We start from the raw sequence: 56542 nt of genomic DNA on the forward strand, positions 1-56542 counted from the left end.
AGCTGCTGTTTGCGAAGGCCAGCGCGTCACCGCTGCGGTAATTGAAGTCGGCCACCTCGCCCACGTAGAGGGTGTGGTCTCCCCCGGGGTAGGCGGCCCAGGGCGTGCACTCGAACCAGGCCAGGACCCCTGACAGCCGCGGCGCCGTGCCGCCTTCAACCCACAACGGTTCCGGTCCCGGACGGCCGGCGAAATGCAGGGCCAGCTGCCGCTGTTCAGCCCCCAGGATGTTGACGGTGAACGGCCGCCCCGCCAACTCATCGTGGGCCCTCGCGCTGCGGGCAATGCTGACCAGGACCAGGGGAGGATCCATGGATACGGCGGTGAAGGAGTTGACCGTGATGCCGTGACGCCTGGTGGCGCCGTCGAAAGTCACAATGGCCACTCCGGTGGCGAACCTGCCCAGGCTGCCGCGGAAATGGTGCGACCGCGGGGCCGACGTCCTGCGGGCGGCTGACGGATCGGCCGTGTTCCGTGAATCGGAAATCATCTTGATCCTCAACATAGAACCTGTGATCGCCCCGGCGCTGGACCCTGGTCGGATCGAGTTCTATATTTGAACTAGTAATTCTTATATAGGACGCTACTCGGATGAGGACGGCAGCACAAGAGCCGGCCGGCCACGCGGCCGCAGCCACTTAGGATGGACACCATGAACCCCACAGCCGCCGCCCCCGCGGGAGCAGCTCCCGCGCAGGCGTCGCCGTCGCAGACCCTCTCGCGGGGCATCAGGGCGCTCGAAATCCTGGCCGCAGCCCAGAACCCGCTGACCATAGCCGAGCTTGCTGATGCCATGGGCGTGCACCGGTCTGTCGCGTACCGGATCCTGCGGACGCTGGAGGACCATTCACTGCTGGTACGGGACGACGCCGGCCGCGTGCAGCCTGGTCCCGGCCTGGCGGTCCTCGCCCGGGGCGTCTCGCGCAACCTCCAGACCGCGGCCCTGCCTGAACTCACCCACCTGGCCAACACCCTGGACATGACGGCCTTTGTGGCCGTGTGGGACCACCTCGACTGCATCACGCTGGTGACCGTGGAACCGCGGCACTCCAGCGCGACGGTGGCCCAGCACCCGGGCACCCGGCATCCCGTCAGTGCCGGAGCACCCGGCATCGCCATCCAGTCAGCGCTGACCGAGGCGGAGTGGGCACAGCTTGCGCCGGGGATCCCCTACCGGCCCGAGGCAGCCGACGCCCGCCGCACAGGCTACTCCGCCAGCCATGACGAGGTCATCGCGGGCGTGTCATCGCTGGCCGCACCGGTGCGCGTTCCTGGCGGACGCCCGGCCGCGCTCGCCGTCGTCTACATCCGGTCGTCGCACGATCCGGCTACTGTGGGCGCTGCCATCGCCGCAAGCGCGGCCCGGATTGAACGCCAGCTGGCCTGACCGCCGCTGCGGCGAAGCGGCTTAGGCCCGCTTCCTGCGGAGCACGACGGCGGACGCGGCACCCAGCAGGACAAGGGCAGCCGCCGCGGCAACCGGCACCAGGAACGCCACCGAATAGCCGTGCGCCTGCGCCAACTGGCCGGCCACCGCGGAACCGGCGGCGGTGCCTGCCACAATGCCGCTGGCCAGTGCCGTCATGACGGTTCCCTGCCGGCCGGCGGGGGCGATGAGGCCGCCGATCGCGAAGACCGTCACCATGACCGGGCCAACCGGGATGCCCAGGACCAGAAGCACCAGCACCATGCCCGTCGCCGTCGTGGGGACAAAGAGCAAAAAGGCCAGTGCCGCCATCAGCACAGCCCCCAGCAGCCACCGCGCTGAGACGCTTAAGCGCTGCGGCCAGTAGGCCACGGACAATGCTGCGACGGCGGAGCTCACGCCCATCACGGCATACAGCAGGCCGGCAATTTCCGAGGTGGCAAAGCCTGCCGAAAATGAGCTGAGCGCTGTCTGCGTCGAGCCAAAGAAGGTGCCCATGCAGACCATGGCCAGGACCGGCAGCGCCACCGCCAGCGGAATCCTGGCTGGGATGACCTTCGACCCGCCGTCTTGCCTGGCCGGAGCGCGGCGGTGGATGGGCACGGCCCGGTGAGTCCGGTGGACGGCGAACGCGGGAACAAGGGTGATCGTCAGGGCAGCGGCAAGGGCAAGGGGAAGCCACGGTGCCACGAGGCTGGCCAGGATTCCCACCAGGGCAGGCCCCAGGACAAAGGTGAGTTCGTCCGCGGTGCTCTCGTAGGACAGGGCGGTGTCGAGGTCCTTTTTGTTCGCAGCTTTGCTTTTGGCGGCCGCACTGCTTTGCGGGCTGTGGGACGTCAGTGCCATCCACCGGACCCGTGCCAGCGGGCCGACCTGCGGGCAACTGGCCCCCGAAACAAACGCGGCGGCGAGCAGGGCCGCGGGGAAGGCCCCGGCCGGGGTCATGGCGTAGGCTGCGGCGACCAGTACGAGCACAGCAAGGGTGTTGAAGAAGGCTGCGACCAGCAGGACCGGGCGCTGGCCCCGCCGGTCGGCCAGGGCCCCGAGCACGGGTGCGCCAATGGCAGAGCCGATTCCGACCGCACCTGCTGCCGTGCCGCCCACGGCGTACGAGCCGCTGACCGAGGTCACCAGGGTCAGGGTACCGACGGTGAGCATGGCCAAAGGCAGGCGGGCGAAGAGTCCCAGGGGAACAAAGCTGCGGCCGGCCAGCTGCGGAAGCCGGGCAAAGCGGCCTTTTGCGGACGGCTGGGGAGCGTCGTCTCCAGGGCCTTCAGGCCGGAGGCCGTGCTGCAGGGAAGGTGTTGTAGGGAGGGTTGAAGGATTCAAGGTTCCGGGTTCGTTCGTTCATGCGCATCGTCCCTCCTCCCGATGCGCGCAACCCGGTAACTGTTCGATTATAGCCCTGCGGGCCGGGCCAGGGACTGGCGTCCGCTTCTCAGGAGAGCGGCGGTGCCGTGTCGGAGATGTGGAGTGTGGACCCGTTGCGGCCCTTGACCACCTGGAGCTGCACTCCGATGCGCTGCTTCATTTCGCCAACATGGCTGACCAGCCCCACCACCCGGCCGCCGTCCCGCAGGCCTTCGAGTGCATCCATCACCTGTTCAAGCGACTGCTCGTCCAGGCTGCCGAAGCCTTCGTCCACAAACAGCGTCTCAATCTGGATTCCCCCGGATTCGTGCTGGACCACATCGGCCAGCCCGAGCGCCAGCGACAGGGATGCCATAAATGATTCACCGCCGGAAAGTGTTGACGTGTCGCGGCGGTGCCCCGTCCATTGGTCCACCACTTCCAGTCCCAGCCCGGATTTGGCTCCGCGCGCGGCTTTGGCGTCGGTGTGCTGGAGCAGGTAGCGGCCGTCGCTCATGGCGACAAGGCGCTCAGATGCCGCAAGGGCCACCTGTTCCAGCCGGGCGGCGAGGACGTAGCTGTTCAGGCTCATGCGGTAGGTGTTGTCGCCGCGTCCGCCCGCGGCTTCCGCCAGGGCGGTCAGCATCCGTGCACGCTCCCGCGGAGCGCTGCCGGACCCGGCAAGGTCCTGGTACTCGGCCACGATGGCATCCAGGGATTCCACGCAACGCTTCGCCATGCCCGCGGCCAGGCCCGCAGTGCGCGCCTCAGCTTCGGCCTGCGCAGCAGCTGACCGCAGCGCCGCGAGCTGGGCCTCGTCCGGGACCAGGTCCGACGCCAGTTCCTCAAGAGCCAGGACCACCTCCTCAGAGGCAAAGAGCTCGGCCACCCTGGCTTGTTCGTCGTGCCCGGCGCGGACGGTGGCCTGCAGCGAGGCAGCCTCGGCACTGCCCAGCAGCTCGGCCCGGGCCTCTTCGGCCGTCCCGAAGCCCGCTTCCGGCAGGGCCAGGTCCAGCTGCTGCCCGGCGTCGGCCGCACGGAGCCCGGCCTGGTCCAGCTGGGTCTGCGCCTGCACGGTCTTTTCAAGCGTTCCGGCTGCATCCTTCAGTGCACGCAGCCGGTGCGTGAGATCGCGGTGGCCGGACCTGAGGCCCGACAGCGATTCGCTGAGGGCCGTTGCCTGGTCCAGGACCTCGGCCAGGGTGGACTCCACCTGGGCAAGTTCCGCACCGGCGGCTGACCTGCCCGTCTCCGCTTCGGCGATGCGGGTTTCGATTCCGGTGAGCCGCAACCGGATCCCGGCCAGCTCGTCAGCCGCCTGCGCGGAGCGTTCGGCAGCGTGCCGTGCCTCATCGGCTGCCTCCTGGGCAGCGTCTTCGGGGGTATCCCCGCCCTGGCCTGCCAGCACGGCCACCATCTGCTTCGCCGCTGCCAGCTCTGTGCCCAGCACTGAGAGCCGGGCCTCCGCCGCTTCGAACTCCTCGCGGGCTTCCTCTTCGGCCTCGCCGAGCAGGAAGGCTGACTGTGCCGCCTTTGCCGGGGACGGGTGGTCCGGGCTGCCGCACACAGGGCAGGGCACGTCGTCGGCGAGCTGCGCCGCGAGTTCAGCTGCCGCATTCGCCAGGCGCTCTTCGCGAAGATCGAGCCAGCGGTGCTTTTTCTGAAGGTGGTCCTCGCGGCACGCCTCGTAGTGCTCTGACGCCAGGTGCTGTGCCGCCACGGCAGTCCGGTAGCGGCGGACGACGTCCAGCAGTTCGTCGGCCGCGGCTGCTTCCTTGGTGTGCATGACGGCGGCTGCAGCCAGTTCGGCGAGTGGCTCCAGGCCCGCGGACAGGTCCGTGTACTCCGCCCGCAGGGCCTCGAGCCTGCCGCCAAGTTCAACCTCAGTAACCTGCAGCTCTTCCTTCTTCCGGCCCAGGTCCGCCCGCCTGGCAGTAAGGGCCAGGAGCCGCTCTTCGTCCGGCAGCCGCGCTTCCACCACGGCGAGCATCGATCGCAGCCGGCTCAGTTCCGAGGCGGCATCGGGTGCGTCCGGATCTAGCCACTCCAGCTCCGGGTCCTCGTCCACTGCCACGCGCAGGAGCGTGAGGGCTGACTCGCGGGCTGCAGCCGCACTGCGGAGCTGGGCTTCTGCTTTCTCCACAGCCTGCAGCTGGCCGGTCAGTACTTCCGCCTGGCGGTGCCGGGCAAGCCGCGCGGCGTGCGCGTCCAGGACCGGGGCTGCCTCGTCGGCCGCCGCTTTTCGGGCTGCCGCGGCTTCCAGCCGGCGCTGCCGCTCCGTCCTGGCAACTCCAGTCTCCAGCAACTGCCGGTGCTCCCGGCTCAGCGAACTGGCTGCTTCCGCCTCCCCGGCCAGGCCGGCGGCGCGGACGGCGAGGGCTGCTTGCAGCCACTCAATCCGGGCCCCAGCGTCCCCCTCCGGCGGCGTTCCGGTTTCGTCGAGGCCGACGGCGGATACCTCGGCTTCAGCCCTCGCTGCCAGCAGCTCAAGTTGCCCGTTCAGGCGGGAAACGTCGTTCCGTGCGGCCTGGGCCAGGAGCGAGAGCTCCTGTTCCACTGCTTCGAAACGCTGGGTGCCGAAGAGTTTCTGCAGCAGGTCGAGGCGGTCTGATGCCTTGGACCGCAGGAACGCCGCGAAGTCGCCCTGCGGGAGCATCACCACGCGGGTGAACTGTTCGCGGTCCATCCCCAGCAGGCCGGTGATTTCGGCGCCCGCTTCATCGTTGCGGCCGGATTTTTCGATCCAGTCCCCGTTCACCCGTTCGCGCAGGAGGGTCTTGGCCTGCTGGGTGGTGAATCCGTTTTTCCCGCGCGCGCTGGGCTTGTCCCATGCCGGCGAACGGGTGACTTCGAAGTGCCGGCCCTGTGCCGAGAACTCGCAGCTGACGGCCGGTTCCTCGGCCGGGTCCGCATGGTCGCTGCGCAGGCGCTTGCCGTCCTGGCGCGCGCCTGGGACGGAGCCGTAAAGCGCGAAGCAGATGGCGTCCAGGACGCTGGTCTTGCCGGCGCCGGTGGGACCGTTGAGGAGGAACAGCCCGTGGGCACTGAGCCGATCGAAGTCGACTTCCTCGGTGCCGGCGAAGGGCCCGAACGCGGAGATCCGCAACCGGTGGATCCTCACAGCGATGCCTCCTGGAGCCGCACGTTGTCCAGGGCCGCTGCGAGGGCGGCCCGTTCGGCGTCGTCGGGTTGCCGGCCGCGGACATGGTCGAGGAATCCGCAGCAGACGGAGAGGTCGTCCTCGGCCTCCGCCAGCCTGCTGCTGTAGCTGGCTGCCGGCTTCACGGCTCCGCCCTGGGGATCAAAGCCAAGCACCAGGGTGTCCGGGAAACGTGACCGAAGTCGTTCCATGGCCTGGGCGGGCCGCTGGACATCCGTCACGGTGATCTGGCAGTAGGCGTCTTCTGCCCAGGTGTGGTCGCTGGATTCCAGCAGTTCCGTGATTTCGCCGCGGAGCACTGCGAGTGTCCGGGGAGCCTTCCAGGCCAGTTCCGTGACGCCGGCAACGCCGGCAGGGCCGACGTCGATCAGCCAGCCGCCTTTTTGGTGTTTGGCTTCCGAGAAGGAATAGGCCAGCGGGGACCCGGAGTACCTGACCTGGGGAGAGAGCGACTGGCGGCCGTGCAGGTGGCCCAGCGCGGTATAGCTGAAGCCGTCGAACAGGTCCAGAGGGACAGCTCCCACTCCCCCGATGCTGAGGTCCCGTTCGCTGTCCGAGCTGATGCCGCCGCTGGCAAAGGTGTGTGCCAGGACTACGGAATGGACGGTGCCCAAGGCGCTGCGGCGCTGAAGATCCGCCCGGATGAGGTCCGTGGCGGCCCGCGTGACCTCGAAGTGGCTGGCCGTCTCCACGCCCAGGGGTTCGGCCACCAGGCGCGGTTCCAGCCACGGAATGCCGTAAATGGCCAGCATGGCGCCCTCAGCCCCGGTGTCCGCCGCGGCTGTCCCGTCCAGGGGCAGCAGCAGCGGCTGGTCCAGTTCGGCCAGCCTGGTGCGAAGGTGCACTCCGCCGCGTTCCAGCAAACGTGAGGCAAAGCCCAGCCTGATGGCGGAGTCATGGTTGCCGCTGGTCAGGACCACTTTGGCGCCGGCTCCGGTCAGCCTGACCAGGGCGTCGTCCAGCAGGCCCACGACGTCCACGCCCGGCAGGGCGCGGTCGTACACGTCGCCGGCGATCAGGACCACGTCAACAGCGTTTTCCGTGACGGCGCTGACGAGCTGGTCGACGAAGGACCGCTGGGCGTCCAGCATCCCGACGCCATGGAACGACCGGCCCAGATGCCAGTCCGATGTGTGCAATAACCGCATATTCCTACGCTATCGGCTGGCACTGACAGTTTGAGCCAGCCCCGCTGCGGGGCCCTGGCGCTCGTGCACGGCCGCGCCCCTGGCGGGCAGCTTAACCGCGCTTTCCGTCGAAGAACTCCTGCGCTTCGTCGCCCTTGGCTGCCGGTACAGCTACGGGGGCGGACGCAACTGCATTCCCGGCCCCGTCAACGTCGTCCGACTCGTCAACGTCGCCGGCCTCATCCAGGTCCTCGGACGCGTCAATTTCGTCGGTCTCATCCAGGTCGCCATCCGCAGCGTCTGCAGCAACAGCAGCCGTGGCCGCGCCTGCAGCGTCCGCGGAGACAGCGAAGCCGCGGAAGACCAGTCCGGCGATGGCTGCGCCGACCAGCGGCGCCACCCAGAAGACCCACAGCTGCTCCAGCGACCACGAAGAGGAGAAGATGGCAGAGGCTGTGGCGCGGGCCGGGTTGAACGGCGCATTTCCTACGGACTGGCCCAACTGCAGCAGCACTGCGAAGGCCAGGCCCACAGCCACGGGCGCAGCGGCTTTGTTGACGCCGCTGCGGGCGGTAGCACCGAGGAAGATGGAAACCAGGATCGCGGCGCCCAGCACCTCCAGCAGCAGGACCGCGGCCATCGGGGCCTGGATGATGGAGTGCTCACCAAAGCCCGCCGTGACGGTGTCGAACGCCGTCCGGCTGTCCTGGATGCTGGGAAGGGTGCGGAGGATCGCGAAGAGTGCCAGGGCACCGAGCAGGGCGCCCACCAGCTGCGCGCCGATGTAGGCGGCGGCGTTGCCCAGCCGGATCCGCCCGGCCACGGCATGGCCGACGGTCACGGCCGGGTTGAAATGTCCGCCCGACACGTAGCCGAATGCGAGCATCACGGCGGTGACCGCGAGGCCGGCGGCGAGCGCAGCCGGCAGCGGGCTGGACTGCGGAATCGTGAAGAGCGGCACGCCCAGGCCGGCGACCACCAGGAACAGGCTGCCGAACGCCTCGGCGGACAGCCTGGCCACCAGCCCGTAGCTGGCCGGGACAGCGCCGGCCCCGGAAGGCTGGGCGTTGTGTGCGTGGTGTACGGGCACAGGCGTGGTCATGTTGGGGCGGTCCTTTGCTTAGGGTGGGGGCTCAGCGGCTGGGGTCTGCCTCGGGCTTTATGCATCAGGCAGCCCCTGCATTCTGCCAGCGGAGTCTGGACGTTGGCTGGATCCGAGCTTAGCGCCCCGTGCAGGCAACCCCTCACGCCACGGTAAATTTACTGTCATGAGCATTGATCCGGGCGCCCCTGCCGTGCCCTCGCTGGAGTCGCGTATCCATGGTTGCCTGCTGGGCGGAGCGCTGGGCGACTCGCTGGGCTACGCCGTCGAATTCGATTCCATCACGGAGATCCGCCGCCGCTTCGGTCCGGAGGGACTGACAGATTTTTCAGCGGTCGACGGCGGAAGCCACTTCTCGGACGATACCCAGATGACGCTGTACACCGTTGACGGGCTCGTCGAGGCGCTCGAATGGGCCAACTCAGGAGTGGGCGCCGACGCCAACGCCTGCCTGTGGCTGGCGTACCTCCGCTGGCTGGCCAGCCAGGGTGAGGCGGCACCGTCCTCCGCACCGGTGCCCCAGCCGCGCTGGATCGACACGCAGGAGGTGCTTCGGCACCGCCGCGCCCCGGGCGCAGCCTGCATCAGCGGACTCGCCACCGGCGAGATGGGAACCTCGTTCCGTCCCGTGAATCCGGACTCCAAGGGCTGCGGGACGGTGATGAGGTCCGCGCCGTTCGGGCTGATACCCCACATCACGCCCGACGCCGTCTACAAACTGAGTGCCGACGCGGCGGCCCTGACGCACGGCCATCCGTCCGCGCGCCAGAGTGCGGGAGCCTTCAGCCTGCTGATTAACAGGCTGGTGTCCGGCGACACCCTGCAGGCAGCAGCGGCGGCGGTCCTGGATGATGTGCGGGCACTCGCCGACGGCGCTCCGGAACTGCCGCTGCGGCTCGAGGCGGCGGTCCGCCTCGCCGAAACCGGCATCGTGGGCCCGGAGGAACTGGTGCAGCAACTCGGCGAGGGCTGGGTCGCTGAGGAGGCGTTCGCCGTCGGGCTTTACGCAGTCCTGGCGACGGCCCCGGACAGCACAGGATCCGGTGCCCCGGAAGATCACTTCCGCGCCGCCGTCGGCCTGGCCGTCAACCACAGCGGCGACAGCGATTCCACCGGTTCGATCGCGGGCAACATCCTTGGCGCCTACTACGGCGAGGCGTGCCTTCCGGCGGCCTGGCTGGAACAGTTGGAGGCACCGCACGTCATCCGCGGCATGGCGGACATGCTGGTGGGCGTCACAACCGCCTGAGGGAGACGTTGTTGCACGCCTCGCAGACTTCCTCCGGGATGAGTCCGCGGCGCTGCAGCAGCCCGAAAATGACACAGCCCAGGCAGAAGCCCGCAAACGCTTCCAAGGACGCGGCAAGGATGAGAACTGCCAGCACGATCCAGGCTGCGGGAGCGGCGCCCGCCGCGAAAAGGATCAGGGCCGTAGTGGAGACCACGGTACCCATGCCCTGGGCGAACCGCTTGGGAGGCCCCGGGACGAGCTTCGGCCGCCCCAGCCGCGGTGCCAGGACTTTCACCGAGAGCAGGGCCAGCGGTGAAATCCGGGGGCCGAACAGCACTCGGAGCCAAAAACCGGCAGCAATGACCAGCAGCCCCCAGCCGGAACCGGTCAAAAGCGTGGCGCCGGCCAGCAGCACCACCAGCCCGGCAGTGATCCGGGCAGCGTATTCGTTGACCGGGTTGGGGAAGGCAAACACCGCACGCCAGTCGATCCCCGTCCGGGTGGCCGCGGGGGTGGTCTTAACGCCGGTGGATTTGCTCATGCTGCAAGGCTAGGAGCACGCCGGGCGGCGCGGAAGGTTTGTTGCGCCAGATGAATCAGCCGGTGTGGGCTGCCGCAGGAACGCCGGCCGTGGCGTAGCCGCCCACCATCTGGAGGAATTCGCCTTCGGAGAGCACCTCGATCAGCTGGCCGCGTTCATGCAGTTCCAGGACGCGCCGGGCCTTGCCCGTCAGCCTCCCGGAGCGCAGGTCCGAGGCCACAAATCCGTCGCCGACAACCAGCACGGTGGTCCGAGCCGTCACCCTGCTTTCGGGCCGGGCGCCGAACTCCGCGGAGCGGACCTTGGCTTCGGGCCGTGCCATGGTGAGCTCCCCGGTGAAGACCACTGTCTGGCCGTACAGCGGATGGCTGGGTTCGGCGTCGGCGTTGGGCAGCGGGTTGGCACCTTCCTCCGGCCAGCCCGACCGGAACGGCAGGACCCGGGCCGGGCCACCGCCATCGGCGACGGCCACCGCGGCGAGGCTTTGCTTGGACAGCGCATCCCGCGACGGGTCAAAGGCCGGCTGGTGGGCAAGTGCGAGGCCCAGTGACAGGTACAGTTCGGCGATGCTGTTGGCACCGTTGCGCGCGGCGATATCGATCAGGATTCCGGCGCAGGCGCGGGCATCCTCGCCGGCGTCGTGGTGGTTGACCAGAGGAACGCCGGCCTCTTCAGCGGCAAAGGGCAGGGAGTTCGAGACGAGCGAATAGCAGCGGCGGGACAGCACGACGGTGCAGACGTAATCGTAGGCGGGCCCGGGAAGGCCTGACACCTCCAGGCCGGACCTGATGACGCCGAGGTCGAAGGCCGCATTGTGGGCCACCAGGATGTCGTCGCCGATGAACGCGCCAATCTCGGGAAAGAGTTCACCGAACCGTGGACGTCCGGCAACGTCCTCGGCGCGGATGCCGTGGATCCGGACGTTGTGGTAATCGAAGTGGTCGTGGTCCGCCGGGGGGCGCATCAGCCAGGACGCCTCGGCGACCACTTTGCCGCCCCGGACCTTCGTTAGGCCCACCGCGCACGGTGAACCCCGGAAGCCGTTGGCTGTTTCGAAGTCGATCGCCGTAAAGTCCAAACCCACGGCCCATACTTTACCGGCGTCCAGGGCCGTTCCTGTGTCACCACGGCGGCCCTGTCGCGGATATCACCATGACAGTCGGCCTGGCGCCGGGTCAAGTACCCTGAGTAGGTGAACTTTCTTGCGATCAGCGACCTTGCCGCGCCCATGCTGGGAGGTGCCGGACCGGTCCAGCCGCAGCTGGCATCGTTCCTGCCCGACTGGCTGAACCCCCAGGTTTTCCTGGCCGACCCCGCACTCGCCCCCTGGGTGGTGTTGCTGGTCTGCGGAATCGTCTTTGCCGAGACCGGCCTGTTGGTGGGTTTTTTCCTGCCCGGCGATTCAATGCTGTTTACGGCCGGCCTGCTGGTGGCCACGGACACCATCAAGTTCAATGTCTGGCTCCTGGCGCTCCTGATCACGGTCTCCGCGATCATCGGCAACCAGACCGGCTACCTGATCGGTTCCAAGGCCGGTCCTGCCATCTTCAACAAGCCCAATTCCCGCCTGTTCAAGCGTGAAAACGTGGAGAATGCCCATGCGTTCTTCGAGAAGCACGGCGGCAAGGCCCTGATCCTGGCCCGCTTTGTTCCGATCATCAGGACCTTCGTTCCCGTCATTGTGGGCGTAGCCCAGATGGACAAGAAGAAATTCTTCCTCTTCAACGTGATCGGCGCGGTCCTCTGGGGCAGCGGCGTGACCCTCCTCGGCTACCTGCTGGGCGACAAGGTCCCGTGGGTCAGGGAAAACCTGGACATCATCTTCATCGCCATCGTGCTGGTCTCCGTCATTCCGATCGGCATCGAAGTGCTCCGCGGCATCTCAGCCAAGCGCCAGGCCGCCAAGTACGGCACGGATCCGGTGGACGAGTTCATCGAAGAGCACGAACCCGCCGCCGAGCGGAAGACCCACCCGGAGCACTGAGCCCCACGGCAGCACCGCCGGCCCAACGCCGGAAACTGGAAGGGAGCCCTGCAGGTGCAGGGCTCCCTTCCTTGTCTTAAGGCCAGTGTCTCAAGGCCAGTTTCTTCAGGCCATCGCCTCCGGACCAGGCGCTACGTCCGGGCGAGTGCCTCGACAATGGCAGGCAGCAGGGCCCGGAAAGCCTGGCCCCGGTGGCTGATGGCGTTCTTCTCCTCCGCGGACAGCTCGGCACAGCTGCGCTCCTCGCCGACGGGCTGCAGGACGGGATCGTAGCCGAAGCCGCCCTCGCCCCGCGGCTCGCGCAGCAGGGTTCCCTCAAGCTGCCCGTATTCCACCGTTTCGTAGGCCGTGCCCGCCGCCGCCGGGACGGCCAGCGCGGCGGCGCAGACGAACGCCGCCCCGCGGTGCCCGTCCGGGACATCCGACAGCTGGTCCAGCAGGAGCTGCAGGTTGGCGGCATCGTCCCCGTGCCGGCCGGCCCACCGTGCGGAAAAGATGCCGGGCGCCCCGCCCAGGACGTCGACAGCCAGTCCTGAGTCGTCGGCGATGGCCACCAGGCCGGTTGCCTCGGCTACCGCGCGGGCCTTGAGCAGTGAGTTCTCGGCAAACGTCACACCCGTTTCGACGACGTCCGGCGCACCGGCCGCCGCGGCGTCCACCACCTGGGTGTCGACGTCGAGCCCCGGAACCTGGCCGCGCAGGAGCTCCCGCAGTTCGCGGAGCTTTCCCTTATTGTGCGTGGCGAGGACGAGCCGGGGCGCTGCGCCGTCGGGACCTGTGCCGGCCTGGCTCACAGGGCGTCCGCGAGGGTTTCGCGCTGGATCGCCGCCAGCTGGGTGGTGCCCAGGAGTGCAAGATCGAGCAGCTGGTTGAGCTCGTCGCGGTCGAAGGGAGCGCCCTCCGCGGTGCCCTGGACCTCTACAAACTTCCCGGAACCGGTGACCACAACGTTCATGTCGGTCTCGGCCCGGACATCCTCGACGTAGGGCAGGTCCAGCATGGGGACGCCGTCAATGATGCCCACGGAAACAGCCGCGATGGTGTCGATCAGGGGCTGGGCGTTCTTGGCGATCAGCTTGTTCTCGCGGGCGAAGCGGATGGCGTCGGCCAGGGCCACGTACGCGCCCGTGATGGCGGCCGTGCGGGTTCCGCCGTCTGCCTGCAGGACGTCGCAGTCCAGCACGATCGTGTTCTCGCCCAGGGCCTTGGTGTCGATGATGGAGCGCAGCGAACGGCCGATCAGCCGGGAGATCTCGTGCGTCCGTCCGCCGATCTTGCCCTTGACCGATTCGCGGTCCGAACGGGTGTTGGTGGCACGCGGCAGCATGGCGTACTCGGCGGTGACCCAGCCCCGGCCTTCACCCTTGAGCCAGCGCGGCACCCCGGCGGTCAGCGAAGCCGTGCACAGGACCCGTGTGTTGCCGAACTCGATCAGGGCCGAACCCTCTGCCTGCTTGGACCAGCCGCGCGTGATGCTGATGGGGCGGAGCTGGTCGGGGGTACGGCCGTCGGCGCGCACTACGGGCACTGCGGTTGCTTCTGAAGTCATGGCTTTAGCTTATCGACTCGCCGCCGCCCGCCCGGCCACCGCCGGATCCGCCGGTGCTTATGCGGGCTGATAGGAGAGCAGATCGCCGACGCTGCAGTCCAGGACGGCGCACAGTGCCGTCAGGGTGGAGAACCTGATGGCCTTCGCCCGGTTGTTCTTGAGCACTGACAGGTTCACCAGGCTGACGCCCACCCGCCGGCTCAGTTCCGTCAGGCTCATGCCGCGCTCCGCCAGCAGTTCATCAAGCCGGCAATGGATGGCCGAATAATCCTCGGCCGGCATCAGACGAGCCCCTCGGTATCCTTCTGCAGCCGGCGGCCGAACCGGAAAACGCCGGCGATCAGTACCAGGACGACGCCGGCAACCAGTGGTGTGAAATTGAAGCCGGCCGCGAAGCCGTCGCTTTGCCCGTTGGCGGCGATCAGGCGGGCCACGCGCGTGCGGGCGACCGCATCGAGAACCTGTCCGGCGCTGCCGGCGAGGGCAAGGACTACGCCGCAGGCCCCCACAATCCATGCCGAAGCCGGAGTGAAGAGGTTCTCCCCGCGGAGCCGGAGGGCGAGCAGGAACAGCAGGGCCGCCACGGCCAGGACGCCGACCTGGCCCAGGACGCCGGCCCACGCCAGGAGCGCCGCCTCACCCGAAGGAAGGCCAGGAATGGTTGCTTCCATGGCAGTGAAGCGCGCCGTGGCGCCCAGTTCCAGCCCGGTGGGGTCCTGCGGCGACGAGTGCAGGGGCAGGGTCAACGTCACCGGTCCTGCGAAGTTTGCAATGATTCCGGCGATGGTCAGAAAAGTCGTGGCGGTCGCTGCAAGGGCAGCGACGGTCATGATCGCCACAGCATCCGCGCGAGACACCACTTTCCCCTGCCCGGACGGCCTGCGGTTCTCGGTCTGCACCAATGTGTCCCCCAAAGTATTATCGATGATCGTTATTAACGAATATCGATAAGCTATCGGAAAAACCTGTCCAGCACCAGTGCGGGAGTCTTGAAGGTCCGAGAGGGCCGGCGGCCCAGGCGGTCCTAGATCGTGTAGTGCACTCCGGCCACGGCAACCGCCACGTCGCCCCCGAAGACCGGACGGGCCTCCGCCATGACCGTGGTGGGTGAGGTCCAGACGGGGATGTGTGTGAGGAGGAGCCGGCGCGCCCCGGCAGCCGCTGCGGCCTCGCCAGCGCGCTTGCCGGTCAGGTGCACGTCCTTGATGCCGTCGTCGCGGCCTTCCTCGAAGGCCGCCTCGCAGAGGAACAGGTCGGAGTCCTTGGCCGCCTCCTCCAGGCCGGCGCAGGAATCGGTGTCCCCCGAATAGGTCAGCACCCGGCTGACCTGGTTGCCTTCCTTGTCCGGCTCCGTGACCTCCACGCGGAGGGCGTAGGCCTCCTCCACCGGATGGTTCACGGCGAACGGGGTGATGGTGAACGGCCCCAGGGTCACGGGTTCGCGTTCGGTCCAGTTGGTGAAGTCGAACTCCTCGTGCATGCCGGGGTCCAGGTCCAGGCCGTACGCGGTGGCCATGCGGTCGGCGGTGGCCGCCGGGCCCCAGACGGGAATCCGGCCGCGTCCCCAGCCGCCCGGCTTCCAGCGGACCGCCACGTGCAGGCCGCACAGGTCCATGCAGTGGTCCGGGTGCAGGTGGGTCAGGAAGATCGCGTCGATGTCCTCGAGGTCGGTGTACCGCTGGATGGCGCCGAGCGCGCCGCTGCCCAGGTCCATCACGATCTTCCACGTCCGTTCGCCGTCGTTGGCGGTCAGGAGGTAGCACGACGCCGGCGAGCCCGGGCCCGGGAAGGATCCGGTGCAGCCAACGATGGTGAGCTTCACTGGGCAGGACCTCCGGCCCGGCCGCTTTCCACGAAGTTCGACAGCCGCCGAGGCGGCCTGATGCTCCCGGTGGCGCTCTGTGCAGCGGCAATCATCTCCGGGGTGATCCGGGCGAGGCTGCCGGTGGGGTACTGGGCGGAGACGTGGTCCACGTGCCGGACGGACAGGACTTCGGGTCCGAGGAAGCGGCGGGCGAGGGCTTCGAACTGGCCGGCATCGCCGGTGGCGATGAAGTGGTGTTCCGGCGGCGTCGCGGTGGTGCGCTGCAGGTCATGGGTGGCCAGCGCCCGGTAAACGTCCTTGGCTGTCTCCTCAGCGCTTGAAACCAGCGTTACGGACTCGCCCATCACATAGGAAATGACGCCGGTGAGCAGCGGGTAGTGCGTGCAGCCGAGAACCACAGTGTCCACCCCGGCAGCCTTCAGCGGAGCGAGGTATTCCTCGGCGACAGCCAGCAGCGCGGGCCCGGTGGTAATGCCCGCTTCGACGTAGCTGACGAACTCGGGGCATGCCACGGACGTGATCTCCAGGTCCGGCGCCGCTGCGAACGTGTCCTCGTAGGCGCGGGAGCCAACAGTGGCGGACGTTCCGATCACGCCCACGCGTCCGCTCCGGGTGGCAGCCACGGCCCGCCGCACGGCCGGCTGGATCACCTCAATGACGGGAATCCCGTACTTGGCGGTGTACCGCTCCCGGGCGTCGCGCAGGACCGCGGCCGACGCCGAGTTGCAGGCGATGGTGAGCAGCTTGACGCCGGAGTCCACCAGTTCGTCCATCACGCCCAGGGCGTTGGCCCGGACTTCGGCGATGGGCAGGGGGCCGTACGGCCCGTGGGCCGTGTCCCCGACGTAAAGGATCGATTCGTTGGGCAGCTGGTCGATGATGGACCGCGCCACCGTCAGCCCGCCGACGCCGGAATCAAAGATGCCGATTGGCCGGGATCCGAGGTGGCCGCCGGTGATGCTGCTGGCTGGGGACGCCGCAGCAGCTGCTGACGGGTCCGTGCTCGAGGCTGTTGTCATGATTATTCGAGGATAGGTCTTCCCTGTGGTCGCGGCCATCACATTGTGGCGTCCGACTCATGTCTAATTTGTCACAGTGCCGCGTATGTCCCCGCCCACCGCGCAGTTCCGCAGGGCTGCCGGCGGGTCTGGGGTCAGGCCCGGGTGTCCAGGGACTGGAGCATCGCCTGGACCAGGGATTCCTGCAGCCACGTGGCGAAGTTGTACACCAGGGCAAGGTAGCTTTCCACGTCCTCCGCCTGCGACCAGTCCTGCATCAGGTGGACGTGCTCGGCGTCCTCCTCGTCCCGGATATCAAGCCGCTCGGCCAGCACCAGGCGCACATCGTTCAGCGCCATCGACCAGTGCCTGGCGCCTTCGGCCGTCAGGACGATGTCGTCCTTGTCCAGGTCCAGGGCGGCGGCCCGGAGGGCACCGATCTTGGTTTCCCGCAGCGAGCGCTCGGTGAGCTGGCGGAACTCCAGGGATGCGCCGTCGTCGTTTTTCATGACGTTGGGCAGGAGCCTCCTGACCGCACGGTCCGTGGGTTCCTGGACGTCCATGTCCAGCCCGATCATCGCGGCCAGCGGATCCTGGTTGGCACGTTCCTCCGGCTGGAGCATGGAGATGACGTCATCGATCAGGCTGCGGAGCAGTTCCCGTTCGGCTGGTTCCAGGAATCCGGTGATGCCCTTGAGCCCGTATTTGAATGCCTTAGCCACGCTTACCCTTGCCCTGCCCTGATCCGCCCTGTTTGCCGGAGTTGCCGCCCGGCCCGCCGGTTGCCTTCTCCACGGTGGCCCACAGACCGAATCCGTGCATGGCCACGGCATGGCGTTCAACCTGTTCCTTGCTGCCGTGCGCGACGATGGACCGGCCCTTTTTGTGAACCTCCATCATGAGCTTGTTCGCCTTGGACTCGGAGTAGCCGAAGTAGCTCTGGAAAACATAGCTGACGTAGCTCATGAGGTTGACGGGATCGTTCCAGATCACCAGGTTCCAGGGGATGTCCGGGGCGGTCAGGGAGTCGGTGGACGCCTCTGTCCCGGTCCGGGTGCCCTCCTGTGTATCAGGGCCGAGCGCAACGCTTAAGGTCATCTGTCCATTCTATGGGGAGGATGGGCCCCCGCCGCGAAGCGAAGCGAGACGAGGGAGCCGGTGGGGACTAGAGTGAATTTCGTGAGTACCTCTGCCGGCTGGGACCATCCCCGCACGTCCTTTTACACAGACCACTACGAACTGACCATGCTGCAGGCGTCGCTCCATTCGGGCGCCGCGCACCGCCGGTCGGTCTTTGAGGCCTTCGCACGGCGGCTGCCGGACGGCCGGAGGTACGGGATTGTGGCGGGCACGGGCAGGCTGCTGGAAGGCATCGCCGACTTCCGTTTCGGCGAGGCGGAGCTGGATTTCCTGGGCCGGACCGGCGTGGTCAACCAGGACACCCTCGATTACCTGGCGAACTACCGTTTCTCCGGAGACATCTGGGGCTACGCGGAGGGTGAGGCCTACTTCCCCAACTCCCCCATCCTGATCGTCGAGTCCACGTTCGCCGAAGCCTGCATGCTGGAGACCTACCTCCTCTCGGTCCTGAACCACGACAGCGCCATCGCGTCCGCAGCATCGCGGATGATCACGGCAGCCGGGAACCGGCCGTGCATCGAGATGGGCTCGCGGCGCACGCATGAGGAATCGGCAGCCGCCGCCGCCCGCGCCGCCGTCATCGCCGGGTTCGACAGCACCTCGAACCTGGAGGCCGGCATCCGCTACGGCATCAAGACAGTAGGCACGGCGGCGCATTCCTTCACACTCCTGCATGACACCGAGCGGGAAGCCTTCGAGGCGCAGATCGCCGCGCTGGGCCCGGGCACGTCGCTGCTGGTGGACACGTACGACGTCGAAGCGGCCGTCCGTGCCGCCGTCGAGCTGGCAGGGCCCCGGCTGGGTGCGGTGCGGCTTGATTCCGGCGACCTCGTCGCCCAGGCCCAGTGGGTCAGGCAACTGCTCGACGAACTCGGCAACGAGGACACCAAGATTGTGGTCACCTCGGACCTGGACGAATTCGCCATTGCCGCGCTGCAGTCCGCCCCCGTGGATTCGTACGGCGTAGGCACCTCCTTGGTCACCGGCTCAGGTGCACCTACCGCGAGCATGGTCTACAAGCTCGTCAGCCGGACCGATGACGACGGCAACTTCGTCTCCGTTGCGAAGGCCGCCAAGAACAAGACCAGCATGGGCGGGCGGAAGTACGCACTGCGGAAACTGAACGAACGCGGCGTCGCCACGCAGGAGATTGTGGGAATCGGCCACCGTCCCGAGGACGACGGCAACGACCGGCCGCTGCTGCAGCAGTTCATCAAGAACGGCGAACTCCTTCCCGGCTGGACCGGGCACGAAGGCGTGGTCCGCGCCCGCCAGCGGCACGCTGACTCCATGGCCGAACTCCCGCCGGTGGTCAACCGGCTCCAACGCGGCGAAGCCGCGATCCCCACGATCTACGAGGAGAACTGATGTCACGCGCCCTGATCATCGTCGACGTCCAGAACGATTTCTGCGAAGGCGGTACGCTCGCCGTGGCCGGCGGCGCGGACGTGGCAGCGGCCATCAGCGAATACGTTGATGCCCACCACCTCGAGTTCGACCACATCGTTGCCACCCAGGACTGGCACATTGATCCCGGCGCCCATTTCTCCGAAGAGCCCGACCACAAGGACAGCTGGCCGCCGCACTGCGTCGCGGGCAGCAAAGGCGCCGAACTGCATCCTGACCTGGACACCGAATACATCCAGGCCTACTTCCAGAAGGGCCAGTTCGCGGCCGCGTACTCGGGGTTCGAAGGCCTCCTGGCTCCCGAGGACGCCGTTCCCACCGGAGACCGCCAGCCCGGGACCCTCCCGGCCGGTGACCCCGAAGCGTACGCCGCGGCCGACGACGCCATCGGCCTTGATGACTGGCTGCAGAGCCATGACGTGGAGGACGTTGTGGTGGTGGGAATCGCCACGGACTACTGCGTGATGGCAACATCACTCGATGCTGTCCAGGCCGGCTATTCCGTCACCGTGATCCGCTCCCTCACCGCCGGCATCGCGGATGACCTTGACGATGCGGTGGCCGAAATGGAGCTCGGCGGCGTCGACGTCGCCTGATTGCAGGGCGCAAGACACCAGTGGCCCGGTGCTGAGCACCGGGCCACTGCCATTTTTCGTCACTGCCGTTTCCTGGCCGCCGCTATTTCCGGCCGATAAACCAGTCCTGGAGCTTCCGCAGCCTGGACTGCAGCTGCTCCTCGTTCGCCTGGGCCACCGGCGGGCCGCCGCAGACCGTCCGCAGCTTGGTGTGCACCACACCATGCGGGGTTCCGGTCCGCGCAGACCAGGCCGCCACGTTTTTGGCCAGTTCGTTGCGGAGGTCCATCAGCATCCGGTGATCCGGGATGGCCGGACCCGCAGGGGCCTGTTCAGCCGCCGGCGCGCGCCGGTTCTTCCGGTTGAGCTGGTCGTGCTGGCGCTGCCGGAGCAGGGTGCCCACCTGCTCCGCATCAAGGAGCCCGGGGATGCCCAGGAAGTCCAGCTCGTCCTCCGAGCCAACCTCTCCCCCGGTGCCGAACTCGCCGCCGTCGAACAGGACCCGGTCGAAGGAGGCCTGCGAATCGAGGGCCTCGAACTTGCCCTTCGTCAGGCTGTCCGACGCCTTGTCCTCCCGGTTGGCCTCGGCCATCAGGGAATCCTCGGGATTGAACAGGCCGTCGGCGTCCTCCTTCTCGGGGCGGTCCAGGGCGTGGTCGCGCTCGGCCTCCATCGAGTTGGCCAGCGCCATCAGCTGCGGCACGGACGGCAGGAACACCGAGGCGGTCTCGCCCCGCTTCCGGGCACGCACGAAGCGGCCCACCGCCTGGGCGAAGAACAGCGGCGTGGAGGTGGACGTCGCATACACGCCTACGGACAGCCGGGGCACGTCAACGCCTTCGGACACCATCCGGACGGCAACCATCCAGCGCTTCTCGCTCGCGGTGAATTCCTCGATCTTGCTGGAAGCCTTCGCGTCGTCGGACAGAATGACGGTGGGCGACTCGCCGGTGATCCGCTTCAGCTGCCCGGCATAGGCCCTGGCATCCTCGTGGTCGGTGGCGATGACCAGCCCGCCGGCGTCCGGAACCGTGCGGCGCACCTCGCTGAGGCGCTTGTCCGCGCCGGCAAGGACGGCCGGAATCCATTCACCGGCAGGGTTCAGCGCCGTCCGCCACGCGTGGGACGTGATGTCCTTCGTGACTGCGGCCTCGCCGAGCGAGGCCGCCATTTCCTCGCCGGCACTGGTGCGCCAGCGCATCTGGCCGGAGTACGCCATGAACATCACAGGACGCACCACATGGTCCCGCAGGGCGTTGCCGTAGCCATACGTGTAATCCGCCTTGGAACGCCGGATGCCGTCCTTGTCCTGGGCGTACTCCACAAACGGGATGGGCGACGTGTCCGAACGGAACGGCGTACCCGTCAGCGACAGCCGACGGGCCGCGGGATCAAACGCCTCGCGCAGGCCGTCGCCCCAGGACAGGGCCTCGCCGCCGTGGTGGATCTCGTCAAGGATCACCAGGGTGCGGGCGGCCTCCGTCTTGGCCCGGTGCAGCATGGGCTTGCTGGCAACCTGGGCGTACGTGACGGCCACGCCAACAAAACCGCGGCCGTGCTGGCCGTCGGAGTTCTTGAAGTTGGGGTCGATGGCGATGCCAACCTTGGCGGCCGCGTCTGCCCACTGCCGTTTCAGGTGGTCGGTGGGCGCCACGATCGTGACCCGGTTGACGGCCCCGGCCTCGATGAGCATCGACGCGACGCGCAGGGCGAAGGTGGTCTTACCGGCACCGGGGGTTGCTACTGCCAGGAAATCCCGGGGACCGGTGGTGAAGTAAAGGTCAAGGGCTTCCTGTTGCCAGGCACGGAGTTTCGGGGCGGTTCCCCAGGCTGCACGTTCCGGGTAAGCCGGAGGCAGGGTGGGGCCGCCAAAGAGCGTCTCCGTCACTACTTGTTGTTGCCCGAGTCCCCTCCGGGACCCTTGCCGCCGTCGTTGCCCGGGCGGAGGCCGTCATAAACCTCTTTGCACATGGGGCATACCGGGAACTTCTGCGGATCCCGGCCCGGCGTCCACACCTTGCCGCAGAGGGCAATGACGGGATCACCCGTCAGCGCGGATTCCATGATCTTTTCTTTGCGCACGTAGTGCGAGAAGCGCTCCCGGTCACCGGGCTCCACTTCCTGGCGCAGCTCTTCGCGCTCAATGGTGGCCGTGGACGTTCCAGCCCCGGAAAGCTCGCGCATCGGGTCGTTTTCGAGAGGGTCCGTCATGCTAGTCATGGCATCCATCTTAGCCTTTCCCGGACAGTGGCGTCCGACGGCGGGTGGACCGTTTCGCTTCTCACAGCCCCTTCGCCTACAGCCCCTGCCAGTCTGGTTTGTTGTCGTAGGTGTGCCGGTAGAAGTCGGCCAGTTTCAGCGACGACGCCGCCGCCTCATCCAGGAGGACGGTGGCGTGCGGGTGGAACTGCAGGACCGAGGCCGCGCAGATGGCAGAGACAGGCCCCTCCACAAAGTCGCGGACGGTCTGGGCTTTCTGGGCCCCGGTGGCGATCAGGATGACGTGCCGTGCTTCAAGGATGGTGCCCAGCCCCTGGGTGACCACGTGGTGCGGCACCTCCGCCAGGCTGTGGAAGAACCTCGCGTTGTCCCGGCGGGTCTGCTCGATGAGGCTCTTGATCCGGGTCCGGGACGCGAAGGACGAGCCGGGTTCGTTGAAGCCAATGTGGCCGTCCGTGCCGACGCCCAGGAGCTGCAGGTCCACTCCGCCGAGGGACCGCATCTGGTCCTCGTAGGCCTTGCATGCTGCCGGGATGTCCTCAGCGGCGCCGTCAGGGGTGTGCACGTTCTCCGGGAGGATGTTGACCCTGTTGGTGAACTCGCGCCTGATGACCTCACGGTAGGATTCCGGGTGCCCGGGCTCCAGCCCCACGTATTCGTCAAGCGCAAAAGCGTGCGCAGCGCTGAAGTCCAGCCCGCGCTCATGCCGTGCGGCGAGCTCGTCGTAGACGGGAAGCGGTGAGGATCCGGTGGCCAGCCCCAGCACCGCATGGGGTTTGCGGCGGAGCAGCGCTTCGACCGCATCGGCCGCGAGCGCTCCGATCTGCCTGTTGCCTGGGAGGATGACAACTTCCACTACCGGCCACCTTTCTGGCGTACTGCGGATCTAGCGGTTAACAGTCAGCTGGGCCAGCAGTTCCGGCCCGCGGGCGTCAAGCCATTTGCCGCCCAGCCTGACTCCGGCGCCAAACAGCGCGAGTCCCAGCATCAGGCCCACAGCCAGGTTGGTCCACCCGAATACAGGGTTTCCCGTGACAAGCTGCGCGATGAACAGTCCCACCTCGGGCAGGACCAGCAGGCTCAGGATCCCCATGCCGGCGAACTGCACCGCGAGTGTCTGGCCAACGTTGCCCGGGGGTTTCTTGAACGGGCTGTCGCCCGGCAGCGGCACGGCAACGGTGTAGCGCGCCGACACCACGGACGACAGTCCCAGGCCGGTGAACAGGATTCCCAGGCTGAGGCCCAGCTGGCCCGGCAGGGCGTCCCAGCTGCCCGTGAAGAAGCACTGGCCCACGGCGAAGATCAATACCACCGGCAGGGCGAAGGCGAGGCAGGCGAGAGCCCGTCCCAGGCGGTCGTCGGTGCCCTTCACCCCGGTTGCCAGGTGCAGGGCAAAAGCTGTGTTGTCGTAGGAGACATCCGCCGAGATCGACCAGGCCAGCAGGAACGCCGCCAGCGGCGCAGCGAAGGCCAGGGTCCCGTAGTCTCCGCTTTGGCTGCCCTGGAACACCAGCAGGATGGGCAGCAGCGGGACCACCACCAGGGAACCTGCATACCGTGGATCGCGGAGCCAGTAGATCAGTGCCCGCGCCGTCACGGCACCGGCGGGTGTGGCCGGCAGCAGGCCAAGCAGCCCCAGTTTTCCGCCCTTGCGGCTCCCGCTTCCGGCGTAGGGCGGATTAACCAGGGCCCGCTCCAGGAGCAGCTTCCAGCACCACCCAAGGCCGGCGAGGGTGGCCAGGGCGATGAGGAGTTTGACCGCGGCCTCGGCCGGCCGTCCGGCGGCGGCATCGCCGCCGAGGGACCACGCGGCCCCCAGGGGCGTCCAGGACAATGTGCCCGCCAGCTCCGGCAGGAAGCCCGTAGAGGCGGAAACACCCCGGCCCACACCGGCGACGATCGGACCCATCAGGACCAGCGGAACCATAAAGACGATGGCGCTGGCATCTTTGAACCGGCGCGACGCCGCGAGGCTGGCGGTTGCCGTGGTCACCACCCGGGAGAGCACGATGCAGCTCAGGACGCCGACGGCGGCACCCACCAGGGCGGCAACGGCCGGAAGGGGACCGCGGGCCCAGGTCCACACGGTGGCGAGTGCCACGAGCGCCGTGGCGATGCCGGGAATGCCAATCAGCCCGCCAAGGGCCAGCCCGGCCAGGAGCTGCCGCATGGGAATGGCGGAGGTGGTGAAACGCGCAGGGTCCAGGGTCATGTCCACAGCGGATGCGGCCACGGGGACGATGCCCCAGCCCAGGAGGGCCGCCGAACCGCCGAGCACTACTGCCGTCTGCGCCAGTTCAGGGTCAGCGCGGCGCAAGAGGACCAGGCCCACGACCAGTGCCCCCACGACGCCGAGCGCGTACAGCCCGCCGAAGGCCATGCCCACCAGCTGCCAGGGACTGCGCCGGAGTCCGTTGCGGAGCAGGGTCAGCTTCAGCCTCAGAAGGTGCGCAACCATTCCAGGCCTTCCGTGTGGTTGCGTCCGCCCACCAACTGGACAAACCTCTCCTCAAGCGAGGCCCCGGCCCGGACCTCATCCACGGTGCCGGCAGCGAGCAGCCGGCCTGCCGCAACGACGGCGACGTGGTCGCACATGCGCTGGACCAGGTCCATCACGTGGCTGGAGACGATGACCGTGCCGCCGGAGGCTACATAGCTGTCCAGGATGGCCCGGATGTTCGACGCCGAGACGGGATCCACGGATTCGAAGGGCTCGTCCAGCACCAGCAGCCGCGGCGCATGGATCAGGGCGGACGCGAGGGCGATTTTTTTGGTCATGCCTGCCGAATAGTCCACCACCAGCGTCCCTGCGTCCTGGCTGAGGTCCAGGGCCGACAGCAGCTCACCCACCCGGGCGGCCACCACGTCCCTGTCCATGCCCCGCAGCAGCCCGGCGTAGGTGACCAGCTGCTCGCCGGTGAGCCGGTCAAAGAGGCGGACACCGTCGGGGAGGATGCCCATCAGTTTCTTGGCCTCCAGCGGCCGGGCCCAGACGTCCACGCCATGGACCACTGCCGTGCCGAAGTCAGGCCTCAACAGTCCGGTGGCCATCGACAGGGTGGTGGTTTTGCCGGCGCCGTTGGGACCGACAATGCCAAAAAATGAGCCTGCCGGGACGTCGAGGCTGATGCCGTCCACGGCGATTTTTCCGCCGAAACGCTTGGCAAGCCCGCGGATGGACAGGGCAGGAACCGGGCCGGCGTGCGCCACCGGATCAGGATGCGGAGCAGTCATAAGGCCAGAGTAGACCCACGGCCCTGCCGGAGGGGTCCTCCCGCAGGAGTAGGGACAAAGGAGTACGGACGGCCTAGAACGAATGCCGCGGCACGGCACGTTCGTACTGCGGCGCCCAGGCCAGGTCATGGCCCAGTTCGAACGCCGCGCGCAGCCACCAGTGCGGATCGCGCAGCGCCGCGCGGGCGATGAACACTCCGTCGGCCTGGCCGGTGGCAACGGCGTGCTCTGCCTGCCCGGGGGAGGTCAGGAGGCCCACCGTTCCGGTGGGTATGCGGGCTTCGCGCCGGATCCGTGCCGAGAAGCCGGTCTGGTAGCCGGGGCCGGGCTGGATCTGCTGGTGCGCCACCGCTCCCCCGCTGGAGACGTCAATGAGGTCCACACCGTGTTCGTGGGCCTGCGCGGCCAGGCGTACGGAGGCCTCGATGTCGATCCCGCCCTCGGCCCAGTCAGTGGCGGAGATCCTCAGCAACAGCGGCATGGACTCGGGCATCACGTCACGGACGGCGTCAATCACGGCGAGCATCAGCCGGTTCCGTCCTGCCTCATCCCCGCCCCAGGCGTCGGTCCGGGTGTTGGTCAGCGGGCTTTGGAACTGGTGCAGCAGGTAACCGTGGGCGCCGTGCAGCTCGAGCGTGTCAAAGCCGGCCTCGACGGCCCGCACGGCCGCAGCGGCGAAGTCACTGATCACGTCCTGGATCTGTTCCCCGGTCATCGCGGCGGGCTCGGCGAAGCCGTCGAAGGCCGACGGCGACGGGCCCACCGTGGCCCAGCCGCCGTCGGACTGCGGCACACTGCCGTGCCGGCCCGAAAACGGCCAGTACGCGGATGCCTTCCGCCCTGCGTGGGCCAGCTGGGCGCCGATCTTCGGCGCCGCGGCACCATGGCGGTGCACAAAGGACGTGATCCGTTGCCAGGCCTCAGCCTGTTCGTCGTTGTACATCCCGGCATCCCGCGGGCTGATACGCCCCTCGGCGTTGACTGCCGCGGCTTCGGTGAGGATGAGTGCGGCGCCGCCGGCGGCGAACGAGCCCAGATGCATCAAGTGCCAGTCGTTCGGCACACCCGGGGCGCCGTCGGGTCCGCAGCTGTACTGGCACATGGGTGATACCCAGCCGCGGTGCGTCAGCTCCAGGGAGCGCAGCTTCAGCGGCCGGAACAGTGCCGGCACTAAAACAGCACCCGTGCCAGGTTCTGCCGGGCCTTCGCGACGCGGCCGTCGGAGGTGCCCACCACGTCGAAAAGTTCCAGCAGGCGGACACGGGCTGTTTCCCGCTCCGGGCCGAAGTTCCTGCCGATAAAGGTGACCACGCGGTTAAGGCCGTCTTCCACGTGGCCGCCGGCGACGTCCAGGTCCGCAACGGCGAGCTGCGCCTCAAGGTTGTCCGGCTCATCGGCAGCCCGGGTCCGCAGTGCCTCGGTCTCCTGGGCGGACAGCGGCTGGAGCCTGGCCATCAGCTCCACCTGGGCCAGGCCGGCCTTGGCTTCGGCATCGGCGGGCATCTCCAGCAAGGCCTGGCGGTAGGCGGCTGCCGCGGCCTGGTAATCGCCTTCCTCGATGGCGTCGAAGGCCGCCTGGTGCAGCGGCGGCAGCGGCGCCGGTTCGGTGTCAGCGGGTGCCCCGCCGCCGAGGCTTCCGGTGACGCCGTTGGCTGCCGCGACCTTCAGCAGTTCATCGAGCAGGGCCCGCACCTGTGCCTCGTCCGCCCCGCCCTGGAAGAGCGGGACCGGCTGGCCCTTGACCACGGCAACGGCGGTGGGAACTGCCTGCACCTGGAAGGCCTGCGCGAGCTGCGGGAAGGCGTCGATGTCCGCGGCGCCCAGCACCAGGCGTCCGCCGTAGCTGTTGACCACGCGTTCGAGTGTGTCCAGCATTCCGGCGGATTCCGGTGAATAGGCGGCCCACAAGGCGAAGACCACCGGCACCTGGGCGGAGAGCTCCACCAGTTCCTGGAAGTTGCCTTCCGTGACGTTGACCCGCAGCGGAGCGTGGCCGGCGTCGGCGGTTCCGGCAGGGGCCCCCTCGCCGGGAACCGGGGGGCTGGCGGGCGCGTTGGGCGCACTTCCGGGCGCGTTGCCGGGAACGGGGGCCGGCGCCTGGCGCTGTTTCAGGGCTGACAGGTCGACGGCGCCTCGCAGGTTAAGCAGGCTGGCAGCGGCTGGAGGGACTGGGCGGGAAGCTGGCGAACTCATGCTTTCCACTCTAGCCACTCCGGCCGCTGCCGGGGGTAATGCACAGGCGGGCCGGTAGCCCGGCCGCCTGCCTACTTGAAGCTTGCTCCGACCAGTCCGCGGGTTGCGGCGACGAGCTTGATGGGGTCCGTTGAGCCGGCCGGCGGGATGTAGACGGCCATCGACTCGGCAAAGTTCAGCACCATGCCGGTGGTGGTTTCCTTGCCGCCGGCGAGCGCAGCTGCGTCGTCACCGATGGTGAGCTTGTCGCCGGACGCCTTGGGCGTACCGTCGAACCCGAAGTTCAGGCGGCCCAGGACCAGCGCACCGCCGTCCGCCGTGCGGAACACCACGGTGCTTTCCGGAACAACCTTGTGCGTGAACGAGAAGTTGCCGTTCTCGCCGGACTTGACCACTTCAGCCTGGTAGGAGAGTGTGTCGGCGATGTACGGCGAGGACTCCCCCTCCACCAGCTTGTCCTTGAAGCTCGAGTCCGCGGAGGTGAGGCGGTCCGCCAGGCCGGCGAGGGCCTCCTCGCCGCTGTAGAGCAGGCCCGTCTTGTCGTTGGCGGCCAGGGTTTCCGTTCCGCCCCTTTCGATGGACGGGAAGGTAGTGCCCGGCTGCAGCGGGGTGGTCTCCACGAGTTTGTAGTTATCACGTGGTGTCAGCTGTACCAGGGTCAGGAGCTGGGGCACGACGTTGCCGTCGCCCTGGGTGACGGCCAGAACGTGGCGCGGCCACTCCCGCTGGCTGGTGACCACGGTGGTGAGCAGCTTGGTGGAGCGGACGGGCATCCGGGCCTCGTAGGCACCGACCTGGGAGCGGATCTTGTAGTTCTGGGTCCGCACTTCAAGTTCGGTTCCTGCCAGACGCTCGGTCAGCTTGGCGGCGTCCTTGGCCGCATCGCCGGCGTCGGCGGCGCTGGAGACCTGCTCCAGGATCCGGCGGAACTGCGCGTCCAGGAGGACGGGAGAGGACGGAGCGGCGCCTTCGGAGGCGGACGCGCTGGGTTCCGTCGTCGGAGCGGGGGTAGTGGTTGCGTTGGCGGCAACGCCGGTACCGGCCACGACGGCTGCCGTGACGGCGGCGGTAACCATGCCGGCGCTCACCATGCCCAGGCGGGTGGAGGAACGGCTCTCCGCACGGGCGCGGGCGCGCTTGGCGAAGAGGCTGCCCTCTCCGGTGCCGTCGCCGTTCCGGGTGCGGGCTGAAAGGACCGCCAGCGCAATGCCGGCAAGAATCAGCAGGCCGCCGATGACCATCAGCGGGATGGCCCAGGGCGTGGCCGTGTCATTCGGGAACGTCATGGACACCTCGCCCGGAGCAGCCTTGGTGCCGTCGGAGGCCAGCAGCAGCGACCATTCACCGTCCGCTGGCGGGGTCCAGGAGTAGTCCAGCTCGCCGCTGGCGTTCTCGGTGGACACCCAAAGGTCAGAACCCGCAGGGCTGGGGGCCGTCGCTTCACCGTCGGCATGTTCCACCTGGAGGGACTTGTTGTCTTCGGAGACCCCCGTGACGGTGTTGTGGGCAGTCTGGCCCACCCACGCGTCCACGTCGTCCGGACGGCCGGCAGCAAGGATGAAGTTGCCCTCACCCTTGATGTTGATCTTTACCGTGCCGCCGTGGAGCGTGCGAAGGTTCTGGTCAATGACGGTCAGCGGCGCCTCGGCGGCATCTGTGGGTACCGAAGCCGTAAAGGTCTCGGAGGGAGCCCAGATGGTCTTCTGGCCGATACCGGCCAGAAGGGTCAGGAGGCCGAGCAGCACGAGTGCGACTGCAGTCTTGAAACGCAAAGAATCACCTATCATCAGCGGGGGTTTACTTTCAATAGTAACCGTTTTGTTACCAATAGCTCAGTCGGGGGCCTTCCGCCGGCGGTTCCGGCTCCCCGTCGCGGGCAGCCCTCCCGGCTGTTGACAAGGCTGCTGATAGTGTTTGCGATGATCATCACACCGGCCCGCAGCCGCGGCGCCACGCACGGAACAGGCCCCAAGAAGCAGTGACTGACAAGACGGACGAATCCCCCGCGGGACATGAAACTCCACCGGCCATACCCGCCCAGCAGAGCGGAGCTTTGGAGCCCGTTCCGGCCCGGCGTTCGGGGGCCGCAGCTGCGCTGGGGTCCGTGATACGCCGGCTCCGCCAGCCGCTGCCCGGCGCCCAGCCGCGGCTCCGTTTTGAAATGCCGCCCGAGTACTCCCAGCAGGACGAGGCGCCCGACGCCGATTCCACGCTGACGCCGCCCCAGTTTGGCCAGCCCGGGCCGCGGATCTCGCCGCAGCACCCCCTCTACCTGGGCTTTATGGGCACGGTCGGCGTAGGCCTGGCGCTGCTGGTCTACTGGATCGGTTCCAACACCACGCAGCTTCTGCTCTGGATCGTTGCGGCGCTGTTCATCGCCCTTGGCCTGGACCCCGTGGTGGGCTGGCTGGAGGGACGGAAGATTCCCCGCCCGGCGGGCATCCTCGTTTCGGTGAGCGTACTGGTCACCGCCGTGGTGGGATTCTTCGCCACCCTGATCCCCACGATCGTTGAGCAGGTGACTCAGATCGTTGAGCAGGCACCGGTGTGGGTGCGTGACTTTATCGATTCGGACTTCTTCCGCAGCGTGGATGACCAGTTCGGCGTCCGCGACCGCATTGAGGATGAACTGAATAAGTTCGTCAACAACCCCGAGGCCATGAGCGGCATCTTCGGCGGAGTGGTGGGCTTCGGCTCCACCGTGGCCAACGGGCTGTTCGGCACGCTGATTGTCCTGGTTCTCAGCCTGTACTTCCTCGCGGCCCTGCCGGCGATGAAGAAATGGGGCTACCGGCTGGCGCCCCGGTCGCGCCGTCCCCGGGTGGAGGCCCTGTCCGAGGAAATCACCCGGTCCGTGGGCAACTACGTCATCGGCCAGGCGTGCGTCGCACTGCTGAACGCCACCTTCGCGTTTGTGGTGATGTCCATCCTGGGCATCCCCTTTGCCGTCCTGCTCGCGTTTGTGGTGGCGCTGCTGGCATTCATCCCGCTGGTGGGCGGGATGATCGCTGCAATCGTGGTGCTTCTCGTGTCGCTGACGGAGGGCTGGCAGACGGCCGCCATCTACGCGATCTGCTACTTCGCCTACCTGCAGTTCGAGGCGTACTTCATCTCGCCGCGCATCATGCAGAAGGCCGTGGCTGTTCCCGGGGCGGTGGCCGTTATTTCCGTGATTGCCGGTGGCAGCCTGCTCGGCATCCTGGGCGCACTGATTGCCATTCCCACGGCCGCCGCCATCCTGCTGCTGCTCAAGGAGATCTATATCGTCCGCCAGGACAAGCACTAGGCAACAGCCTCAGGCGGCCGCAGTGGCCAGCGGGCCGTCCCATTCCTGGGGCAGTCCCTCCGGACCTGAACCTGCCTCCGTTACCTCATCCACGATTTCGTTGAGCACCCGTGCGGCGTACTTCTCGCCCACCCAAAGGTGCTTGGCGCCGTCGACCCCTACGACACGTGCCTGCGGAACAATCCGGAACCGGTCCGCGGCAGCCTCTGGCCGCAGATAATCGTCGTGTTCGGGAACCAGCACCGCCAGCGGTTTGCCGCTCTCCGCCCATACGCCGAGGTGGGCATCCGTGGCCCGGTGCAGCGGCGGGGACAGCAGCACGGCACCTTCCACGCTCGAAGCCACCGGCTCCACGGCACCGTACATGAGCGCGAGCTCGGTGCCGAAGGACCAGCCCACCAGCCAGCGGTTGGGCAATTGGCGCTCGACGGCGAAGCGGACCGCGGCCTCCACGTCGTACCGCTCGCCGATTCCCTCCTCGAAGGCCCCGTCGCTGGTCCCCCGGGGAGAGGAGGTCCCGCGGGTATTGAACCGCAGCACGGCCACGCCCGCCAGCGCCGGAAGCCGGTAGGACGCCTTCCGGTACACGTGCGAATCCATGAATCCGCCGTGCGTGGGCAGCGGGTGCAGGGTGATCAGGGTCGCCGTGATCTTTCCCGATTCGGGGAGCGCCAGCTCGCCCACCAGGGTGTGGCCGTCCGCGGTGCGCAGTTCCACGTTCTCCCGCCTCGCGGGGAGGACGGTGGAGGCACGGATCGCTGCGGGTCCATCAGGCTGGGTGAATTCGTACGACGCCGGATCAAAAGTCATGCCTGCCAGCTTAGCGACTTTGCGCGGCCGGGATTTGTCCGCTGCCGGCCTGCCGCCGCAAGGCCCCTCAGCGGTAGCGGTAGCTGCGCGACATCCAGCAGTTCGTGTGCCAGTGCCGGCGTTCTGCCAGGCCGGCGGCCGCCCCGAACAGGTGGTCGTCCTTCCACACCACGAGGTGCGCAATGCCGGGCAGGACGGCCGTAGAGCAGCCGGGGCAGATGTACGTCTTTTCCGCGTTTTCGCCGTCATGGTCCGGACCATCCAGTCACCGTCGGGCGCGGTTTCGCGGCGGGCAATGCCCGCCCGGGCCCGCTCCAGGTCGAGCTCAGGGACGTCGCCGTTTCCCTTCCTGCCTGCAGCTGTGCCCGGTTTTCCGGAAGCAGGGCGGCGGGGGCGGTTGGAACGCGGCATGCCTCCATTCTGCCCCAGCCCCGGTAGTGTGTACGGCGTGCGACTTGTGATAGCCCGATGCTCCGTTGATTATGTTGGCCGGCTCAAAGCCCATCTCCCCCTTGCCACCAGGCTCCTGCTGGTCAAGGCTGACGGGTCTGTGCTGGTCCACTCCGACGGCGGCTCCTACAAGCCGCTGAACTGGATGAGCCCGCCGGCCACTCTCCGGGTATCCTCCCCGGACGATGTCGACCTCGAACTCGGGGTCACAGAACAGTGGACTGTCCAGTCCGCCAAGACCGATGACCGGCTCATCATCAACATCCACGAGCACCTCCACGAGTCCTCCCACGACCTCGGCGTGGACCCGGGCCTGATCAAGGACGGCGTCGAGGCGGACCTCCAGCGCCTGCTCGCCGACCAGATCGAAACCCTCGGCTCGGGCTTTTCGCTGATCCGGCGGGAGTATTTCACCGCCATCGGCCCGGTGGACATCCTGGCCCGCGACGCCAGCGGCGCCACGGTTGCCATCGAGCTGAAGCGCCGCGGCGACATCGACGGCGTGGAGCAGCTCACCCGGTACCTCGAACTCCTGAACCGGGACCCCCTGCTGGCCCCGGTCCGGGGCATCTTCGCCGCGCAGCAGATCAAGCCGCAGGCCAAGGTCCTGGCCAATGACCGCGGCATCGACTGCGTCACCCTGGACTACGACGCCATGCGCGGTGTGGACGACAGCGAATCCCGGCTTTTCTAGGCCCTCCACGACGGGAATTTGCCGCGCCGCGGTGCCGGCAAGGGCGTTAACGCTTCTTTTACCCAAAATTTATCGGATTGGCTGTCTGGACCGTTGACCTGAGGGTAGGCGCATGAAATTCTTATATGAGTCTTTGTGTAGGTGTTTTTCATGCTCGCAAGACATGTTGCGAGCGCGAAGCTCCTGCAGGGCCGGTTCCCAGGAACGGGCAATCCAGGATTCTTCTCGCGGAGTGACCAAGGCCAGCACGAGGTGTGCTGGACTTAAAAGTTCCATTATGAGGAGAAATAAATGGCACAGGGAACCGTCAAGTGGTTCAACGCTGAAAAGGGCTTCGGCTTCATCACCCCGGATGACTCCGATGGCGATGTCTTCGTTCACTACTCCGAGATCCAGACCGGTGGCTTCAAGACCCTCGACGAGAACCAGCGCGTTCAGTTCGAAATCGGTCAGGGCGCCAAGGGTCCCCAGGCTACCGGCGTCACGCTGGTCTAGTCCCTCGCCAGCCGGCCGCACCTGTGCGGCCCCTGCGAATTAATGATCCCCGGCATTATTGCCGGGGATCATTTTTTGTTGTGCCGGAAATGCGAATTAGCAGGAACAGCCCTTAGCGCATTCATTCAGGAATTATCTGTCACTAACGTTTTCGCTGCCGGAATGGCGGCTTGTCAGTTCACCAGTTCCCGCAGAAGCCGGGCACCCTGCCGCAGGGACAGCCCCGGGAGGTAGGCCCGGGTGAGCGCCCGGCCGATGGCGGGCAGTTGCAGGGGGTCCTGGTAGTAGAGGTACAGGGTGCGGTACTCCGGCTTGAACCGTGATTTGAAGGCGGCCAGTGAGCGGAAGCCGTAGACGGGCTCCAGAGCGTGGCCCACAACGTCCAGGATGCGCACCAGGTTTTCCGCCGGAACCGGTCCTTCCTGTCCGTCGTCAACGCCGTCCTCCTGTTCGTCCTCCGGGTGCCGTGCCAGCGGCGATCCGGACAGCGAGATAACCTCCACCGACTTCCTCAGTTCCAGCACCGCGGAGGCGATCAGGAATTCCATGACCCCGGGGAAACCTCCGGCACCCCGGCGCATGACGTCCAGTGTGCGGCTGACCAGCTTCCCGCCGTCGTATACGGGAAGCCAGCTGGTCACACCGTGCACCGTGCCCTCCCCGTCGACGGCGAGGCAGCACAGCACCCCGTCGTCCATCAGCTCATCCAGCCCGCCGAGGGTGAAGCCCATTTCGGGGACGGATTTTCCGGCCGCCCACTCCTCCGACACTTCGCTGAGCTGGCCACGCAATGCTTGCGGCAGGCCGTGATAGGTTCCCCAGACAGCAGTGACTCCCATTTTGGCTGCTCGGTTGAGCGCCGTCCGCACGTTCTGCCATTCCTTGCCGCGGAACTCCAGTTCCCGCACCGCCAGCCGCGTTTCCTGGGCGACCGCCACACGGTGGAAGCCCCGGTCCTGCAGGAGCGGCCAGAGGCTGGAATCGCAGGAATAGAATGCCGGAATCAGGGCGTGCCGGCTGCAGTGGGCCAGGAACCCCTCGGCCACTCCCCCACGCGACACCGACGCCCCGAAGGGGCCTGCCAGGGTGAGTGCCACGCTGCCGTGCTGCTGGTACGCCACGGCTCCCCGGAGGTCAGGACTGAACCAGTACATGTTCGGTTCCCACAGCGCCATCCAGGACAGGGAATCTCCGCCCTCATGCAGCAGGCGTCGCACAGCAGTCCTGTCAGCCGTGCCCGCGTCGCTGTGGTGGTGGCGTCCCAGGAGGACAAACCAGACGCCCGCCAGTGCGATGACCCAAAATACAGGGCCGGAGTAGGCGAAGATGAAGGATTCGATGCTATTGCGGTCGGCGAAAACCCTGCGGTAGAGGTTGGGGATCGGGATGGGCAGGTACTGCCGGGACAGTTCCGCCAGCAGTCCCAGCGGACCGCCGTCGCGCGTCAGTCCGCCCGCGCCAAGCCACGCCAGGCTGTAGGCGCCGGCCAGCAGCACCCAGGCACCGCCCAGGACGAGGAACAGTGTCCGGCGCGCGGCGGGCACGGTCTCCACCCTGAACTGCCTCCGGTTGAACCACAACAGGGCGGTCAGCAGCAGCGGAACCGCCACCAAGGGCAGGATGTGCGCGAATCCGGACCCCATCGCCGCGGTGTGCGGCCGCGACGGATAGTGCGGGATCAGCGCGAACAGCGCCAAGTAGACCGCGGCCAGTGCCGTGACAGCCAGCTGGATTGCCAGCGTGATGCGCAGGGCGGCCTGCCGTCCGCGGCGCATGCCGTCGGCACAGATGAGCAGCAGGATCACAGGCACAATCGCCACTGCCAGTCCCAGCGGCCCGGCGAAACCCTGCCGGCCGGCCTCGAGGCAGGACGCCTCCACCGTGGCACCGCAGTTGAATTCCAGCTGGCCCAGCGTGGGCAACGGATTCAGCACCACGTCGCGCAGCAACGCAAGCGGACCTGTCGGCGTCCTGGCAACGGCGGTGACGATGGGTCCGACCGCGAAAATAGCCACCATCAGGGCCAGGAGGTTACGCGTTTCCCGGCCCGTGGACCGGTGCCGGTGGAGATTGCCGTGCTCACCCTGGATCCACCAGCCGGCCAGGAGGCCAAGCAGCGCGCCCAGCAGGCCGATGACAGTCTCCGGATGGCCCACGTACAGGACCAGCATCAGCGACACCGACAGCAGGGCGGTGCGCAGCCTTCGCTGCCACAGGACGGGCAGCCGGCCGCTGCCCGCGAGCCCGACAGCCAGCACAGCGGCATACGGGCCGATCAGGCCGTAGTCCACCATCAGGCCCAGCCAGCCGTCGCCTGCGTATCCGGCCACCTGCGTGATCAGGAGGAACAGGGTCACTGCACCGAACTGGCCGGCGGCAAAGAAGGCGGCAGTCTGCAGCGCACCGAGTTTCCGCTCCGCCAGTCCCAGCAGCACGAGGATCATCAGTGACGCGGTCAGGTAGGCCAGCGGGTTGGTGGCAAAAAACATCGACGTAAACAGCGACCACCACATGCCTGATCTCAGCCCCGGACCGCTGACACTGGCGATGTCCAGCATGCTTTCAGGCGGACCGGCAAGGTAGCTTCCGGTGACGGCGCCGGTCAGGAGGAAGACCCCAAGGACCGCCAGCGTGAAGGGAATGGAGATGAGCCGCGCTTTGGTACGCCGCCACGCCGGCCTGACAACGGTGGCCCAGGCGAGCGTGGCTGTGCGCACATCCTGTCCGGTCTTCACTGCTGGATTCCCCAGCGTGCAGCAAGGAAAGCCAGCCCCTCCTCCATTCCGCGGGACGGTGTGTCCCACGAGTGGCCGGCATGCTGGACCTGTGTGGCTTCAACAGTGAAGCCCGCTTTCCTGGCTGCGTCGGCGAGGGTCGCCATGTATCCAACAAATTCGGGGTCCCGCTCCCCTGCCGCAAAGTACACGGCGCTGGAATCGAACCGCTGCTGGTTCATCCTGGACAGCGGGGTTTCGAGTTCAAACGCAGCCGTATCGCCCGCGTACGCCGCGTCGATGGTTTTTTGCCGCTCCTTGGCAAGGGCCGGTTCAAGTTCGCTGGAGAAGGCCAGCACCGAACTGTAGATGTCCGGGTGGCGGGTTCCCATTTGCAGGGCGCACGTTGCTCCGAAGGAGAATCCGCCGGCCGCCCACTGCGTGTGGCTGGGGTCCACATCGAGGGTTGCGTTGATCCACGCCGGCACGTCCACGGCCAGATATGTATCCGCCTGCGCTATCCGGCTGTCCAGGCACAGCGTGTTTGCTGACTGGGTTCCGTTGGGATCCGCCACCACAACAACCGGTGCAACACCGCCATGGCTGGACGCGAACTCATCCATGCGTGTCCGCAGCGCGCCGCCAGTGAGCCAGTCGGAGGGGCCGCCGGGCTGTCCCGAGAAAAGGACCAGGACCGGCAGTGCGGGACGGTTTGCGGCGAAATAGGCCGGCGGCAGGTAGATGTATGCCTCACGCGTTGACAGTTCGGAGGCCGGACCGGGGATGGTCGCCTTCCGCAGGGCCCCTTCGCCGGGCAGCTGCCCCTGCGGGGTCCAGCCTTGCAGGGAAACCGGAGCGGGGCCGCCGGCCTGGCGCATCAGTCCGGGCTCCAGCGGCTGGATTCTGGCCAGCGCAGTGCCCATGAGCTCGCTGACAGTCCGGTTGAGGCCAAAGTAGGCGTTGATCTGGACTGCCGAGAGCAGCAGCACCAGCAGGAAGGCCGTGGTTCCGGCGCTCCGCTGGCCAACAGTGGACCGCGGCAGGCGGAGCAGTAACAGGATGAGGGCGGCGACGGCCGGAACTGACCACAGCAGAACGTCGTCCGGAAGATCCTCCGGAAAGGTCGAAAAGACATCAATTAAGGCCCAGTGCACCAGGCCGATCACAGCAATGCCCCCTGCAACGGACACCAGGACTGACAGCCACCATGGCCGCGGACCGGCGGTGGCGGGCCGCCACAGCAGGTAAAGGGCCGCTGCCGCCCCCAATACGCAGGCGGTCCAGAATACCGGTCCGTCCGTCAGCCGGACATCAGCTAGGAAGTCCACGTCGGCTAGCGCCAGGTCCCCACACCGATGACCGGTCCGGCTTCAAGCCACGAGGAGAGTCCGGTGTAGGCGTCGAACTTCATAGCCAGCCTGAGGTCCTGGCCCTCGTAGCGCAGCTCCACAATAACGACGTCGGGCTGGACCTTAACGGCTTCTGCTTCCGTCGGCTTGCGGCGGCCCAGCAGTTCCAGGGAACTCCGCTTGAACTTATGCTTGGGACGGACGCTCAGGGAGAGCAGCCGGAACCACTCGAGGTCGTTGTCCTGGTAACGACAAACCCCCATCTGCCAGCTGTTTCCAGCTACGCAAATGGAGGCGTCCACCGTGCCCAGGGCGCGCCGCAGGTTGAAGCGGCGCACCCCGGAAAGACACAGTGCAAATATCAGCAATCCAAAAGCGATTGCCATGGCGATGAACGGAAGACTCGGTGCGTCCATCAAGGTCGTGCTAGCGGATCCCAGCAGTAGCCGCGTCACCCAGCTGGGCGTTGTCAGCAACAATAACCACGCGGTTGTTGTCGACGGAGAAGAATCCGCCGTCAACAACTACGGCAATGCGGTCACCGGAAACCGGCTGGATCGCCAGTTCACCTTCGGCCAGGATCGCCAGCAGGGGCGAGTGGCCGGGCAGGATTCCGATCTCACCATCGCTGGTGCGGGCCTTGACCATCGTGGCCGCTCCGGACCAGATGAACCGGTCCGCTGCGACAATCTCAACCTCAAGCTCAGCCATATTACTTGGTCTGTTCCTGGATCTTGGCCCACTGGCGCTCAACGTCATCGAGGCCGCCGACGTTGAAGAACGCCTGCTCTGCGATGTGGTCGAGCTCGCCGTCGCAGATCGCGGTGAAGCCTTCAACGGTGTCCTTGATGGAAACCGTGGAGCCCTCGACGCCGGTGAACTGCTTGGCGGTGTAGGTGTTCTGGGACAGGAACTGCTGGATGCGGCGTGCACGCGACACGACGATCTTGTCCTCTTCCGAGAGTTCGTCAACGCCGAGGATGGCGATGATGTCCTGGAGTTCCTTGTTCTTCTGCAGGATCTGCTTCACACGGACAGCCGTGTTGTAGTGATCCTTGCCGATGTACTGGGGGTCCAGGATTCGGGAGGTCGACGTCAGCGGGTCAACGGCCGGGTACAGACCACGGGAGGCGATTTCACGGGAAAGTTCCGTGGTCGCGTCGAGGTGTGCGAAGGTCGTGGCCGGAGCCGGGTCGGTGTAGTCATCGGCGGGAACGTAGATGGCCTGCATCGAGGTGATGGAGTGGCCCTTGGTGGACGTAATGCGCTCCTGGAGGAGGCCCATTTCATCTGCCAGGTTGGGCTGGTAGCCCACGGCCGAAGGCATGCGGCCGAGGAGGGTGGAAACCTCGGAACCTGCCTGCGTGAAGCGGAAGATGTTGTCGATGAAGAGCAGCACGTCCTGGTTCTGCACATCGCGGAAATACTCCGCCATGGTCAGTGCGGACAGTGCCACGCGCAGACGCGTTCCAGGCGGCTCATCCATCTGGCCGAATACAAGGGCGGTGTCCTTGAGGACGCCTGCCTCTTCCATTTCAACCCAGAGGTCGTTGCCTTCACGGGTACGCTCGCCGACACCGGCGAATACCGAAGTACCACCGAAGTTGCGGGCAACACGGGTGATCATTTCCTGGATCAGAACGGTCTTGCCCACGCCGGCGCCGCCGAAGAGGCCGATCTTTCCACCCTTGATGTACGGGGTGAGAAGGTCGATCACCTTGATGCCGGTCTCCAGCATCTCGGTGGAGCCTTCCAGCGTTGCGAAGGCCGGAGCCTTGCGGTGGATCGGCCAGCGTTCGCTGATGTTCAGTTCCGACTCTTCGACGTCCAGCGGCTGGCCGAGGACGTTGAAGATGTGGCCCTTGACGCCGTCGCCAACGGGCACGGAGATGGGGGCGCCGCTGTCCACCACTGACGTGCCGCGGACGAGTCCGTCGGTAGCCTGCAGGGAGATGGCGCGGACGAGGTTGTCACCCAGGTGCTGGGAAGTCTCGAACGTGATGGTCTTGGTGACACCGTTGAGGGTGATCACCGTAGACAGGGCGTTGTAAATCGACGGGATTGCGTCAGCCGGGAATTCGACGTCGACAACCGGGCCAATAACACGTGCAATACGGCCGGTGGCACCGGACGTTGCGGCTACGTGTTCGGTAGCAGTGGCAGTCATCTCTCTCACTTCACTCAGTAGATGGCGTGGGGTTAAGTTTATCTGTTGTGGTGCAGGTCCCGCGGGAACCGAAAATGCCGAAGGCTAGGACGCGAGGGCGTCGGCGCCGGCAACGATTTCGGAAAGCTCCTGCGTGATCTCGGCCTGGCGGGCCGTGTTGCGCAGACGCGTGTACTTCTTGATCAGGTCCGTCGCGTTGTCGCCGGCGGACTTCATCGCCCGCTGGCGTGCAGCAAGCTCGGAAGCTGCTGCCTGCAACATGGCTGCGAAGATACGGGATTCGATGTAGCGCGGCAGCAGGGCATCGAGGACCTGCTCCGTTTCCGGTTCGAACTCGTACAGCGGCAGGAGCTCCGATTCCGAAGCGGCCTGCTCTTCCACGACCTCGAGCGGGAGCAGGCGGATGACCGTCGGCTCCTGGGTGACCATGGACTTGAAGCGGGTGTAAACAACGTGGATTTCGTCCACGCCGCCCTCTTCGTAGGCCGTTGCGAAGTCCGTCAGCAGCGCTTCTCCGACTTCGCGCGCGGTGGCGAATTCAGGGGCGTCCGTGCCGCCGGTCCAGACCCGCGCGTACTCGCGGTTCCGGAAATCGTAGTACGCCTGGCCCTTACGGCCGACGAGGTAGGTCTTGACTTCCTTGCCTTCAGCGTGGAGCAGCTCGTTGAGACCTTCCGCCTGCTTGAGCACACTCGCCGAGTAGGAACCTGCCAGGCCACGGTCCGAGGTAATTACCAGGACTGCGGCACGGCGGATCTGCTCCGGCTCAGTGGTCAGCGGGTGGTCGATTTCGCTTTGGCTGGCGACAGCAGAAACGGCGCGCGTGATGGCGTTCGCGTAAGGCAGTGAAGCTGCTACGCGCGCACGGGCCTTGCCGATGCGCGAGGTAGCGATCAGTTCCATCGCCTTGAAGATCTTGCGCATCGACGTCGTCGAGCTGATCTTCTGGCGGTAGACCCGGATCTGGGCTCCCATACTTATCCTTTCCTAAGATTCCGAAGACCGGGTGCGCCGGACCCAGGGGGTCCGGCGCACCCGTCCAGCGGAACTAGCGCTTCTGCTTGACGATTTTTTCCTGGTCGACTTCGGCACCGGAGATAGCATCGTGCTCCTCGTGGCCGGCACCTACCAGGTGGTTGTCACCCTCGCCGAAGAAGCCCTTTTTGAAGTCCACGATCGCGGTCTTCAGTGCTTCTGCGGTGTCGTCGTCCAGCACGTTGGTCTGAGCCAGCGTGGTGAGGATCGAGGACTTGTGCTTGAGGTGCTCCAGGAACTCGGACTCGAAGCGGCTGATGTCTTCAACCGGAACGTCGTCGAGGTAGCCCTTGGTACCTGCCCAGATGGACACAACCTGGTCCTCGACCGGGAACGGCGAGTACTGGCCCTGCTTGAGCAGTTCCATCAGGCGGGCACCACGGGTCAGCTGCTGGCGTGAAGCCGCATCCAGGTCCGAGGCGAACATGGCGAATGCCTGCATGTCGCGGTACTGGGCCAGGTCCAGCTTCAACGTACCGGAGACCTTCTTCATGGACTTGACCTGGGCGGCGCCACCAACGCGGGACACCGACACACCAACGTCAACAGCGGGACGCTGGTTGGCGTTGAAGAGGTCCGACTGGAGGAAGATCTGACCGTCGGTGATCGAGATCACGTTGGTCGGGATGTACGCGGAAACGTCGTTTGCCTTGGTCTCAACGATCGGCAGACCGGTCATCGAGCCGGCCCCGAGTTCGTCGGAGAGCTTTGCACAACGCTCCAGCAGGCGGGAGTGCAAGTAGAAGACGTCGCCCGGGTAGGCTTCTCGTCCCGGCGGGCGGCGCAGCAGCAGCGACACTGCACGGTAGGCTTCGGCCTGCTTGGACAGGTCATCGAAGATCACCAGAACGTGCTTGCCGCCGTACATCCAGTGCTGGCCGATGGCCGAACCGGCGTAGGGAGCCAAGTACTTGAAGCCGGCGGGGTCGGACGCCGGAGACGCCACGATGGTGGTGTACTCCAGTGCGCCGTGGTCCTCAAGGGTCTGCCGGACGGCTGCGATGGTGGAAGCCTTCTGGCCAACACCGACGTAGACGCAGCGGACCTGCTTGGTGACATCCCCGGAAGCCCAGTTGGCCTTCTGGTTGATGATCGTGTCAACGGCGATGGCCGTCTTGCCGGTCTGGCGGTCACCAATGATGAGCTGACGCTGGCCGCGGCCGATCGGGATCATGGCGTCGATGGCCTTGAGTCCGGTCTGCATCGGTTCGTGGACCGACTTGCGCTGGGTCACGCCGGGTGCCTGAAGTTCAAGCGCACGGGTGGTCTCAGCCTTGATCTCGCCGAGGTCATCGATCGGCTGGCCCAGCGGGTCAACAACGCGTCCGAGGAACGCGTCGCCCACCGGCACGGACAGGATCTCACCAGTGCGGTGAACTTCCTGGCCTTCTTCGATGCCAGTGAAGTCACCGAGGATGATGACACCGATTTCGCGGACGTCAAGGTTCTGGGCGAGGCCCAGGGTGCCGTCCTCGAAGCGAAGCAGCTCGTTCGCCATGACCGAGGGAAGGCCCTCAACACGGGCGATGCCGTCACTTGCGGCGGTTACGCGGCCAACCTCTACGCGTTCTGCGTTTCCGGGTTCGTAGGACGCCGCGAACTCGTTCAACGCATTACGGACGTCGTCGGCGTTGATGGTCAATTCGGCCATCTGCAGTCCCTGCTCTCCTGTTTTCGTGATCATCGTTGCTCACGATGACCGGGGTTTCTATCAGTTAAGTTGTGCTTGTCCGGCTAGCCGGCCAGTTGGCGGTGAAGCTGGCCCAGACGGGAGGCAACGGAAGCGTCCAGCACTTCGTCGCCCACCTGGACACGGATTCCACCGATCAGTGCAGGGTCAACGCTGAGGTTGACCTTGAGCTCGCGACCATACAGGGAGTTGAGCCCTGCCTGGAGGCGGCTGAACTGCGTCTCCGTCAAAGGACGGGTGACGCTGACCGTTGCAATCCAGCGCTGCTGCCGCTTGGCCGCCAGCTCGGCGAACCGGGCCACAAGCCTGGTCGGCTTGAGGCCGCGGGGCTGGGAGACTGCCTGGCCGATGAGGACTTTGGCTGCCTCGCTTGCGCCAGGAACCAGCCTCTCCGTGAGGGTGGTCTTTGCAGCACCGCTTGCCTGTGGTTCGGACAGAGCACGTTGTACCTCGTGGCTGGAGGCAACGGCCTGGTTGAAGGAGAACAGATCGTTCTCCAGCTCTTCCAGCCCAGAGATTCCGGAGGCAGAAACGGCCGACTTGTTTTCAGCGACGGCGATGACCACCGTTGCGGCAAGAGTCTCGAGTGCATCGCCGATATCTCGTGCCGATGCCCAGCGCAAACTGGCCAGTCCGCCCGCGATATCCGCAGCATCAGCGGAGACTTTCCCGCCAACCAGCTGCTTGACCAGCGCCGACTTTTCGTCACCGCTGCGGGACGGGTCAGTCAGGGCGCGGCGCAAGCCAGCCGAGCTGTCCACCGTTCCCAGGATTCCGAAGAGTTCCTTAGCCAGCTGCAGCGAGGCGGTGGGAAGCTTGGCTTCCAACGCGGTCAGTGCTGTGGCCAGCGATTCGCTCGATATACCTGCCATTACTGAGCTGCACCTGCGTTCTGGTTCTCCAGATCTGCCAGGAAGCGGTCAACAACGCGGGCCGAACGCTCGTCATCGGTGAGTGCTTCACCAACAATGCGTCCTGCCAGGGTGGTGGCCAGCGTGCCCACCTCGGAGCGCAGGGACACAACAGCGGCCTGGCGCTCCGATTCGATCTGCACGTGCGCCTGCGCGGTGATGCGGGCGGACTCTGCAGCCGCCTTTTCCTTCAGATCAGCGAGGATCTGAGCGCCTTCGGCACGGGCTTCCTCGCGGATGCGGTTGGCTTCGGCGCGGGCGTCGTTCAGCTGCTGCTTGTATTCCTCGAGTGCAGCGGAGGCCTCAGCCTGGGCCTTTTCAGCTTTGGCGATGCCACCTTCGATGGCCTCGGCACGCTCTGCGAAAGTCTTCTCGAACATCGGGACAATGAACTTGACCACGATGTACATGAGGACAGCAAAGCCGACGAGGACGACGCCCATTTCCCAGACATTGGGCATCAGAGGGCTGGTTGCGCCCTCTGTGGCGGCTGAGATGATCAGCTGATTCATAATTCACCCGTCCTTATCTACTCGGTTCTGGATGTTCGCTTGGTTCGTCAGACTTAGAGAACGAAAGCGAAGACCAGGCCGAGGATGGCGAGGGCTTCAGTCAGCGCGAGGCCGAGGAATGCGATCGGCTGCAGGACGCGCTGTGCTTCCGGCTGGCGTGCGACGCCGTTGATGTAGGCAGCGAACACGAGACCAACACCGATACCACCGCCGATTGCGGACAGACCGTAACCTACGAGGTTGAGATTGCCTTCCATTTTATTCCTTTCAAGATGCCATCTGTGTGGCAGGTTGTTTGGTTTGCTTCATCCCCGCAAGGGGAAGATTTTGGGAGCCTAGTGGCTGTCCGCGTGCAGAGCGCCTTCGATGTAGATGGCGGTCAGCAGGGTAAAGACGTACGCCTGGAGCGCCATGATCAGTGCTTCCAGCATGTACATGGCGATGGCGCCAACCAGGACCAGGACCGAGGTGCCCTTCAGCAGCAGGTTTTCCTGCATAACGAGGTACTCGATGCCGGAGCCGGCAAGCATCACGATGAGGTGGCCGGCCAGCATGGTGGCGAACAGACGGAGGCTGTGCGTGACCGGGCGGACCAGGAAGTTGGAGATGATCTCGATCGGGACCACGATGGGCAGGATGTAGAACGGGACTCCGGACGGCACGGTGGCCAGCTTGAAGTACTTGATGCCGTTCTTCTTGATGCCGATGCCAATCCAGGTGAAGTAGACGATGCCCGCAAGGACATAGGCTCCGCCGACGTGCGAGAAGCTCGGAAGCTGGATCACGGGGATTGCGCCGTAAATGTTGTTCACGAGGATAAAGAAGAAGAGGCTGAACAACAGCGGGACGTACTTCATAAAGTCTTTGCCGCCGATTATGTCCTTGGCGATGCTGTTACGCACAAAGCCGTAGGCCATTTCACCAGCGAACTGGAGCTTGCCGGGGACAAGCTGCTGCTTCCGTGCAGCTAGCAGAAAGAATGTGGCGATAATGACGACCGACAGGATTACCAGCAGCATCTGCTTGGAGAATCCGTCTGCCGCCCCCCACGGCAGGATTGCCGGCAGGTGCATTTCTTCAATTCCAGGAGGAGTGAACTCTCCTGAATCTTGGGCCGGGAGCGCAAGCGCGATCAACGCGTTTCCTCTCTGCAGTGTCCATCATTGGGCGTTGGTCGGGGATCCGCGGATTTGCGCTCCGCTGTTCCCCGTGTGAAATTATTTGGCATTAGTGTTTCCGTCCGCGGACGGACCGCTGTCTGCGCCGCTCTTACCGGCTGTGTTTCTGTGACTGGTAAGGCCATGCATGTGGGAAAGATAAAATCCTCCGACAGCTCCAAGCAGAGCGCCTGCGAGCACGATCCAGCGGGTTCCCCACAGATTATCCAGACCCCACCCTATCAAACTCCAGACGATGATTCCGCCAATTATGTAGCTGAAGACGGCCATTCCGGCGTTGTATCCGCCGTCGTTGTTTTCAGTGGACACACCTGGTGCGGAACCGGTTACCCGAGGTTTGGAAGAGCCGCCGTTTGCTGCTCGCTTCCGATCAGACATCGCGCGGTTCCTTGGTCTCGGGGTCGTTGTAGATTTGCAGCCGGGCCTTACTGAAGCCGTAGATCTCCGCCGCCTGCCAAAGCACGACGGCGACGACGGCACCGATCAGGAACCAACGGCCATCCAGCCATTCCGGAGCCCCGATAAGGAACAGGACGACGGCGAACCCCACGACTTTGATGAAGTACGTCGCGACGAACATCCCAATGGCTCCCGAGGGATTGCTGCGTCCTACGAAGTGGCCCACCAGCAGGCTGATTCCGAAGAACAGCATCACCAGCAGTCCGCCAAAGGCGGCAGACAGCGCGCCGTTCACGCCAACCGTCAAAGCGGCGATGACGGTGCACAGGACCAGCCCGGCCGCGGCAGCCGCCGAACTGAGTGCGAGGAGACGAAGCCACAGGGAACGGGTGGGACCGGAAACACCAACGGGTCCGTTGCCGGACACGGGTCCGGAGTCGGCGTTGGAGGTCACATGATCCCAATCGTCGGTACCCGGCAAGCAGCCAGGAGTGAGGGTGGAGGCAGCTTTGAGCTGCCCCTAAATTCTACACGAGATAGAAATATTTCCGAACGGCGTTACGCCGCCGTTTCCGAGCTTCGCCGGCTCAGGTACGGCCACGCCGTCACCAGGCCCATCACCAGGGTTGCGAAGATGTCGGCGGACAGCACGATCTGCCAGGGGAACACAGCAAAAGCAAGGCCACCGAAGGACAGGACGCAGGTCCATAAGTACATGAGGATCACCACGGTCCGGTGGGAGTAGCCGATGTCCAGCAGTTTGTGGTGGAGATGCCCGCGGTCCGCGGACCAGGGTGAGCGCCCACGTGCCGTGCGCCGGATGACGGCAAGGCCCAGGTCAAGCAGCGGCAGGAAGAGCACGGCGAAGGGAAGCAGGATCGGTATAACCGTGGAGATACCGTTGGCCCGGTCGTAGAGACCGGAGGAGATCTGGCCGGTGGAGACGATACCGGCCGATGCCATCAGCAGTCCTATCAGCATGGCACCGGAGTCACCCATGAAGATTTTGGAGGGGAACCAGTTGTGCGGCAGGAAGCCGATGCAGCTGCCCACCAGGACCGCCGTCAGCAGCGTGGCCAGGTCCGAGTAATCCAGGAGGACGGCGTTCCGGTGCACCCAGTACGCGGTGAAGAAGAACGCGGTGCCGCCGATGATGGCCACGCCCGCGGCCAACCCGTCGAGCCCGTCGATGAAATTGAAGGCATTCATGGTGGTCACGATGAGTCCGGCCGTCAGGACTACCCGGACCATTTCGTTCTCCAGGTAGATCGGCTCCGGAACCCACGGAACGATCGTCATCCGGACCCCCCAGATGGCCACCACCAGCGCCGCAGCGCTTTGCCCGATGAGCTTCACCCACCAGCGGATGTCCAGCAGGTCGTCCGCCACGCCCACCAGCACGATCACCACCGCACCCGCCAGGACGCCCCAGGGCGAGAAGTTGTTGCGGTAGATGTCCTTGACGAAGAAGGACTGGCTGGCGACGATCAGCGCCACCAGGACCCCAAGGAAGATGGCCACGCCGCCAAGCCGCGATACCGGCGTCGAATGCATGTCGCGGCTGCGGATTGGCATGTGGAGCTCAAGCCGGTTGCCGATCACCCGGGCACCCCAGGTGGCCGCGTAGGACACGACGGCAGCCGTCAGGCCCATGAGCAGGTACATGATCATGCGTTGGCAGCCGTTTCGTCGGTGCCCGGCGCTATCCGGGGTGTCACCACAGTGCAGGGTAGCCGCCGGGGCTGCCGGGCCTTGATTGTTGGGGTCACTTGCCGGGGATCTGACTTTCGATAAATGAAACTTCTCCGTCGCCGGGCGCGCAGCAGGCAGTGCTTAGTGCCTTACAGGGCTGTATTACAGTGGACTCTAGTCAAGATACTAGCGCCAACGGCTCCATGGCTTCGCGCCACACTGGCGCATCGCGAGCGGGGAATCCCCTGAAGGCCATGCTGAAAGGAATTCCATGCCCCTCCGGGTTGCAGTCGCCGCCGTGACATTTGACCGTCACAAAGAGCTGTCCGTCCTGCTGGACGCCATCAACGCCCAGTCCGCGTCCGTGGACACCATCTGCCTGATTGACAGCGGCACCGTTCCCGCCCGTGAGGTGGCCGCGAAGCATTCCAACGTGGACTACGTGCGTTCGGAAGCGAACCTCGGCGGCGCCGGAGGCTTCGCCCTCGCAGCGCTCAAGGCCGTCGCCAGCGGTGCCGAATGGATCTGGATGATGGACGACGACGCCGAGCCGGCGGACCCGGAATGCCTGGCCACCCTGCTGCGCGAGGCTGAGGCCCGCGACCTCGAGGCCGTGGTCCCCCTCGTGGTGGCACCGGGCCAGCCGGACCGGCTCTCCTTCTTCTTCCGGCTCGACGGAAAAGTCACGCATGACCGTGCGGAACTGGAAAAGGTCGGGTTCCTGCCCGACGACGGACACTTCTTTAACGGTGCGCTGATCCGGTCTGACGTCTTTTTCAAGGTGGGCCTGCCGGACATGCGCCTCTTCATCCGCGGCGACGAAGTGGACTTCACCATCCGGCTCCGCAAGGCGGGCATCAGGTTCGGCACTGTCACGACCACCGCCATCACGCACCCGCATGCCTTCTCCGAGACCAAGCACGTCTATGGCGCCGGCTGGCATGTCATTGTCCCGGAGTCGGCCTTCAAGCGGTACTACTACTACCGCAACCGCGGCTACCTGATCCGTCGGTACTTCCGGGTCAAGTCGTTTGTGGCCGACGTCGGCGGTTACGTCGGCTATTTTGCGCAGCGCCGTGACCTCAAGGGGTTCCTGGACTGGGCCAGGTCCTTCAGCACCGGGCTGCGGGCCAAGGGCTTCGCTCCCCTGGAGGACCAGAAGTTCTAGGGGCTCCGCCTAAGGCGGCGCCGGGCGAGGAGCCACAGCAGGACCCACGGCTCGCCAAAGACACGGTAGGCCACCCGGCGCGGATGCAGTAAAAGGCGCCAGGCCCATTCGAGCCCTAACCGGCCCAGCCAGCGCGGCGCCAGCTTCTGGATTCCGGCGAGCTGCTCAATCGCTCCGCCCACGGCGCAGTAGATGGCCGGCGGAAGGGAATCGAGCCTGCGCTGCAGCACTGACTCCTGCAGGGGCATGCCCAGTCCGAGCAGTACCAACTGGGGACGCTGCTCGGTGAGCCACTCCGCAGCGACCGCTTCGACGTCGTCGTTCCAGCCTTCGCCGGGAAAGCCTGTGACGGTGGCGGACGGGACAATGTCCTCCAGCCTCGCTACGGCCTTGGCGTTGGCCTCGGCACCAGCCCCGACCACGGCAATCCGTTCCAGGCCGGCCAGCTGCCCCAGGGCAGGAATCCAGTCGGTTGAGCCGAGCCGGTACTCCATGACGGGCCCGGCCGCCTGGCCGGTCCGGCTCCAGAGCCACAGCACGGGCGCCCCGTCCAGGAGCACCACGTCGCTGTCCTCATAGAGCCGGCGGAATCCGGGATCGGAATGCGTCAGTGTGACGCTGTGCAGGTTATGGCCGACGACGGTCCGTGTGCCGCCGTCGTCAACGAACCGTTCAAGGACAGCGATCAGTTCGTCGACTTTCAGGGGTGTGGCGTCGACCCCCAGGACGGGGATGCGCTGGCGGAGCAGGGTCATCAAGGGCGCGGCTCCTGTGTGGGCGGTTCATCCGTCGAAGCGGCAGCCTCAGGTGTTTCAGCCGGCGTAGCTTCAGCAACGGGCGCTTCAGTCACCGGAGTTTCCTCCGGCGCGGCGTCAGTCACCGAGGCCTCACTCACGGGCGCTTCGTCCGCAGGCTCTTCAGCCGGTTCCTCGGCCATCGGGATTTCCCCGAGCCCCAGCACTCCGGGAACGTGCTCCCGCAACTGCTGGAGCGAGACGGCGCCGTTCCGGACCACGCGGAGCAGTGGCCCGGTGGCATCAACAATCGTCGAGGGGACACCCTCGGTGCCCTCCAGCGGCCGGAACCCGCCTTCAAGGTAGACCTCGACCGACTCGGCGAGCTGCTCGCGTGCCTCGGCAGCGGTCTGCGCGGCGGCGTGGCCGGTGCGGTTGGCCGACGAAACTGCCAGCGGGCCGGTCAGCGTGAGCAGTTCCTGGGCCACTTCGTCCGCCGGCATCCGCAGGGCAACGGTTCCCTTCGTGTCACCCAGATCCCAGTCCAGGGATGGCTGGGCGTGCAGGATCAGGGTCAGTCCGCCGGGCCAGAATGCCTCGGCGAGTTTGCGGGCGTCCGCCGAAACATCGGTGGCGAGCCCGTCGAGGGCGTTGATCCGCGGGATGAGCACCGGCGGCGGCATGCTGCGGCCGCGCCCCTTGGAGACCAGCAGCATGGTGACGGCCTGCGGCGAGAAGGCGTCCGCGGCGATCCCGTAGACCGTGTCCGTGGGGAACACCACGCATTTCTGTTCGCTGATGGCGCGCTGGGCATGTTCCAGCCCCAGGGCGCGCTGGTCCTCTGACGTGCAGTTGTAGGTTGTGGTCACTGGCTTATTCTTTCATCACTCGTGGTCAGGGCCGGAAAGCAGTGCACTGGTGGCGCGTTCCTTGCCGTTGAGGTCCAGGTGGGTGGTGATTGCCTTCCACACACCGGACCGGGACAGCATGGCCTTGATCCAGCCGGCCTGTACTTCGGCGTGTTCCATCACGAAGTAGCCGCCGGGAACCAGCAGCCGCGCTGCCGAGGCTGCCGCCGCCGTCGGGAGTTCCATGCCGTCCGCTCCCCCGCCGTACAACGCTTCCGGCGGGTCGTGGAGCGCAACCTCCGGCTCGTTGGGGATGGCTTCGGCCGGGATGTACGGCGGATTCGAAATCACGACGTCGAAGGTTCCGTTGAGCTCGGGCAGCGCGTCCCGAAGGTCCCCAAGGACGAGGGTCACGCCCAGGGGCGCCAGATTCTTTTCCGCCCACGCGTGGGCGAAGGTGCTGTATTCCACGGCGTGCACTTCCGCGCCGGGAACCTCGTGCGCAATGGAGCCGGCAATTGCACCGGAACCAGTGCCCAAATCCACGATCCGGGGGTGCGCCATGCCTTTGACGTGGTCGATGACCAGCTGGACGACGGACTCCGTTTCAGGCCGCGGGATAAAAACACCGGGTCCGACGGCGAGCTCCAGGTAGCGGAAATACGCCACTCCGGTGATGTGCTGCAGCGGGGTCCGCTGGGCCCGTTCGGCGACGAGGTCGGCGTAGCCTTCCGGCGCCGGGGAATCCCCCAGCATCATCGCCCGGAGCCGGCCAAGGCCAACCCCGAGCAAATGGTCGGCGAGCAGTTCCGCGTCAACGCGCGGGCTGGGCACACCGGCTTGCGCCAGGATGGCGGTCGCCTCTGTGACGGCCGCCGCGAGAGTCTGCCCCGAACCTGTCATCTGTTCAGGCGGCTATTCGCCGATGGCGTCCAGGCGTGCCTGTTCGTCCATCTCGATGGCGGACTGGATTACGGGCTCCAGGTCGCCGTTCATGACCTGGTCCAGGTTGTACGCCTTGTAGCCGGTGCGGTGGTCCGCGATCCGGTTTTCCGGGTAGTTGTACGTGCGGATACGCTCCGAGCGGTCCATCGTGCGGATCTGCGACTTGCGCTGGGCCGAGTTCTCGGCATCGATCTGCTCCTGCATGTGCGCCAGGATGCGTGCCCGCAGGACGCGCATGCCGGCTTCGCGGTTCTGCAGCTGTGACTTTTCGTTCTGCATGGCCACCACGATTCCCGTGGGGAGGTGGGTGATGCGGACGGCGGAGTCGGTGGTGTTCACGGACTGCCCGCCGGGACCGGAGGACCGGTAGACGTCGATCTTGAGGTCGTTCTGGTTGATTTCGAGCTCTTCGGGCTCGTCAACCTCCGGCAGGACGAGGACGCCGGCGGCAGAGGTGTGGATCCGGCCCTGCGATTCAGTGACGGGCACGCGCTGGACGCGGTGCACACCGCCCTCGAACTTCAGCCGGGCGTAGACGCCCTCGGCAGGATCGTTCGAGCTGCCCTTGACAGCCATCTGGACGTCCTTGTAACCGCCCAGGTCAGACTCCGTTGCGGAAATAAGTTCAGTCTTCCAGCCGCGGGACTCCGCGTACCGCGTGTACATGCGCAGCAGGTCGCCGGCGAACAGCGCAGCCTCGTCGCCGCCTTCGCCGCCCTTGACCTCAAGGATGACGTTGCGGGCATCGTCAGGGTCGCGGGGAATGAGCAGCCGGCGAAGTTTCGCGGAGGCAGTCTCCAAGGCAGCCTCAAGTTCAGGCACTTCGGCAGCGAATTCAGGGTCCTCCCCCGCCATCTCCTTGGCGGCAGCCAGGTCATCCTGGATGGCTTCCCATTTGTGATACGCCTCAACAATGCCGTTCAGCTGGGCAGACCGCCGCCCCAGCTTCCGGGCCAGCCGCTGGTCAGCATAAACAGCAGGATCACCAAGCCGCGCCTGGATAGCATCATGCTCATCAAGCAGGCCCTGTACGGACTCAAACATTTTCAAAACCTCTTTCGTTCTGCACCTAGTTTAAAACAGGCACAAGAATCGGCGCGCCACGGTGAGCGAGCCCCGTAACTGCCGCGCGGATGTTCCGCCCCGGGAGTGGCATCGGGCCTGCCGGAGCGTTGCGGCCGACGTACGCAGTACGTCAGCCGCAACGCGAAGGGGCGGGGGCGGAACATCCGCGCGGCACCCACCGCACGAACGCACCAGCGCCCGCCCCTTACTTCAGCTACTTGTCGTTATCCGACTTCGCACCAAGCGTGGTCTTCTGGACCTGCATGAGGAACTCGACGTTGCTCTGGGTCTCCCGGATCTTGTTGGTCAGCAGTTCAAGGCTCTGCTGCGTTTCGAGTCCGGAGAGGACGCGGCGCAGCTTCCACATGATCTTGACTTCCTCGGGGGAAAGCAGGTTCTCTTCACGACGGGTACCGGACGCGTTGACGTCCACAGCCGGGAAGATGCGCTTGTCCGCCAGCTGGCGGGACAGGCGGAGCTCCATGTTGCCGGTGCCCTTGAACTCTTCGAAGATGACCTCGTCCATCTTGGAACCGGTCTCGACGAGCGCGGTGGCCAGGATGGTCAGCGAGCCGCCGTTTTCGATGTTGCGTGCTGCACCGAAGAAGCGCTTCGGCGGGTACAGCGCTGCGGAGTCGACACCACCGGACAGGATACGGCCGGAGGCCGGCGCTGCCAGGTTGTAGGCGCGGCCCAGGCGGGTCATGGAGTCCAGGAGGACCACCACGTCCATGCCCATTTCCACGAGGCGCTTGGCGCGTTCGATGGAGAGTTCGGCCACGGTGGTGTGGTCGTCAGCGGGACGGTCGAAGGTGGAGGCAATAACCTCGCCCTTGACGGTGCGCTGCATGTCCGTCACTTCTTCGGGGCGTTCGTCAACGAGCACCATCATGAGGTGGACCTCAGGATTGTTGGTGGTGATGGCGTTCGCGATGGACTGCAGGATGAGCGTCTTGCCGGCCTTCGGCGGGGAGACGATCAGGCCACGCTGGCCCTTGCCGATCGGGGCAACCAGGTCGATGACGCGGGGGCCGATCTTCTTGGGGTCGGTCTCGAGGCGCAGGCGCTCGGACGGGTAGAGCGGCACCAGCTTGGCGAATTCGACGCGGTCCTTGAGCTCTTCCGGCGTCTTTCCGTTGACGGAGGTGACGCGGACAAGGGCGTTGAACTTCTGGCGGGCAGTCTGCTGGCTGCGGTCTTCGCCTTCACGGGGTGCGCGGATGGCACCCACAACGGCGTCGCCCTTGCGCAGGTTGTACTTCTTGACCTGGGCGAGGGAGACGTAGACGTCGTTCGGGCCCGGCAGGTAGCCGGAGGTGCGGATGAACGCGTAGTTTTCCAGCACGTCCAGGATGCCTGCAACGGGCAGCAGGACGTCGTCCTCGGTGACCTCGACGTCGTCGACGTCCGGTCCCTGTGCACGGCCCCGACGGCGGTCGTTGCGGTCGCGGAAGCGGTCGTTGCGGGAGTTGTCCCGGCTGTCGCGGGTGTCCCGGCTGTCCTGGCCGCCTGAGCGGTCATTGCGGTCGTTCCGGTCCCGGCGGTTGCGGCGGTTCCGGCGGCTTCCGCCGTCTGCATCGTCGCTGTCGCGCGTGTTGTCGCGGGAGTCGTCCCGGCGGGTGCCTTCACGCTGGCCGGCATCGCGGCTTCCTGCGTTGTCGCGGCCACCGTCTGTGGTTTCGCGGGGCGTGGTTTCGCGGACGGCGGTGTCGCGGGGCGCGGTTTCGCGGGCGCCCCGGGTACGGCCGCCTTCACGGCGGTCGGCACGCTGGCCTTCAGCAGAGTCCGCACCCTGGACGTCTGTGCGCTGGGTTTCGCTGCGCTGGGTTTCGGCGCGGTCTGCCTGGCGCTGTTCGGCGACGGGCAGGTCGGCCGGTGCTTCAGCGGTTTCGGCTGCCTGGGGCGCCGAAGCTGCTGCTTCACCGCGGCGGCGGTTGCGGGTCCGCGGCTGGCGGCGCTCGGTGCCTTCGGCTGCTTCGCCGGAGTCGGCGGGGACGGAAACAGGAGCTTCCACCGGCGCGGCTGCGGGGGTTTCGACGGCAGTTTCCGCGGGAGCGGCCACTACGCCGTCGCTGACGGCCCGGCGGCTGCGGCCACGGCCACGTGCCCGGGTACCCTCGGCGGCCGGAGCCTCCGCGGTTTCGCTGGCGGCAGCCACCGGAGCGGCAGTAGCAGGAGCGGTGTGGTTTTCAGTCGCCTTCTCAGCAGCCTTGGCCGGGGCCTTGGTGGCTGGAGTGCCTGCGCGATGGGCGGAGATGGCCGTGACCAGGTCCCCCTTGCGCATGCGGGATCCGCCGGAAATACCCAGCTGGCTGGCAAGCGCCTGCAACTGGGCGAGCTTCAGGCCGGCGAGGCCGCTGCTCTTGGCGGGTGCGGCCGTTGATGATCCGGCAGCAGAAGATGATATTTCCACAGCTGGAGACAGCTCAGTGGTTTCGGTCACGAAGGATCCTTCCCCCTCGACGGCGTCCAGACTGGGAGCTGGACGCGATGATTTGATCTGGGCTGCAGTTCAGATCTGCAGCCGTAAATTCGGCCTTGCCGGTTGGATTTCGGCCAGCAGGGCCGGATACTGATTCACCCACGCTCCGATTAATGGCGGAACGCTGGACTGACGGTTCAGGGGCAGACACTTCATGCTGCAGATTCCTGCGACAGACCAAGCAGGCGGCACCGGGAGATGTTGCGCAGTAGGAGATCAAAGAGCAACTGAGAGCAGTTGCAGATCAGATAGGCGGAATCACCGCCGGTGCAAGTCCACCTTAGCACCTTCAACGTCCACTGCCAGCTTCAGCACGCGCCAGCTGATGTCCGGCGTGTTTGACGCTGTAAACGCGTCGATGAAGTCCAGGACCACGGCAGCGTCAGCCTCGCCGTGGGCCAGCACCAGGACAGTGGGTCCGGCGCCTGAAACCACCGCCGCGTGTCCGGCTTTTCGCAGGGCACTGATCAGGGCTGCGCTGGGCCGCATGGCCTCTGCGCGGTAACTCTGGTGGAGGAAATCCTCGGTGCCGGCGAGCAGGAATTCAGGCTTCTGCGTCAGCGCGTGGATCAGCAGCGCAGCGCGGCCGGAATTCATGGCTGCGGCGTGGTGGCCCACTGAGGCCGGGAGGAGCGCACGGGCGGCTTCCGTGGAAAGCTCGTAATCGGGCACCGCGACAATCGGGATCACTGACCCGTCCACGGTGGCACACGTGCTGCTGTACTGGTCACTGTCCTGCCAGGACAGCGCCAGTCCGCCGAAAATGGCCGGTGCGACGTTGTCCGGGTGGCCTTCAAGTTCACTCGTGAGCTGCAGGATCCAGTCCCGCCCCCGCTGCCCTGCCTCCGGAACCATGGCATTGGCCGCGGAGACTGCAGCCACCACAGCCGAGGCCGACGAACCCAGGCCCCGGCCGTGCGGGTTGATGTTCTCCGCGGTGACCTTCAGGCCGCCATGGCGGTAGCCCAGGCGTTCGAAAGCGGCTTCCATGGCCCGGATGACCAGGTGGCTGGCATCGCGCGGCAGCGTTTCGGCACCCTCGCCGCTGAGCTCGAACTGCAGTTCGTCGGTTTCGAGGCTCTCCACTGTCAGGGTGTCGTGCAGCGCCAGGGCCAGGCCAAGGCTGTCATATCCCGGACCGAGGTTCGCGCTGGTGGCCGGGACCCGGACGGTGACGCGTTGTCCAGCCTCGATGAGCGGCAGTCCAACAGTGGTGGGCGAGGTGGTTTCCACGGTTACTTTTCTTCCAGTCCCAATTCGGCCGCGACGGTCACCACGTCGTTGGAGACCTTGACCGGCTGCACTTCACTGCCGTCTTCCGTGCGCAGGGCCCACTGGGGGTCCTTGAGGCCGTGCCCCGTGACGGTGATGACGATCGTCTTGCCTGACGGAACTTCACCGGCGGCGTGCTTCTTGAGCAGGCCTGCGACGCCGGCCGCGGAGCCGGGCTCCACAAACACGCCTTCGCGGGCGGACAGCCAGCGGTGCGCGTCCAGGATCTGCTCGTCGGTCACGGCGTCAATGAGTCCGCCGGATTCGTCGCGGGCGGCGATGGCGCCGTCCCAGGAGGCGGGGTTGCCGATCCTGATGGCGGTGGCGATGGTGTCCGGCTCGGTGATGGGGTGCCCTGCCACGAACGGTGCAGCACCGGCGGCCTGGAAGCCCCACATCACGGGGGTTTTGGTGGAAACGGCAGGAAGGGTGCCGGCTGTCGCGGACTCGAACGGCGCCGAGTATTCCTTGTAGCCCTTCCAGTACGCGGTGATGTTGCCGGCGTTGCCGACGGGCAGGACGTGGATGTCCGGGGCGTCGCCCAGGGAGTCCACGACCTCGAAAGCGCCGGTCTTCTGGCCCTGGATGCGGGCGGGGTTGACGGAGTTGACCAGGAAGACCGGGTAGGACTCCCCCAGCTTCCGCGCAATGTCCAGGCAATTGTCGAAGTTCCCGTCAACCTGCAGCAGCGTGGCGCCGTGCGCGATGGCCTGGCTCAGCTTGCCCATGGAGATCTTGCCCTCGGGGACCAGCACCGCGCACTTCAGGCCGGCGGCCGTGGCGTACGCTGCGGCCGAGGCGGAGGTGTTGCCGGTGGACGCGCAGACTACGGCCTTGGCGCCGGACTCGACGGCGGCGGTCATGGCCATGGTCATGCCGCGGTCCTTGAAGGACCCGGTGGGGTTCATTCCCTCCACCTTCAGGTACACGGTGGAACCTGTCAGTTCGGACAGCTTCTGCGCGTGGACCAGCGGGGTCCCGCCCTCGCCCAGGGTGATGACCCTGGTGGATTCCGTCACGGGCAGACGGTCAGCGTATTCGCGGATAACGCCGCGCCATTGGTGAGCCACTTAGACTCCTTCTACCCGCAGAACGGATGTAACTGAATTGATGACGTCCAGGCCCTTCACGGCCTCGACGGTGGCCGCAAGGGCAGCCTCTGATGCGCGGTGGGTGACGATCCGCAGTTCGGCCGACTCCACGTTGGACTCCGCGTCCCGGTGGATGGTCTGCCGCATGATTTCAATGGATACACCGTGCTCCGCGAAGAGCTGGGCGATCCGGGCAAGGACACCGGGCTGGTCGGCGACGTCCAGCCCGATGTAGTAGCTGGTGGTGGCCGAGTCGATCGGCAGCGCCGGAACGTGGCCGGTGGTGGTCTCGGTACGGCCGGGGCCGCCCAGCACCAGGCGGCGGGCCGCCGAGACGAGGTCACCCAGGACGGCGGACGCCGTCGGGGTGCCGCCTGCGCCCTGTCCGTAGAACATCAGCTCGCCGGCGTTTTCCGCCTCGATGAACACTGCGTTGAACGCGCCTCGGACGGCAGCCAGCGGGTGCTCGCGGGGCAGCAGCGTGGGATGCACG

General features: G+C 66.3%; 55 protein-coding genes and 1 pseudogene (2 of these 56 only partly in view). 9 read left to right on the top strand and 47 right to left on the bottom strand.

Translation table 11 applies throughout. The features are described from left to right. A protein-coding gene (locus tag ABV518_RS00545; RefSeq protein ID WP_367764900.1) for a flavin reductase family protein crosses the window boundary here: on the bottom strand, positions 1 to 490 show its 5' portion. 47 nt of this gene lie to the left of the window's left edge; the window shows 490 of its 537 coding nt (coding positions 1-490); it begins with the start codon at positions 488 to 490; the stop codon falls past the left edge of the window. 162 nt (positions 491 to 652) lie between these two features. Here ABV518_RS00545 and ABV518_RS00550 point away from each other — a divergent pair, with 162 nt between their 5' ends. Continuing rightward, positions 653 to 1387: an IclR family transcriptional regulator gene (locus tag ABV518_RS00550; protein ID WP_367764902.1), complete on the top strand. Its 735-nt coding sequence runs from the start codon at positions 653 to 655 to the stop codon at positions 1385 to 1387. Between the two features lie 21 nt (positions 1388 to 1408). Here ABV518_RS00550 and ABV518_RS00555 read toward each other — a convergent pair whose 3' ends face one another. From ABV518_RS00555 to ABV518_RS00570, 4 genes are all read right to left on the bottom strand, one after another. Beyond that, positions 1409 to 2722 (bottom strand): MFS transporter, encoded by a 1314-nt coding sequence (locus ABV518_RS00555; protein WP_367765311.1) that lies wholly within the window; start codon positions 2720 to 2722, stop codon positions 1409 to 1411. A gap of 142 nt (positions 2723 to 2864) precedes the next feature. Next, positions 2865 to 5897 carry an AAA family ATPase gene (locus tag ABV518_RS00560; RefSeq protein WP_367764904.1) on the bottom strand — a complete coding sequence of 1011 codons (3033 nt, stop codon included), beginning with the start codon at positions 5895 to 5897 and terminating at the stop codon, positions 2865 to 2867. Next, a complete protein-coding gene (locus ABV518_RS00565) occupies positions 5894 to 7084 on the bottom strand; it encodes an exonuclease SbcCD subunit D (protein ID WP_367764905.1) in 1191 nt (396 codons plus the stop codon). Before ABV518_RS00565 ends, ABV518_RS00560 begins: the two co-directional genes overlap by 4 nt. A 91-nt stretch (positions 7085 to 7175) precedes the next feature. Further along, on the bottom strand, positions 7176 to 8165 hold the full coding sequence (locus ABV518_RS00570) for an aquaporin (RefSeq protein ID WP_367764907.1): 990 nt from the start codon (positions 8163 to 8165) through the stop codon (positions 7176 to 7178). 166 nt (positions 8166 to 8331) lie between these two features. On the opposite strand from ABV518_RS00570, the gene ABV518_RS00575 reads away from it, so the two are divergent. Continuing rightward, entirely contained in the window at positions 8332 to 9414 is a 1083-nt protein-coding gene (locus ABV518_RS00575) for an ADP-ribosylglycohydrolase family protein (protein ID WP_367764908.1), read from the top strand. Here the strand turns inward: ABV518_RS00575 and ABV518_RS00580 are convergent. Then, positions 9401 to 9937, bottom strand: a complete 537-nt coding sequence (locus tag ABV518_RS00580) for a DUF4395 domain-containing protein (RefSeq protein WP_367764909.1) — start codon at positions 9935 to 9937, stop codon at positions 9401 to 9403. The genes ABV518_RS00575 and ABV518_RS00580 overlap by 14 nt on opposite strands. 55 nt (positions 9938 to 9992) lie before the next feature. After that, positions 9993 to 11021, bottom strand: a complete 1029-nt coding sequence (locus tag ABV518_RS00585; RefSeq protein ID WP_367764911.1) for an exonuclease domain-containing protein — start codon at positions 11019 to 11021, stop codon at positions 9993 to 9995. Between the two features lie 123 nt (positions 11022 to 11144). Here ABV518_RS00585 and ABV518_RS00590 point away from each other — a divergent pair, with 123 nt between their 5' ends. After that, positions 11145 to 11921 carry a DedA family protein gene (locus ABV518_RS00590; RefSeq protein WP_367765312.1) on the top strand — a complete coding sequence of 259 codons (777 nt, stop codon included), beginning with the start codon at positions 11145 to 11147 and terminating at the stop codon, positions 11919 to 11921. Positions 11922 to 12052: 131 nt separating this feature from the next. Here the strand turns inward: ABV518_RS00590 and rdgB are convergent, their stop codons facing one another. From rdgB to clpS, 8 genes are all read right to left on the bottom strand, one after another. Next, positions 12053 to 12715 (bottom strand): RdgB/HAM1 family non-canonical purine NTP pyrophosphatase, encoded by a 663-nt coding sequence (gene rdgB, locus ABV518_RS00595; protein ID WP_367764912.1) that lies wholly within the window; start codon positions 12713 to 12715, stop codon positions 12053 to 12055. Beyond that, positions 12712 to 13470 (bottom strand): ribonuclease PH, encoded by a 759-nt coding sequence (gene rph / locus ABV518_RS00600; RefSeq protein WP_367764913.1) that lies wholly within the window; start codon positions 13468 to 13470, stop codon positions 12712 to 12714. Before rph ends, rdgB begins: the two co-directional genes overlap by 4 nt. 57 nt (positions 13471 to 13527) lie before the next feature. Further along, complete coding sequence (locus ABV518_RS00605; RefSeq protein ID WP_367764914.1) at positions 13528 to 13752, bottom strand: helix-turn-helix domain-containing protein; 225 nt, start codon at positions 13750 to 13752, stop codon at positions 13528 to 13530. Then, entirely contained in the window at positions 13752 to 14369 is a 618-nt protein-coding gene (locus ABV518_RS00610) for a hypothetical protein (protein WP_367764915.1), read from the bottom strand. The genes ABV518_RS00605 and ABV518_RS00610 overlap by 1 nt, the downstream gene beginning before the upstream one ends. A 125-nt stretch (positions 14370 to 14494) precedes the next feature. Then, positions 14495 to 15292 (bottom strand): MBL fold metallo-hydrolase, encoded by a 798-nt coding sequence (locus ABV518_RS00615; protein ID WP_367764917.1) that lies wholly within the window; start codon positions 15290 to 15292, stop codon positions 14495 to 14497. Then, entirely contained in the window at positions 15289 to 16353 is a 1065-nt protein-coding gene (murI, locus tag ABV518_RS00620; RefSeq protein ID WP_367764919.1) for a glutamate racemase, read from the bottom strand. Before murI ends, ABV518_RS00615 begins: the two co-directional genes overlap by 4 nt. Positions 16354 to 16448: 95 nt before the next feature. Beyond that, positions 16449 to 17015, bottom strand: a complete 567-nt coding sequence (locus tag ABV518_RS00625; protein ID WP_131131713.1) for a DUF2017 domain-containing protein — start codon at positions 17013 to 17015, stop codon at positions 16449 to 16451. Further along, on the bottom strand, positions 17008 to 17391 hold the full coding sequence (gene clpS / locus ABV518_RS00630) for an ATP-dependent Clp protease adapter ClpS (protein WP_367764921.1): 384 nt from the start codon (positions 17389 to 17391) through the stop codon (positions 17008 to 17010). The genes ABV518_RS00625 and clpS overlap by 8 nt, the downstream gene beginning before the upstream one ends. A gap of 81 nt (positions 17392 to 17472) precedes the next feature. Between clpS and ABV518_RS00635 the strand changes: the two genes are divergently transcribed. After that, positions 17473 to 18801: a nicotinate phosphoribosyltransferase gene (locus tag ABV518_RS00635; RefSeq protein ID WP_367764923.1), complete on the top strand. Its 1329-nt coding sequence runs from the start codon at positions 17473 to 17475 to the stop codon at positions 18799 to 18801. Further along, the gene (locus tag ABV518_RS00640) at positions 18801 to 19436 is read left to right on the top strand and encodes an isochorismatase family protein (protein WP_367764924.1); all 636 of its coding nucleotides are present in this window, start codon (positions 18801 to 18803) and stop codon (positions 19434 to 19436) included. The genes ABV518_RS00635 and ABV518_RS00640 overlap by 1 nt, the downstream gene beginning before the upstream one ends. 82 nt (positions 19437 to 19518) lie before the next feature. On the opposite strand, the gene ABV518_RS00645 is transcribed toward ABV518_RS00640, so the two are convergent. The 8 genes from ABV518_RS00645 to ABV518_RS00680 form a co-directional block, all read right to left on the bottom strand. Continuing rightward, positions 19519 to 21303 (bottom strand): DEAD/DEAH box helicase, encoded by a 1785-nt coding sequence (locus ABV518_RS00645; RefSeq protein ID WP_367764926.1) that lies wholly within the window; start codon positions 21301 to 21303, stop codon positions 19519 to 19521. Then, positions 21303 to 21644, bottom strand: coding sequence for a DUF3039 domain-containing protein (locus tag ABV518_RS00650; protein WP_056349372.1), 342 nt, complete (start codon positions 21642 to 21644; stop codon positions 21303 to 21305). Before ABV518_RS00650 ends, ABV518_RS00645 begins: the two co-directional genes overlap by 1 nt. Positions 21645 to 21711: 67 nt before the next feature. Further along, positions 21712 to 22491, bottom strand: a complete 780-nt coding sequence (gene nagB / locus ABV518_RS00655; RefSeq protein WP_367764928.1) for a glucosamine-6-phosphate deaminase — start codon at positions 22489 to 22491, stop codon at positions 21712 to 21714. Between the two features lie 30 nt (positions 22492 to 22521). After that, positions 22522 to 24093: a transporter gene (locus ABV518_RS00660; protein WP_367764930.1), complete on the bottom strand. Its 1572-nt coding sequence runs from the start codon at positions 24091 to 24093 to the stop codon at positions 22522 to 22524. Continuing rightward, positions 24075 to 24869 carry an ABC transporter ATP-binding protein gene (locus ABV518_RS00665; RefSeq protein ID WP_367764931.1) on the bottom strand — a complete coding sequence of 265 codons (795 nt, stop codon included), beginning with the start codon at positions 24867 to 24869 and terminating at the stop codon, positions 24075 to 24077. Before ABV518_RS00665 ends, ABV518_RS00660 begins: the two co-directional genes overlap by 19 nt. Before the next feature lie 73 nt (positions 24870 to 24942). Beyond that, a complete protein-coding gene (locus tag ABV518_RS00670) occupies positions 24943 to 26040 on the bottom strand; it encodes an NADH:flavin oxidoreductase/NADH oxidase (RefSeq protein WP_367764932.1) in 1098 nt (365 codons plus the stop codon). After that, entirely contained in the window at positions 26040 to 27062 is a 1023-nt protein-coding gene (locus tag ABV518_RS00675; protein WP_367764933.1) for a co-chaperone YbbN, read from the bottom strand. The genes ABV518_RS00670 and ABV518_RS00675 overlap by 1 nt, the downstream gene beginning before the upstream one ends. Positions 27063 to 27133: 71 nt before the next feature. Then, positions 27134 to 28849, bottom strand: coding sequence for a hypothetical protein (locus ABV518_RS00680; RefSeq protein WP_367764935.1), 1716 nt, complete (start codon positions 28847 to 28849; stop codon positions 27134 to 27136). 266 nt (positions 28850 to 29115) lie between these two features. Between ABV518_RS00680 and ABV518_RS00685 the strand changes: the two genes are divergently transcribed. Next, positions 29116 to 30348: an AI-2E family transporter gene (locus tag ABV518_RS00685; protein WP_367765314.1), complete on the top strand. Its 1233-nt coding sequence runs from the start codon at positions 29116 to 29118 to the stop codon at positions 30346 to 30348. Between the two features lie 9 nt (positions 30349 to 30357). Here the strand turns inward: ABV518_RS00685 and ABV518_RS00690 are convergent, their stop codons facing one another. Further along, the gene (locus ABV518_RS00690) at positions 30358 to 31158 is read right to left on the bottom strand and encodes an alpha/beta hydrolase (RefSeq protein WP_367764937.1); all 801 of its coding nucleotides are present in this window, start codon (positions 31156 to 31158) and stop codon (positions 30358 to 30360) included. A gap of 67 nt (positions 31159 to 31225) precedes the next feature. Then, positions 31226 to 31569: pseudogene (locus tag ABV518_RS00695) on the bottom strand (ATP/GTP-binding protein). Positions 31570 to 31606: 37 nt separating this feature from the next. Between ABV518_RS00695 and nucS the strand changes: the two are divergent. Both nucS and ABV518_RS00705 read left to right on the top strand, forming a co-directional pair. Next, positions 31607 to 32302: an endonuclease NucS gene (gene nucS, locus ABV518_RS00700; protein ID WP_131131699.1), complete on the top strand. Its 696-nt coding sequence runs from the start codon at positions 31607 to 31609 to the stop codon at positions 32300 to 32302. 291 nt (positions 32303 to 32593) lie between these two features. Then, positions 32594 to 32797 carry a cold-shock protein gene (locus tag ABV518_RS00705; RefSeq protein ID WP_011692441.1) on the top strand — a complete coding sequence of 68 codons (204 nt, stop codon included), beginning with the start codon at positions 32594 to 32596 and terminating at the stop codon, positions 32795 to 32797. A 173-nt stretch (positions 32798 to 32970) separates the two neighbouring features. On the opposite strand, the gene ABV518_RS00710 is transcribed toward ABV518_RS00705, so the two are convergent. The 14 genes from ABV518_RS00710 to ABV518_RS00775 all read right to left on the bottom strand — a co-directional run bounded on the left by ABV518_RS00710 (position 32971) and on the right by ABV518_RS00775 (position 46423). Next, a complete protein-coding gene (locus ABV518_RS00710) occupies positions 32971 to 35532 on the bottom strand; it encodes a bifunctional lysylphosphatidylglycerol flippase/synthetase MprF (RefSeq protein WP_367764940.1) in 2562 nt (853 codons plus the stop codon). After that, positions 35529 to 36839, bottom strand: a complete 1311-nt coding sequence (locus ABV518_RS00715) for an alpha/beta hydrolase (RefSeq protein WP_367764942.1) — start codon at positions 36837 to 36839, stop codon at positions 35529 to 35531. The genes ABV518_RS00710 and ABV518_RS00715 overlap by 4 nt, the downstream gene beginning before the upstream one ends. A gap of 5 nt (positions 36840 to 36844) precedes the next feature. Beyond that, positions 36845 to 37276, bottom strand: coding sequence for a DUF2550 domain-containing protein (locus ABV518_RS00720; protein ID WP_131131696.1), 432 nt, complete (start codon positions 37274 to 37276; stop codon positions 36845 to 36847). Positions 37277 to 37286: 10 nt separating this feature from the next. Continuing rightward, a complete protein-coding gene (locus tag ABV518_RS00725) occupies positions 37287 to 37571 on the bottom strand; it encodes a F0F1 ATP synthase subunit epsilon (protein ID WP_131131695.1) in 285 nt (94 codons plus the stop codon). Position 37572: 1 nt separating this feature from the next. After that, complete coding sequence (gene atpD / locus ABV518_RS00730; RefSeq protein ID WP_131131694.1) at positions 37573 to 39027, bottom strand: F0F1 ATP synthase subunit beta; 1455 nt, start codon at positions 39025 to 39027, stop codon at positions 37573 to 37575. Positions 39028 to 39111: 84 nt separating this feature from the next. Then, complete coding sequence (locus ABV518_RS00735) at positions 39112 to 40002, bottom strand: F0F1 ATP synthase subunit gamma (protein WP_131131693.1); 891 nt, start codon at positions 40000 to 40002, stop codon at positions 39112 to 39114. 73 nt (positions 40003 to 40075) lie between these two features. Then, complete coding sequence (atpA, locus tag ABV518_RS00740; RefSeq protein ID WP_131131902.1) at positions 40076 to 41713, bottom strand: F0F1 ATP synthase subunit alpha; 1638 nt, start codon at positions 41711 to 41713, stop codon at positions 40076 to 40078. Positions 41714 to 41796: 83 nt separating this feature from the next. Continuing rightward, complete coding sequence (locus ABV518_RS00745) at positions 41797 to 42624, bottom strand: F0F1 ATP synthase subunit delta (protein WP_367764946.1); 828 nt, start codon at positions 42622 to 42624, stop codon at positions 41797 to 41799. Then, the gene (locus tag ABV518_RS00750; RefSeq protein WP_131131689.1) at positions 42624 to 43175 is read right to left on the bottom strand and encodes a F0F1 ATP synthase subunit B; all 552 of its coding nucleotides are present in this window, start codon (positions 43173 to 43175) and stop codon (positions 42624 to 42626) included. The genes ABV518_RS00745 and ABV518_RS00750 overlap by 1 nt, the downstream gene beginning before the upstream one ends. Positions 43176 to 43228: 53 nt before the next feature. Then, positions 43229 to 43432 carry an ATP synthase F0 subunit C gene (atpE, locus tag ABV518_RS00755; RefSeq protein WP_009356484.1) on the bottom strand — a complete coding sequence of 68 codons (204 nt, stop codon included), beginning with the start codon at positions 43430 to 43432 and terminating at the stop codon, positions 43229 to 43231. A 78-nt stretch (positions 43433 to 43510) separates the two neighbouring features. Further along, positions 43511 to 44311, bottom strand: a complete 801-nt coding sequence (atpB, locus tag ABV518_RS00760) for a F0F1 ATP synthase subunit A (RefSeq protein WP_131131687.1) — start codon at positions 44309 to 44311, stop codon at positions 43511 to 43513. An 81-nt stretch (positions 44312 to 44392) separates the two neighbouring features. Then, positions 44393 to 44731: a hypothetical protein gene (locus ABV518_RS00765; RefSeq protein WP_367764949.1), complete on the bottom strand. Its 339-nt coding sequence runs from the start codon at positions 44729 to 44731 to the stop codon at positions 44393 to 44395. Further along, positions 44724 to 45206: a hypothetical protein gene (locus tag ABV518_RS00770; protein ID WP_367764950.1), complete on the bottom strand. Its 483-nt coding sequence runs from the start codon at positions 45204 to 45206 to the stop codon at positions 44724 to 44726. The genes ABV518_RS00765 and ABV518_RS00770 overlap by 8 nt, the downstream gene beginning before the upstream one ends. A gap of 104 nt (positions 45207 to 45310) precedes the next feature. Further along, positions 45311 to 46423 carry an MraY family glycosyltransferase gene (locus ABV518_RS00775; protein ID WP_367764951.1) on the bottom strand — a complete coding sequence of 371 codons (1113 nt, stop codon included), beginning with the start codon at positions 46421 to 46423 and terminating at the stop codon, positions 45311 to 45313. 292 nt (positions 46424 to 46715) lie between these two features. Here ABV518_RS00775 and ABV518_RS00780 point away from each other — a divergent pair, with 292 nt between their 5' ends. Further along, a complete protein-coding gene (locus ABV518_RS00780) occupies positions 46716 to 47612 on the top strand; it encodes a glycosyltransferase (protein WP_367764952.1) in 897 nt (298 codons plus the stop codon). Here ABV518_RS00780 and ABV518_RS00785 read toward each other — a convergent pair. The 8 genes from ABV518_RS00785 to ABV518_RS00820 form a co-directional block, all read right to left on the bottom strand. Continuing rightward, positions 47609 to 48367, bottom strand: a complete 759-nt coding sequence (locus ABV518_RS00785; RefSeq protein WP_367764953.1) for a WecB/TagA/CpsF family glycosyltransferase — start codon at positions 48365 to 48367, stop codon at positions 47609 to 47611. The two genes, ABV518_RS00780 and ABV518_RS00785, sit on opposite strands and share 4 nt — an antisense overlap. Next, positions 48367 to 49215: an L-threonylcarbamoyladenylate synthase gene (locus tag ABV518_RS00790; protein WP_367764954.1), complete on the bottom strand. Its 849-nt coding sequence runs from the start codon at positions 49213 to 49215 to the stop codon at positions 48367 to 48369. Before ABV518_RS00790 ends, ABV518_RS00785 begins: the two co-directional genes overlap by 1 nt. A gap of 15 nt (positions 49216 to 49230) precedes the next feature. After that, complete coding sequence (gene prmC / locus ABV518_RS00795; RefSeq protein WP_367764956.1) at positions 49231 to 50097, bottom strand: peptide chain release factor N(5)-glutamine methyltransferase; 867 nt, start codon at positions 50095 to 50097, stop codon at positions 49231 to 49233. A gap of 12 nt (positions 50098 to 50109) precedes the next feature. Next, a complete protein-coding gene (prfA, locus tag ABV518_RS00800; protein ID WP_367764957.1) occupies positions 50110 to 51183 on the bottom strand; it encodes a peptide chain release factor 1 in 1074 nt (357 codons plus the stop codon). Between the two features lie 235 nt (positions 51184 to 51418). Continuing rightward, positions 51419 to 53647, bottom strand: a complete 2229-nt coding sequence (gene rho, locus ABV518_RS00805; protein WP_367764958.1) for a transcription termination factor Rho — start codon at positions 53645 to 53647, stop codon at positions 51419 to 51421. Between the two features lie 297 nt (positions 53648 to 53944). Further along, positions 53945 to 54919 (bottom strand): homoserine kinase, encoded by a 975-nt coding sequence (gene thrB / locus ABV518_RS00810; RefSeq protein WP_367764959.1) that lies wholly within the window; start codon positions 54917 to 54919, stop codon positions 53945 to 53947. A gap of 2 nt (positions 54920 to 54921) precedes the next feature. Continuing rightward, a complete protein-coding gene (gene thrC / locus ABV518_RS00815) occupies positions 54922 to 56028 on the bottom strand; it encodes a threonine synthase (protein WP_367764960.1) in 1107 nt (368 codons plus the stop codon). Further along, positions 56029 to 56542, bottom strand: partial view of a homoserine dehydrogenase gene (locus tag ABV518_RS00820; RefSeq protein ID WP_367764961.1) — the 3' portion only. 803 nt of this gene lie beyond the right edge of the window; only the last 514 of its 1317 coding nucleotides appear in the window; its start codon lies off the right edge, out of view; the stop codon is at positions 56029 to 56031. It abuts the gene before it with no gap.

The sequence above is a fragment of the Arthrobacter sp. HS15c genome (genome assembly GCF_040812005.1).
In the GTDB taxonomy this organism is placed as follows: domain Bacteria; phylum Actinomycetota; class Actinomycetes; order Actinomycetales; family Micrococcaceae; genus Arthrobacter.

What these genes read in the sequence shown, in the direction of transcription:
- ABV518_RS00550 (WP_367764902.1), top strand. Translation starts at nt 653, where the DNA reads ATGAACCCCACAGCCGCCGCCCCCGCGGGAGCAGCTCCCGCGCAGGCG.
- ABV518_RS00565 (WP_367764905.1), bottom strand. Translation starts at nt 7,084, where the DNA reads ATGCGGTTATTGCACACATCGGACTGGCATCTGGGCCGGTCGTTCCAT.
- ABV518_RS00570 (WP_367764907.1), bottom strand. Translation starts at nt 8,165, where the DNA reads ATGACCACGCCTGTGCCCGTACACCACGCACACAACGCCCAGCCTTCC.
- ABV518_RS00575 (WP_367764908.1), top strand. Translation starts at nt 8,332, where the DNA reads ATGAGCATTGATCCGGGCGCCCCTGCCGTGCCCTCGCTGGAGTCGCGT.
- ABV518_RS00580 (WP_367764909.1), bottom strand. Translation starts at nt 9,937, where the DNA reads ATGAGCAAATCCACCGGCGTTAAGACCACCCCCGCGGCCACCCGGACG.
- rph (WP_367764913.1), bottom strand. Translation starts at nt 13,470, where the DNA reads ATGACTTCAGAAGCAACCGCAGTGCCCGTAGTGCGCGCCGACGGCCGT.
- ABV518_RS00605 (WP_367764914.1), bottom strand. Translation starts at nt 13,752, where the DNA reads ATGCCGGCCGAGGATTATTCGGCCATCCATTGCCGGCTTGATGAACTG.
- murI (WP_367764919.1), bottom strand. Translation starts at nt 16,353, where the DNA reads ATGGCCGCGACCACAGGGAAGACCTATCCTCGAATAATCATGACAACA.
- clpS (WP_367764921.1), bottom strand. Translation starts at nt 17,391, where the DNA reads ATGACCTTAAGCGTTGCGCTCGGCCCTGATACACAGGAGGGCACCCGG.
- ABV518_RS00640 (WP_367764924.1), top strand. Translation starts at nt 18,801, where the DNA reads ATGTCACGCGCCCTGATCATCGTCGACGTCCAGAACGATTTCTGCGAA.
- ABV518_RS00650 (WP_056349372.1), bottom strand. Translation starts at nt 21,644, where the DNA reads ATGGATGCCATGACTAGCATGACGGACCCTCTCGAAAACGACCCGATG.
- ABV518_RS00660 (WP_367764930.1), bottom strand. Translation starts at nt 24,093, where the DNA reads ATGGTTGCGCACCTTCTGAGGCTGAAGCTGACCCTGCTCCGCAACGGA.
- ABV518_RS00665 (WP_367764931.1), bottom strand. Translation starts at nt 24,869, where the DNA reads ATGACTGCTCCGCATCCTGATCCGGTGGCGCACGCCGGCCCGGTTCCT.
- ABV518_RS00675 (WP_367764933.1), bottom strand. Translation starts at nt 27,062, where the DNA reads ATGAGTTCGCCAGCTTCCCGCCCAGTCCCTCCAGCCGCTGCCAGCCTG.
- ABV518_RS00680 (WP_367764935.1), bottom strand. Translation starts at nt 28,849, where the DNA reads ATGATAGGTGATTCTTTGCGTTTCAAGACTGCAGTCGCACTCGTGCTG.
- ABV518_RS00690 (WP_367764937.1), bottom strand. Translation starts at nt 31,158, where the DNA reads ATGACTTTTGATCCGGCGTCGTACGAATTCACCCAGCCTGATGGACCC.
- ABV518_RS00705 (WP_011692441.1), top strand. Translation starts at nt 32,594, where the DNA reads ATGGCACAGGGAACCGTCAAGTGGTTCAACGCTGAAAAGGGCTTCGGC.
- ABV518_RS00720 (WP_131131696.1), bottom strand. Translation starts at nt 37,276, where the DNA reads ATGGACGCACCGAGTCTTCCGTTCATCGCCATGGCAATCGCTTTTGGA.
- ABV518_RS00725 (WP_131131695.1), bottom strand. Translation starts at nt 37,571, where the DNA reads ATGGCTGAGCTTGAGGTTGAGATTGTCGCAGCGGACCGGTTCATCTGG.
- atpD (WP_131131694.1), bottom strand. Translation starts at nt 39,027, where the DNA reads ATGACTGCCACTGCTACCGAACACGTAGCCGCAACGTCCGGTGCCACC.
- ABV518_RS00735 (WP_131131693.1), bottom strand. Translation starts at nt 40,002, where the DNA reads ATGGGAGCCCAGATCCGGGTCTACCGCCAGAAGATCAGCTCGACGACG.
- atpA (WP_131131902.1), bottom strand. Translation starts at nt 41,713, where the DNA reads ATGGCCGAATTGACCATCAACGCCGACGACGTCCGTAATGCGTTGAAC.
- ABV518_RS00745 (WP_367764946.1), bottom strand. Translation starts at nt 42,624, where the DNA reads ATGGCAGGTATATCGAGCGAATCGCTGGCCACAGCACTGACCGCGTTG.
- ABV518_RS00750 (WP_131131689.1), bottom strand. Translation starts at nt 43,175, where the DNA reads ATGAATCAGCTGATCATCTCAGCCGCCACAGAGGGCGCAACCAGCCCT.
- atpE (WP_009356484.1), bottom strand. Translation starts at nt 43,432, where the DNA reads ATGGAAGGCAATCTCAACCTCGTAGGTTACGGTCTGTCCGCAATCGGC.
- ABV518_RS00765 (WP_367764949.1), bottom strand. Translation starts at nt 44,731, where the DNA reads ATGTCTGATCGGAAGCGAGCAGCAAACGGCGGCTCTTCCAAACCTCGG.
- ABV518_RS00775 (WP_367764951.1), bottom strand. Translation starts at nt 46,423, where the DNA reads ATGATCATGTACCTGCTCATGGGCCTGACGGCTGCCGTCGTGTCCTAC.
- ABV518_RS00780 (WP_367764952.1), top strand. Translation starts at nt 46,716, where the DNA reads ATGCCCCTCCGGGTTGCAGTCGCCGCCGTGACATTTGACCGTCACAAA.
- ABV518_RS00785 (WP_367764953.1), bottom strand. Translation starts at nt 48,367, where the DNA reads ATGACCCTGCTCCGCCAGCGCATCCCCGTCCTGGGGGTCGACGCCACA.
- prmC (WP_367764956.1), bottom strand. Translation starts at nt 50,097, where the DNA reads ATGACAGGTTCGGGGCAGACTCTCGCGGCGGCCGTCACAGAGGCGACC.
- prfA (WP_367764957.1), bottom strand. Translation starts at nt 51,183, where the DNA reads ATGTTTGAGTCCGTACAGGGCCTGCTTGATGAGCATGATGCTATCCAG.